The organism is Ramlibacter montanisoli (assembly GCF_013087525.1).
GTDB classification, from domain to species: domain Bacteria; phylum Pseudomonadota; class Gammaproteobacteria; order Burkholderiales; family Burkholderiaceae_C; genus Ramlibacter; species Ramlibacter montanisoli.
In genome coordinates, this window is sequence record NZ_JABFCS010000001.1 from 613497 (window position 1) to 666256 (window position 52760).

Consider the following 52760-nt stretch of genomic DNA (forward strand, 5'->3'; position numbering starts at 1 on the left):
GCTGGGCGCGATCCTGTTCGCGCTGTCGGTGGTGGGCATCTTCCTGAACCGCCGCAACCTGATCGTGCTGCTGATGGCCATCGAGCTGATGCTGCTGGCGGTCAACATGAACTTCGTGGCGTTCTCCTACTACCTGGGCGACATGCACGGCCAGGTGTTCGTGTTCTTCATCCTGACGGTGGCGGCTGCGGAGTCCGCCATCGGCCTGGCGATCCTGGTGCTGCTGTTCCGCAACAAAGACAACATCAACGTCGAAGAACTGAACGCCCTCAAGGGCTGATGCCCGCCGGGCGGGAAAGAAACGATGGCTACTTCACTGAACGCAGCGACGCTGCTTGCCGTTCCGCTCGCGCCGCTCGCCGGCGCGATCCTGGCGGGCGTCTTCGGCACCACCCTCGGCGGCAACCTGATCGGCCGACGGCTGTCGCACACCTTCACCATCCTGGGGGTGCTGATCGCCTTCATCCTGTCGGCGATGACGCTCAAGAGCGTGGCCGTCGACGGGGCGCGCTTCAACCAGACGCTCTATGAGTGGATGGTGGTGGGCGGCCTGAAGATGGAGATCGGCTTCCTGGTCGACGGCCTGACGGCGATGATGATGTGCGTGGTGACCTTCGTGTCGCTGATGGTGCACATCTACACCATCGGCTACATGGAAGAAGACGAGGGCTACAACCGCTTCTTCGGCTACATCTCGCTGTTCACCTTCTCGATGCTCATGCTGGTCATGAGCAACAACTTCCTGCAGCTGTTCTTCGGCTGGGAAGCGGTGGGCCTCGTTTCCTACCTGCTGATCGGCTTCTGGTACACCAAGCCCACGGCCATCTTCGCCAACCTCAAGGCCTTCCTGGTCAACCGCGTCGGCGACTTCGGCTTCATCCTGGGCATCGGCCTGATCGCCGCCTACGCCAACACGCTGAACTACGCGGAAGCCTTCGCCCGCGCGCCCGAGTTCGCCAAGCTCGCCTTCGGCTACGGCACCGAATGGATGCTGATCACGGTGACCTGCATCTGCCTGTTCATCGGCGCCATGGGCAAGAGCGCGCAGTTCCCGCTGCACGTGTGGCTGCCCGACTCGATGGAAGGCCCGACGCCGATCTCCGCGCTGATCCACGCCGCCACCATGGTGACGGCCGGCATCTTCATGGTGGCGCGCATGTCGCCGCTGTTCGAGCTGTCCGACACCGCGCTGTCCTTCATCCTCGTGATCGGCGCCATCACCGCGCTGTTCATGGGCTTCCTGGGCATCATCCAGAACGACATCAAGCGCGTGGTGGCGTACTCCACGCTGTCGCAGCTGGGGTACATGACCGTGGCGCTGGGCGCCTCGGCCTACTCGGTGGCCGTGTTCCACCTGATGACGCACGCCTTCTTCAAGGCGCTGCTGTTCCTGGCGTCCGGCTCCGTGATCATCGGCATGCACCACAACCAGGACATCCGCTGGATGGGCAACGTCAGGAAGTACATGCCCATCACCTGGATCACCTCGCTGCTTGGGTCGCTGGCGCTGATCGGCACGCCGCTGTTCGCCGGCTTCTATTCCAAGGACTCGATCATCGAGGCCGTGCACCTGTCCAAGCTGCCCGGTTCCGGCTTCGCCTACTTCGCGGTGATGGCGGGCGTGTTCGTCACGGCCTTCTATTCCTTCCGCATGTACTTCCTGGTCTTCCACGGCAAGGAACGCTTCGACCAGAACCCCGACGCGCACGCGCACCACGACGCCCATGCGGAGCCGGACGCGCACGGCCATGCGGTGACGGACGCGCACGGCCATGACGACCACGGCCACGGCCACGACGCCCACGAGCCGCACGAGTCGCCCTGGGTGGTGACGGTGCCGCTGCTGCTGCTGGCGATCCCCTCCGTGGTGATCGGCTTCATCACGATCCAGCCGATGCTGTACGGCGAGTTCTTCAAGGACTCGATCTTCGTGGACGCCGCCCGCCACCCGGCGATGGCGGAGATGGCCAAGGCCTTCCACGGCCCGGTGCAGATGGCGCTGCACGGCCTGACCACGCCGGTGTTCTGGCTGGCGCTGGCCGGCGTGGTGCTGGCCTGGTACCTGTACATGAAGAACACGGCGCTGCCGGCGCGCATCCAGCGCATGTTCCAGCCCGTGTACACGCTGCTGGACAACAAGTACTACATGGACTGGATCAACGAACGCATCATCGCCCCCGCCGCGCGCGGCCTGGGCACCGGCCTGTGGAAGGGCGGCGACCAGGGCGTGATCGAGGGCGTGTTCGTCAACGGCAGCGCCAAGCTGGTGGGCAAGTTCGCCGGCGTCATCCGCTGGGTGCAATCGGGCTACATCTACCACTACGCGTTCGCGATGCTGGTGGGCGTGGTGGTGCTCATGACGTACTTCGTCAGCTGGCCCATGATCAGCGACTGGCTCAGGAAGTAAGGGGACAAGAACAATGAAGATGGGACTCTTGAGCCTCGCGATCTGGACGCCGATCGTGTTCGGCGCCATCCTGCTGGCGATGGGCCGCGACGACCAGGCGCGCACCGTGCGCTGGATCGCCCTGATCGGCGCGCTGATCTCCTTCCTGGTGACGCTGCCGCTGTACGGCCAGTTCGACATCGCCAACGCGGGCATGCAGTTCGTCGAGAAGACCAGCTGGATCGAACGCTTCAACGTCAACTACCACCTGGGCCTGGACGGCATCTCGTTCTGGTTCGTGCTGCTGACGGCCTTCATCACCCTGGTGGTGGTGATCTCGGCCTGGGAAGTGATCACCGAGCGCGTGAACCAGTACATGGGCGCCTTCCTGATCCTGTCGGGCTTCATGATCGGGGTGTTCTGCGCGCTGGACGCCGTGCTGTTCTACGTGTTCTTCGAGGCCACGCTGATCCCGATGTACCTGATCATCGGCATCTGGGGCGGCCCGAACAAGATCTACGCGGCCTTCAAGTTCTTCCTGTACACGCTGCTCGGCTCGCTGCTGATGCTGGTGGCGCTGGTCTACCTGTACACCAAGTCCGGCGGCAGCTTCGACATCCTCACCTGGCACAAGCTGCCCCTGTCCTCGCTGGCGCAGACGCTGCTGTTCTTCGGCTTCTTCGCGGCCTTCGCGGTGAAGGTGCCGATGTTCCCGGTGCACACCTGGCTGCCCGACGTGCACGTGGAAGCGCCCACCGGGGGCTCCGCGGTGCTGGCGGCCATCATGCTGAAGCTGGGCGCCTACGGCTTCCTGCGCTTCTCCATGCCGATCGCGCCGGACGCCTCGCGCGAGTGGGCCTGGCTGATCATCGCGCTGTCGCTGATCGCCGTGATCTACGTGGGCCTGGTGGCGATGGTGCAGCAGGACATGAAGAAGCTGGTGGCCTATTCGTCGGTCGCCCACATGGGCTTCGTCACGCTGGGCTTCTTCCTCTTCAACGACCTGGGCGTGTCCGGCGGCATCGTGATGATGATCGCGCACGGCTTCGTGTCGGCCGCCATGTTCCTGTGCATCGGCGTGCTGTACGACCGCGTGCACTCGCGCCAGATCGCCGACTACGGCGGTGTGGTGAACACCATGCCGACCTTCGCCGCCTTCGCCGTGCTGTTCGCCATGGCGAACTCGGGCCTGCCCGCCACCGCCGGCTTCGTCGGCGAATGGATGGTGATCCTGGCCGCCGTGAAGGTGAACTTCTGGCTGGCCGTGATGGCCGCCACCTCGCTGGTGCTGGGCGCCGCCTACACGCTGTGGATGGTCAAGCGCGTGTACTTCGGCCCGATAGCCAACGACCACGTGCGCACGCTGGTCGACATCAACGCCCGCGAGTTCCTGATGCTGGGCGTGCTGGCCGCCGCCGTGCTCTACATGGGCATCCACCCGAAACCCTTCACCGACGTGATGAACGCCTCGGTGGCCGGCTTCCTGAAGCACGTGTCGGCTTCAAGCTGTGACGCCGGGAGAGAAGAAATGATGGACAACACGAGCCTCGCCGTCGCCGCGCCCGAGATCTTCCTGCTGCTGATGGCCTGCGTCATCGCGATGGTGGACCTGGGCGTCAAGAGCCGGCTGCGCAACCTCACCTACTGGCTCACCATGGCCACGCTGGCCGTGATCGCCTTCTACACGGGCGACCTCGCCTCGGAAGGCAACACCGCCTACGGCTTCAACCGCATGGTGGTCAGCGACTCCATGGGGAACTGGCTCAAGTGCTTCTCCACCATCGCCATGATGGTGTGCCTGGTGTACGGCCGCCCGTACGCCGCCGACCGCGACATGCTGCGCGGCGGCGAGATGTTCACGCTGGCCATGTTCGCGCTGCTGGGCATCTTCGTGATGATCTCGGGCAGCAACTTCCTGGTGCTGTACCTCGGCCTGGAACTGCTGACGCTCTCCAGCTACGCGCTGGTGGCCCTGCGCCGCGACAACACCGTCGCGACCGAAGCGGCGATGAAGTACTTCGTGCTGGGCGCGATGGCTTCCGGCTTCCTTCTCTACGGCCTGTCCATGATCTACGGCGCCACCGGTTCTCTGGACATCGGCACCGTGTTCAAGGTGATCAACAGCGCGCAGGTCAAGCACAACGTGCTGGTGTTCGGCCTGGTGTTCATCGTCGCCGGGCTCGCCTTCAAGCTGGGCGCCGCGCCCTTCCACATGTGGATCCCGGACGTGTACCAGGGCGCGCCGACGGCCGTCACCGTGATGATCGGTTCGGCGCCGGAACTGGCCGCCTTCGCGATTGCGATCCGCCTGCTGGTGGAAGGCATGCTGCCGCTGGCGATCGACTGGCAGCAGATGCTGGTGGTGCTGGCCGTGTCCTCGCTCTTCATCGGCAACCTGGCCGCGATCGCGCAGACCAACCTCAAGCGCATGCTGGCCTACTCCACCATCGGCCAGATGGGCTTCGTGCTGCTCGGCCTGCTGGCGGGCGTGGTCAACCGCGAGATCACATTCGCCAACAACGCCTACAGCTCCGCGATGTTCTACATCGTGACCTACGTGCTGACCACGCTGGCGAGCTTCGGCGTGATCCTGCTGCTGGCGCGCGAGGGCTTCGAGAGCGAGGAGATCTCCGACCTGGCCGGCCTGAACCAGCGCAGCCCGCTGTACGCCGGCATCATGTCGATCTGCCTGTTCTCGCTGGCCGGCATCCCGCCGCTGGTGGGCTTCTACGCCAAGCTGGCGGTGCTGCAGGCGTTGATCGTGTCCGGCAGCGCGTTCTCCATCGGCCTGGCGATCTTCGCGGTGCTGATGTCGCTGGTCGCGGCCTTCTACTACATCCGTGTCGTGAAGGTCATGTACTTCGACGAGCCGATCACCGCCACCACCGTGGCGGCCCCTGCCGACGTGCGCATCGTGCTGACCATCAACGGCGCGCTGGTGCTGATCCTCGGCATCCTGCCCGGTGGCCTGATGACGCTGTGTGCGCAGGCCATCGTCAAGATGCTGGGTTCCTGATCCAGAAGATGCAGTGACGCAGACGGCCTCGATCTGGCTGGTGCTGGTGCTGGCCTTCTGCGCCGCCAACCTGCCATTCCTCACACCACCCGCCTGTTCGGCGTGCTGCCGCTCGCCGGCGGCAAGAACTTGGGCGTCCGCCTGGGCGAACTGGTCGCGCTGTACCTGCTGGTGGGCGGCATCGGCCTGCTGCTGGAAAAGCGGGCAGGGCAGATCGCGCCGCAGGGCTGGGAGTTCTACGCGGTCACGGGCGCGCTCTTCCTCACCTTCGCCTTCCCCGGCTTCGTGTGGCGCTACCTCTACAAGCCGCGACACTGAGCACCACGCCATGGCCGACGACAGCCACCTGACCGAGCACGCCACCGCGCGCGAGGAACTGCTGAAAGGCCACTTCCTCCACGTGGTCCGCGACACCGTGCGCCTGCCCGACGGCGGTTCGGCCACGCGCGAATACGTGCTGCATCCCGGCGCGGTCGCCGTGGTGCCGCTGACGGACGACGGCCGCATCGTGCTGGAGCGCCAGTACCGCCACGCGACGCGGCAGGTGATGATCGAGATCCCCGCCGGCAAGCTGGACGCGGGCGAGTCGCCCCTGGCCTGCGGCCGGCGCGAGCTGCTGGAAGAGACCGGTTACGTCGCCCGTGAATGGGCCTATGCCTTCACGACCTACCCGACGGTCGCCTATTCGGACGAGGCCATCGAGGTCTGGTTCGCGCGCGGCCTCGCGCACCAGGGTGCGAAGCTGGACCAGGGCGAGTTCCTCGAAGTGTTCACGGCGACGCCGCAGGAGTTCCTGGGCTGGTGCCGCGAAGGCCGGATCGTGGACTCCAAGACCCTGGCGTCCGCAGTGTGGATACAGAATGTGCTGGCCGGTACTTGGAAACTGGACTGGAAGGCACTACCTTAAGGCGATGAAGGTCCTCAACCTGCAGTGCCGCCACGCCCATGGCTTCGAAGGCTGGTTCGCCTCCGAAGACGATTTCCAGGGCCAGCTCGCGCGCGGGCTGGTGGAATGCCCGCTGTGCGGCGATGCCCACATCACCAAGATGCCGAGCGCGCCGCGCCTGAACCTCGGCGCCTCCGAGCCCGCGCCCGCCGCGGCGCCGTCAGGGGCGAAGCAGGAGGTGATGTCCGCGCCCAACGAACAGCTTCAGGCCGCCTGGATGCAGCTAGTCAAGCAGGTGATGACACAGACCGAGGACGTCGGCGAGCGCTTCGCGGAGGAAGCCCGCAAGATCCACTACGGCGAGACCGAGGAGCGTGGCATCCGCGGGCAGGCGTCGCGGGAAGAGACGCAGGCCTTGCTGGAAGAGGGCATCTCGGTGCTGCCGCTGCCGATCCCGAAGGGATTGAAGGGGCCGCTGCAATAGGCAGCCTCAGGTCATGAACTGCAGCCCCGCCAGCCGCGCATAGACCCCGCCCGCGGCCATGAGCTCCTCGTGCCGCCCCATCTCCACGATCCGCCCGTGGTCCAGCACCACGATGCGGTCGGCCTGCTGGATGGTCGCCAGCCGGTGCGCGATGACCAGCGTCGTGCGGTCCCGCATCGCCGACTCCAGCGCCGCCTGCACCATCCTCGCTCTCGGCATCGAGCGCGCTGGTGGCCTCGTCCAGCAGCAGCAGCGGCGGGTTCTTCAGCATGGCCCGCGCGATCGCGATGCGCTGGCGCTGGCCGCCCGACAGGCGCACGCCGCGCTCGCCCAGGAAGGTGCCGTAGCCCTCGGGCAGCGCCCGGATGAAGTCGTGCGCGAAGGCGCCGCGCGCCGCCGCCTGCACCTCCTCGTTGCTCGCGCCGGGCTTGCCGTAGCGGATGTTCTCCAGCGCCGAGGCGGAGAAGATCACCGGCTCCTGCGGCACCAGGCCGATGCGCGCGCGCAGGTCCTGCAGGCGCAGCGCGCGCACCGGTGCGCCGTCCACGGCGATGCGGCCGTCCTTCGGGTCGTAGAAGCGCAGCAGCAGCTGGAACACGGTGGTCTTGCCGGCGCCGCTGGGCCCGACAAGGGCGACCGTCTCGCCCGGCGCCACGTCCAGTGAAAAGTCGCTGAGCGCCGCGGTGGCGGGGCGCGAGGGATAGTGGAAGCGCACCGCCTCGAAGCGCACGCGGCTGCCGGCCTGCGGCGCGGGCGCGGAGATCGGCTCGGCCGGCGAGACCACCGGCGAGCGGCTCGCCAGCAGCTCCATCAGCCGCTCGGTCGCGCCGGCGGCGCGCAGCAGGTCGCCGTAGACCTCGCCCAGCACCGCCACGGCACCGGCGAAGATCGCGACATAGAGCGCCGCCTGCCCGAGCTGCCCGGCGCTGAGCTCGCCGCGCAGCACGGCCTGTGTGCCCTCGTACAGGCCCCACAGCATCAGGCCGGCGTTGGCGATGATGACGAAGGCCACCAGCGCCGCCCGCGCGCGCGTGCGCCGGATGCCGGTGAGGAAGGCGTTCTCGGTTGCGCCGCGAAAGCGCGCCGCCTCGCGTTCCTCTGCCGCGTAGCTCTGCACCACGGGGATGGCGTTCAGCACTTCGGCGGCGATGGCGCTGGAATCCGCGACCCGGTCCTGGCTGGCACGCGACAGGCGCCGCACCCGCCGGCCGAACCACATCGCCGGCAGCACCACCAGCAGCACGACCAGCAGCACCTGCGTCATCACCTTGGGATGCGTGACGACCAGCATGCCCAGCGCGCCCAGGCCCATCACCAGGTTGCGCAGGCCCAGCGAGAAGGAGGAGCCCACCACCGTCTGCACCAGCGTGGTGTCGGTCGTCAGCCGCGACAGCACCTCGCCGGTTTGCGTGCTCTCGAAGAAGGCCGGGCTCTGCTCCAGCACGTGTGCGTAGACCGCGGTGCGCAGGTCGGCGGTGACCCGCTCGCCCAGCCAGCTCACGAGGTAGAACCGGCAGGCGGAGAACACGCCCAGCGCGATCGCGACGCCGAACAGCAGCAGGAAGTGGCCCCGCAGGGCGACCAGCCGCGTGCCCGGCTCGGAGGCGATCCCCTGGTCGATCATCGTGCGCAGCGCGACCGGGAACACCAGCGTCGCCGCCGCGGCCAGCAGCAGGAACACGCCGGCCAGCGCCAGGCGCCCGGCGTAGGGCCGCACGAAGGGCAGCAGGCCGGACAGGGATTGCGGCGTGCGCGCCGGGGCGGCGTCCGTCCGCGCCGGGGCGGCCGGGGACGCGGCCGCGACCGCGGGCTCAGCGGCCGCCATCTCCTGCCTGCTCCGTCATGCGCATGGCCCCATCGTAAGGCCCGGCGGCCGCTCCATGGCCGAGGTGGCGCGCTTAACTTTGCTGACACTCTCTGGTGCCACCGGGGGAGCCTGGGCTACAGTCACTGCAGCCATGCCCATCCTCCGTCCCAAGACCCCGTCGCGCAAGCAGGGCCTCGACCGCCCCTGGGAAGCCGGCGACTCGATCCCGGTGCCCGAAGCCGTCCACCAGGATGGCGAGTCCGCCTGGGCACTCTGGAACGAGGTCGCGCAGCAGCACGATCGCCGCTTCGCCGACACCGCGCCGATGACGCGCCCGCCCGGCATGACGCCCGAGGACGCCGCCTGGGCGCCCACGCTGCCGCCACCGGGCACCGCCGCCGCGCTCAAGCCGCAGCGCCGCAAGGAGCCCGAGCCGCTGTTCACGCTGGAAGCCGCGATGCTGGTGGCCCGCCGCAACAACCGGGTCTGCCCGCGGCCGCAGCGCTGGGACGAATTCACCGCCATGCTGCCCGTGCGCAAGACGCTGCGCGGCGTGCAGCCGCCGCCCGCCGCGGCCACCGGCGCCGCCTGGGCGGTCACGCCGCCGCTCACCAAGCGGCTGTGCTTCCGCGAGCAGATCGAATGGGCCGAGCGCGCCGGCGCGCTGGAATGCATCATGGCCTTCATGCAGTCGCTGCCCGAAGAGGAGTGGCTGCACATGGGCGAGAGCTGAGCTGCCGCCGCCCGTGCCCGCCCGCAACCTGATCGCCGCCGGCCTCCTCGCCCTCGCCACCCAGCAAGCCGCCGCGCAAGCGGACGCGCCGGCCCTGGTTGAGGCCGCACGTGCCGCGGCCCGCGCCGACCGCAACGCCGAGGCCGCCGGCCTGTTCGCGCAGGCGCTCGCGCGCTGGAGCCCGGGCGCCGCGCGGAACTGCTCAAGGAATACGCCGACCAGCTCACCTACTCCGGCCGCGCGCGCGAAGCGGTGCCCCTGTACCGCGAGCTGCTGCCGGCGCGCACGGGGGCCGATCGCATCTCGGTCCTCAAGGGCCTGGGCCTGGCGCTGCTCTGGAGCGACCAGCCCGGCGCGGCGCGCGCTGTCTACGACGAGATCCTGCAGGCGCAGCCGCGGGACCAGGACGCGTCCCGCAACCGCGCCCGCGCTCTGAGCTGGAGCGGCCGCCAGCGCGAGGCGATCGGCGCGCTGCAGGCGCACCTCGCGTCCTGGCCGGACGATGCCGAAGCGCGCGTGCAACTCGCGCAGTCGCAGGCCTGGCTGGGTCGACCGGACCTGGCCCGCGCCGGCATCGCGCAAGCACCGCTCGCCGATCGCGAGGATGCGCGCCGGCTGCGGTCCGACCTCGATCTCTGGGCCGCCCCGAAGACGCGCGTGGAGGCGCAGCGCTCCACGCAGTCGGACGATCTCGAGATCCGCCAGCTGCGCTTCGAGCATTCCGTGTCCTTCGCCGGCGGCCTGGGCAGCGCCGGCGGCCGCGTGGACCGCCTGGACCACGAGCGCGAGGACGGCAGCGACGAAGTGCGCGTGACCCGCCCCATGCTGCTCGGGCGCTACCGCTTCTCCGACGCGGCCGAACTCCATGCGGAGATCGGCAACGAGCACATCGCACCGCGCGGCTCGCCTTCCATGAACCGGCTGGTGTACGCCACCTGGCTCACCTGGTGGCCGCACGACGTGCTGCGCTTCGACTTCAGCACCAGCCGCTCCACCTTCGACAACATCCGTTCGCTGCGCCTCGGCCTGACCGCGACGCAGTACGGCCTGTCCGCCGACTTCACGCCGACCGAGCGCCAGCGCTACACCGCGCGTGCGGAGCGCGGCCTGGTCTCGGACGGCAACCGGCGCTGGCGCGGCGAAGTGGAAGCGGAGTGGCGCGTGCGCACGAAGCCCGAGATCTGGTTCGGCGCGCGCCACACGCGCGTGCGCTTCGACCGCCAGCTGGACAACGGCTACTTCAACCCGCTGACCTTCGAGGCCACGCTCGCCACGGCGCGCCTGACCTGGAAGCCTGATGGCGAGCAGGGCCGCTGGGACCTGCGCATTGCCGGCGCCTGGGGACGCGAGCACGCCAATCCCGACGGCAGCAAGCCGGCCTACGACGCCAGTGCGCGCGCCGGCTACCGCTTCGATGCGAAGACGCGGCTGGAAGCGCGCCTGCAGCGCTTCAGCACCCGCACCAGCTCCTTCAGCGGCTTCGCGCGCACCACCGCCGGCCTGGCCCTCGAGCGGAGCTGGTAGTGGCCGGGGCGCGCGTCCTGCTGGTCGGCCTGGCCAGCGACGTCATCCAGGACGTGATCTCGCCGCTGGTGGCGGCCGGCCACGAAGTGCGCCTGGGCGGACCCGCCGACGTCACGCGCGAGTCCTGGGGCGTGGTGATCAGCGCGCCGCAGCAGATCGCCGGCAGCGGCGGCATGGAGCTGATCGCGGGCCTGGCCAGCGAGGACGCGAACACGCCTTCGCTGCTGCTGGTCGGCACCGAACAGCAACTGGTGCGCTCCTCCTCGGGCCCCGAGAACGCGCGGGTGGCCCGCCTCGCCTGGCCCTTCGAACCCGATGCGCTGGTGGAACGCGTGCAGGCCCTGCTGCGCCGCTCGGTGCGCGAGTGGGAAGCGGAGCACGCGCGCGCCAGCGATTTCCTGGATCCGCACCTGCTGGTGCTGGAGGAGCCGCAACTCCTGCAGGCCGTGCGGCGCGAGATCGAGGACGCGGGCGCAGGCCGCATCGCCGGCCACAGCTACCTGGCCTCGGTGCGCCTGGAGGAACTGGACCGCTTCGGCAAGCACCTGCCGGCCCGCACGCTGGAGGCCCTGTGGCTGCAGCTGGCGGTGATCGCCGAGATGGACGCGCTGGGCGACGAGCAGTGGGCGCGCGGCGCGCAGGGCGACTTCCTGCTGCTGGCGCCTTCCAGTTCGCTGGCCGAGGTCCGCGAGCGGCTGCAGGACTTCAGCCGGCGCATCGCCACGCGGTCCTTCGACCTGGGCGGCCAGCTGGCGGAATTCTCGTCGGCCATCGGCTATGCGGAGGTGAAGCGGCACACCAGCGCGGAACAGGCGCTGGCCCACGCGCGCGAGGCCGCGCAGGAGTCGGCCCGCCACCTGGACCTGCAGCCCGCGCGCTGGGGCGAGAAGAAGACCGTGGCGCGGCCGGCGCCGACCGAGGTGGGGTGGCTGCGCGCCTGGTGGCTGGGCTTCCAGTCGCGCCACCTGCTGCTGATCCAGTACGCGGTGACCACCTTCCTGGGCATCGGCCTGCCTTTCCTCTTCTACTGGGGCATGGGCTCGGCCGGCGCGGACATCAGCGGGCCGGTGTACATGTTCGTCGTGGTCTCGCTGGCCCTGACCGCCTTCTTCATCTGGGTGGAAGGCTTCCTGGCCCTGAAGCGCATCGACCCGCCGGACGAACCCGCGCTGCCTTACCCGCCGGCGTCGGCCGTCATCGCGGCCTACCTGCCCAACGAGGCGCCGATCATCGAGGACACGGTGCGCGCCTTCCTGCGCGTGCAGTACCCGGGGCGGCTGCAGGTGATCCTGGCCTACAACACGCCCAAGGACATGCCGGAGATCGAGGAGCGGCTGCAGCAGATCGCCCGCGAGAACCCGCGCTTCATCCCGATGCGCGTGCGCACCAGCACCTCGAAGGCACAGAACGTGAACGCCGCGCTGGCCTACGTCACCGGCGAATTCACCGCGGTGTTCGACGCCGACCACCAGCCGGACCCGGAGAGCTTCCGCCGCGCGTGGCGCTGGATTTCGCACGGCGCCGACGTGGTGCAGGGCCACTGCTTCATCCGCAACGGCGAAGCGTCCTGGGTGGCCAGGACGGTGGCCATCGAGTTCGAGCAGATCTACGCGGTGAGCCACCCGGGCCGCGCGCGGCTGCACGGCTTCGGCATCTTCGGCGGAAGCAACGGCTACTGGCGCACGCCGCTGCTGCGCGAGCTGCGCATGCACGGCTTCATGCTGACCGAGGACATCGACTCCTCGCTGCGTGCCGTGGTGCGCGGCCGGCGCATCGTCTCCGACCCCTATCTCGTCTCGCGCGAGCTCGCGCCCGAGACCCTGCAGGCCCTGACCAAGCAGCGCCTGCGCTGGGCGCAGGGCTGGCTGCAGATCTCCATGAAGTGGGTCATGCCGGCCCTGCGCTCGCCGCACCTGTCCATCGGGCAGAAGATCGGCATGCTGCACCTGCTGGCGTGGCGCGAGGTCTACCCCTGGGTGTCGCTGCAGATCATCCCGCTGATCATCTACTGGGCGGTGGAAGCCGGGTCGCTCTGGCGCATCGACTGGCTGGTGCCGCTGTTCGTGGTGACCTCGCTGTTCACCCTCAGCACCGGGCCGGGGCAGATCTGGTTCACCTGGAAGCTGGCCGATCCGCAGCTGAAGAAGCACCCCTCGTGGTTCTGGTTCTACGTGCTGACCTCGACGCTGTTCTATGCAGGACTGAAGAACGCTTGGGGGCGGATCGCGCACCTGAAGGAGGCGCGGGGGAGACGGCGTGGATCGTGACGCCGCGGGTGACGAAGAAGTAGGCGGGCGGTGCTACGAAGCGCGCAGCCGCTGCAAGCGTGACACCAGCTCCGCCGGATCGAAAGGCTTGCCCAGGTAGTCATTCGCCCCCGCAGCCAGCGCACGCGACACCGACGCCTCGTCCCCCTTGGACGTCAGCATCATCACCGGCACGCCGTGCCAGCGCGGGAGCTGGCGCAGCCCCTCCAGCAGGGTGAGGCCATCGACGTCCGGCAGCATCACGTCCATCAGCACGGCATCGGTCACTTCGCCCTTGGCGATGGCGCGGGCGGCCTCGTTGCCGTCGGTGGCGGCCAGCACGCGCCAGCCTTTCTGTTCCAGGATGTAGCGGATCAGGTAGCCGATGCCCGCGTCGTCCTCGCCACCAGCACGCTGGGGCGGCCGTCGGCGACCGGCGCGGTGGGGGCGGGCGCCGGCGCGAACACCTGCGCCACCCGGGCGCACAGCCCGCGCGGCTCGAAGGGCTTGGCGATCACGTCCACGGCGCCCAGGCCGCGCAGCATCGCCACTTCGCGCGCGAGCGTGCGGGCGGTGAGGAAGATGGCGGGCACCGCGGCCAGCGACGGCAGCTTTCGCAGTGCCTGCAGGGTTTCGGGCCCGTCCATGTCGGGCATGTTCACGTCCAGCACCAGCAGCTCGGGCGCGAAAGCCTCGGCCTGCGACAGGGCCGCCGCGCCGGAATCGACCGCCAGCACTTCGTGCCGCCCGATCTTCGACAGCGACAAGGAGGCGATCTGGCGCAGGCCTTCGTCGTCTTCGACCAGGAGGATGCGGCGCGTGCTCATGGCCGCATGCTAAGGGCATGGCAGCCGCCCGGTGGCTCGCCCGTCAGGCCGGGCCAATCCGGCCACCCTGCAGGTATTTTCAGCCCTCCGGGACGCGGGACGCCGCGGCCGCCACCAGCGGCACCATGGCCGAGGGCGGGAAGGGCGCGACGCTGCTGGCATTGATCTCGCACAGCACGAAGCACTCGGTCCCATCGGCGGCGGGCTCGCCGAACAGGAAGTCGCAGTCCCACAGCAGGGGCAGCCGGTCCCGCGGCAATTCCACCCGCGCGCGCAGCATCTCGATCCACCCGGTTTCCAGCAGGCGCCTGAGGCCCTGGAAGGCTGCGAGCTCCGGCCCGTGGTACAGGCGCGGGCCGGGCGGGGGCGCGGGCTGGCCGGGCGCAGCGGGAAAGAGCGCATTGACGGCCTGGACGCCGAAGCCGGCGACGCGGTCTTCCACCAGGTAGGCGCGCACCATGCCGTCCACCAGGCGAGGCTGCCAGGCCTGGTCGATCATGTGGCCGCCGTTGGCCGCATCGAAGTACGGTGCCAGCCGGTGCGCCAGCGCGGCGAAGTCCAGCCGCTCTTCCTCGCTGCCCCGTTGTGCATGGCGCACGCGCAGCAACTGCGGCGCCGACGCGTCGCCTGCTTCGACGCGCCAGACGCCGGCCCCGCTCTGGCCGCGATGCTGCTTGAACACCCGCGCACCGCGGCGCAGCCGCCCCGGCAGCTCCGCCTGCAGTTGCGCGAGGCTGTCGACCCGGTGCACGTCGCTGCCGAAGGGAAGGTCGCGCGTGTCGAACAGCACGTCCTTGGTCCCGAGCTTGAGGATCGCATCCGGATGGGCGCTGACCACGACGCCCTGGCCGGCGAGCCGGCGCAGCATGGCATCGAGCCGGTCGCGCCGCCGGCCGCCCTCGATCGGGTTGCACCACACCAGCACGACGGCGACGCCGCCCAGCTGGGCCTCGACCTCGTCGGCGAAGTCATCGTGGTAGACCGCCGGCACGGCACGCAGGCCGGCCACGGCGAACGCATCGAACAGCGCGGCGAAGCGGCTTTCGGAGGGATCCCCGCGTTCGCGCATGGCGCGGTCGCCGGGGTAGAGCAGGGCAAGGGTTGGCGTGGGCAAGGTCGTGCTCCTCGATGGGCGTGGGCCCGTCTTCAGCAGCAGAACTTGGAGGCCTGGAGCCTCTGGGTGCGGGGAGCCTGCTCGTGACCCCACTGCCTGCATTCTAGCGAGGCCCCCGCCCGGTGGGGCACACTTGCGCGCCATGAAAGCCACCCGCGTGCCCTACAACCTCGCGCGCTTCGACCTGGTGTCGATCCGCCTGGTGGTCGACTGCGTGCAGCACGGCAGCCTGAGCGCCGCCGCGCGCGAATCGCACCTGGCGCTGGCGGCGGCCAGCCGGCGGATCCGCGAACTGGAAACCGCGGTGGGCGAGCCGCTGTTCGAGCGCCATGGCCGCGGCCTGGAACCGACGGCGGCCGGCCGCGTGTTCGCCCGCCATGGCGTCGGCCTGCTGCAGTCGCTGGAGCAGATGGGCAACGAGCTGGCCGATTTGCGCCAGGGCATCGCCAAGCACATCCGCCTGTGTTCCAGCACGGCGGCCATCAACCAGTTCCTGCCGCCGCTGCTGGCGCGCTACGGCAGCCTGCACGCGCAGGTGCGCATCGAGCTGGAGGAGCAGGTGTCCACCGCCGTGGTCGCGGCGCTGCGCGAGGGCCGCGCGGACCTGGGCGTGTTCGTCGAGGGCGCCGAGACCGAAGGCCTGGAATGCCGCCTGTTCCGCCGCGACGAGCTGGTGCTGGTGCTGCCGGCGCGCCACCGGCTGGTCGGGCGCGGCGCGGTGTCCTTCGCCGATGCGGTGGACGAGGACTGGATCAGCCTCAACGACGGCGCGGCCCTGCTGCAGAAACAGCACGAGGCGGCCCATGCGCTGGGGCGGCCGCTGCCCCTGCGGGTGCAGGTCCGCAGCTTCGACGCGGTCTGCCACCTGGTGGCGTCCGGGCTGGGCATCGCCATCCTGCCGAAGAACGCCGCGCTGCCCATCATCGGCGCGATGAAGCTGCGCTGGCGCGCGCTGTCCGATTCCTGGGCCTCGCGCCGCATGCTGCTGGCGACCCGTGCCGGACCGCAGGATCCGGCGGTGGAGGACCTCGCGGCCTTCCTCGCCGAGCCTTCGCAAAAGGCGAAAGCAGCGCCGCGCAAACGGCAATAGACGCACCCCCGCCGGCGGGCGCACACTTGCCCGCCATGGAGACAAGTGCTGCTTTCGGCCCGCTGGCGGGCCTCAAGGTCGTGGAGATGGGCCAGCTCATCGCGGGGCCCTTCGCCGCCAAGACCCTGTCGGATTTCGGCGCCGACGTGGTCAAGATCGAGCCGCCCGGCACCGGCGACCCGCTGCGCAACTGGCGCCTGCTGAAGAACGGCACCTCGGTGTGGTGGCAGGTGCAGTCGCGCAACAAGCGTTCGCTCGCACTGGACCTGAAAAAGCCGGAAGCCCAGGAGATCGTGCGCAAGCTGGCTGCCGAGGCCGACGTACTGATCGAGAACTTCCGCCCCGGCGCGCTGGAGGGCTGGGGGCTGGATCCGCAGAAGCTGGTGGAACTGAACCCACGGCTGGTGGTGCTGCGCATCAGCGGCTACGGCCAGACCGGCCCTTACCGCGACCGGCCGGGCTTCGGCGTCGTCGGCGAGGCCATGGGCGGGCTGCGCCACCTCACCGCCGAGCCGGGCCGGGTGCCGGTGCGCGTGGGCGTGAGCATCGGCGACACGCTGGCGGCGCTGCACGGCGTGATCGGCATCCTGATGGCGCTGCACGAGCGCCAGCGCTCCGGCCAGGGCCAGGTGATCGACGTCGCCCTGTACGAGGCGGTGTTCAACTGCATGGAGAGCCTGCTGCCCGAGTACAGCGCCTTCGGTGCCGTGCGCGGGCCGGCCGGCAGTGCGCTGCCCGGCATCGCGCCGACCAATGCCTACCTGTGCACCGACGGCTACGCGCTGGTCGCGGGCAACGGCGACAGCATCTACAAGCGGCTGATGACGGTGATCGGCCGCGACGACCTGGGCAACGACCCCGAGCTGGCGCAGAACGCCGGCCGCGTGAAGCGCGTGGAGGAGATCGACGCCGCGATCGGCGCCTGGACCAAGACGCGTTCGGTGGACGAGGTGCTGAAAGCGCTGGACGCCGCCGCCGTCCCCGGCGGCCGCATCTACACCGTGGCCGACATCGCAGCCGACCCGCACTATGCCGCGCGCGGCATGCTGCAGGACATCACGCTGGACGACGGCGACAAGCTGACCGTCCCGGGCATCGTGCCCAAGCTCTCGCGCACGCCCGGTGGCCACCAGCGCAACGCGCCGGCGATCGGCCAGGACACCGACGCCGTGATGCGCGAGCTGGGCATCTCCGAGCAACAGATCGCCGCGCTCAAGAGCCGCGGCGTGATCAAGGCATCCGAATGAAGCAACGCATCTTCTTCAACGAGGTCGTCACCCGCGACGGCTTCCAGATCGAACCCGAGTTCATCGCCACCGACGCCAAGGTGCAGTTGGTGGACGCGCTCTCGCAGTGCGGCTACGCCAAGATCGAGGTCACCTCCTTCACCTCGCCCAAGGCCATCCCCATGCTGCGCGACGCCGAGGAGGTGATGGGCCGCATCACGCGCGTGCCCGGCGTGGAGTACACAGTGCTGGTCCCCAACCTGCGCGGTGCGGAGCGGGCGATGGAGTCGCGCGCCGACGAGCTGAATCTCGTGATGTCGACGTCGGAGACGCACAACCTGGCCAACCTGCGCATGCCGCGCGAGAAGAGCTTCGCCGCGCTGGCCGAAGTGATCCGCGTGGTCGGCGGCCGCACGCCGGTCAACGTGTCGCTCTCCACCTGCTTCGGCTGCCCCATGGAAGGCGAGGTGCCGCAGGCCGAGGTGCTGGCCTGGGCGCAGCGCTTTGCAGACCTCGGCGTGCGCGGCCTCACCATCTGCGACACCACCGGCATGGCTGACCCGGCGCAGGTGGCGCGCATGTGCGAGGCGCTGCAGCAGCGCTTCGCCGGCCTGCAACTGACTCTGCACTTCCACAACACGCGCGATGGGGCCAACGTGCTGGCCGCCGTGCAGTCCGGCATCACGCGCTTCGACGGCTCGCTCGGCGGCCTGGGCGGCTGCCCGTACGCGCCCGGTGCCAGCGGCAACATCAGCAGCGAGGACGCGATCCACATGCTCGCGTCCATGGGCCACGACACGGGCATCGACATCCCGCGTCTCCTGCAGGTGGCGCGCGCGCTGCCCGCGATCGTGGGCCATGAGGTCCCGGGGCAGCTCGCCAAGGCCGGGCCCAGCACGCAGCTGCATCCCGCGCCGGCCTCCGTCGCCGAGCTGCGCGCCGCCTTTTCCTGATTCCTTTCCCTGAACCCATGACAAGCGCCCGCAGGGGCGCATGAGGAGACTTTGCATGTCCATGTTCCAGCGCAGAACCTTCCTGGCCGCCGGCGCCGCCGCCGCGGCCTCGCTCGCGCTGCCCGCGCGCGCCCAGCTCGCCGGCCGCACCATCACCCTCGTCGTGGGCTCCGCCCCCGGCGGCACCACCGACCTGTCGGCCCGCATGCTGGCCGAGCCGCTGTCGAAGATCCTGCAGGCCACGGTGGTGGTGGACAACCGCAGCGGCAGCAGCGGCAACATCGCCGGCCAGATGGTGGCGCGCGCACCGGCCGACGGCAGCACGCTGGTGGTGCAGTACTCGGGCTACCAGTCCATCACGCCCCTGCTGCAGCCGGCGCCCGGCTTCGACCCGGGCCGCGACCTCAAGCCGATCGGCCACCTGATCGATGCGCCGCAGCTGATGGTGGTGCGCGCGGACTTCCCGGCCAACACCTTCCAGGAATTCCTGGCCTACGTGCGCGCCAACCCCGGCAAGGTGAACTACGCCTCCAGCGGCAACGGCGCGCTGCAGCACGTCACCACCGAGCTGCTGAAGGACCTGACGAAGACCTTCATGACGCACATCCCCTACCGGGGCACGGGCCCGGCGCTCACCGACCTGCTGGCCGGCACGGTGGACCTGACCATCACCACGCCGCCGCCGCTGCTGCCGCACATCAAGTCGGGCAAGCTCAAGGCGCTGATGGTCACCGGCAAAACCCGCCTGGCGGCGCTGCCCAACATTCCGACGGCCACCGAGGCCGGGGTTCCGCTGGTTGCGTCCTCCTGGTTCGCGGTGTACGGTCCGGCGGGCCTGCCGGCCGATCTGCAAACGCGCCTGTCCGCCGCGGTGCGCCAGGTGGTGGAGACGCCCGAGTTCCGCCGCCGCGCCGAGGAGCAGGGCGCCAAGGCCGTGGCCATGACGCCGGCCGAGCTGGACGCGCTGGGCAGGAACGAGCGCGCCACCTGGGAGCGCATCATCAAGGTGGCGCAGATCAAGGCCGATTGAGGCAACCGTGACCAAGGAGCAAGCATGAATCGACGTCCCCTCCTGCAACACGCCGCGCTGGCGGCGGCCGTGGCGCTGTGCGCGCCCTTTGCCGCGGCGCAGGGGTATCCCAACAAGCCGATCGCCCTGATCGTGCCCAACCCGCCCGGCGGGCTGGTGGACACCTCGGCGCGCATCGTCGCCGACGCGCTGGGCAAGGTGCTGAACCAGTCGGTGGTGGTGGACAACCGCGGCGGCGGCAGCGGCAACGTGGCCTACGGCTTCGTGGCGCGCGCGCCGGCCGACGGCTACACGCTGCTCACCTCCTACTCGGCCTACCACGTGGGCAATCCCTCGCTCACGCCCAAGCTGCCCTGGGCGCAGAAGGACTTCACGCCGATCGCGCTGGTGACGGTGGCCACCAACGTGATCGCCGCGCATCCGACGGTGCCCGCGAACACGCTGTCCGAATTCATCGCCCACCTGAAGAAGAACCCGGGGCGCATCAGCTATGCCTCGCAGGGCAATGGCTCGGTCTCGCACATCGGCACCGAGATGTTCAAGGCCAAGACCGGCACCAGCATGGTCCACATCCCCTACCGCGGCTCGGGTCCGGCGATGCAGGACGTGCTCTCGGGCCAGGTGCAGGTGTTCATGACCACGCCGCCCTCGGTGATGCAGCACGTGCAGTCCGGCAAGCTCAAGGCCTTCGCGGTCACCGGCAGCAAGCGCCATCCGGGCCTGCCCAGCGTGCCGACCACGGCGGAGGCGGGCTTGAAGGGCTTCGAGCTGGAATCCTGGGTGGCGATCTTCGCCCCCGCGGGTACGCCGCCCGATGTCGTGAACCGCCTCACCGCGGCGATCAAGCAGGGGCTGGAGACGCAGGAAGCGAAGAGCCGCGCCGACGGCGCCGGCATCGAGATCCGCTACCTGCCGCCGCAGCAGCTCGACGCGATGGTGAAGACCGAGACGGAGTTCTGGGCCAGGACCATCAAGGCCCAGGGCATCACGGCGGATTGACGGCGGCGCCCGGCGCGGGCGCGGGACGCGGCGGCGGGATGGTGTCGTCCAGCCGCGTCATCGCCAGGTGGTAGCTCGCCACCCACAGCACGAATTCCGGCGTGCCGGCCGGATAGGGATTGGGCGGGTCGGCCGCACCGGTGGCGGCTGCGTGGTACGCCGCTTCCTCGGCGTTCCTTCGCACGAGCTCGGCGTAGTCGGGCGGGATGCCGGGCGGCGGCGCGGCGGGCTTCGAGGGGCTCGTCTCCCAGCGCAGCTCGGTGGCCGGCGGCGGACGGAAACTGCGCGCGAACTGTCGCGCGCGCTGCGCGGCGAGCGCCCGGTACGCGATCCAGGCAGCGAGGGCGCCCAGCACCGCGGCGCCACCCCACCCGAGGAACGCATTCCAGCTCATCCGGCGATCATCCCGCATCGGCGCGGTTTTTTGAAGCCGTCTCGGGCCTGCGGGGATACGCCAAAAGGAGGATGACGCTGCTGCCCACGGGCGCTCCGCATAATGGCCGCACTGGAGGAGCAAGGCATGCGCAAGGTGGGATTGATCGGCCTCGGGGCCATGGGGCTGGGCATGGCGGGGTCGCTGCGGCGCGCGGGCGAGCAGGTCCACGTGTACGACGTGCGCGCCGAAGCCTGCCAGGCCTTCGCCGCCGAAGGCGGGGTGGCCTGCGCCAGCCCCGCCGAATTGGCGGCGCAATGCGAGGTGGTGGTCAGCGTGGTGGTCAACGCCGCGCAGACCGAGCAGGTGCTGTTCGGCCCCGGCGGTGCGGCCGACGCCATGCAGCGTGGCAGCCTGTTCGTCATGTGTTCGACGGTGGACCCGAACTGGTCGATGTCCCTGGAAGAGCGCCTGGCCGCCAAGGGCCTGCTGTACCTCGATGCGCCGATCTCCGGCGGCGCCGCCAAGGCCGCGTCGGGCCAGATGACGATGATGACCGCGGGCCGCCCCGAGGCCTACGCCAAGGCGGGCAAGCTGCTCGAAGCGATGGCCGCCAAGGTGTACCGGCTGGGCGACCGCGCCGGCAACGGCAGCAAGGTGAAGATCATCAACCAGCTGCTGGCCGGCGTGCACATCGCCGCCGCGGCCGAAGCCATGGCGCTGGGCCTGCGCGAAGGCGTGGACGCGGAGGCGCTCTACGAGGTGATCACCAACAGCGCCGGCAACAGCTGGATGTTCGAGAACCGCATGGCCCACGTGCTGAAGGGCGACTACACGCCGCTGTCCGCCGTGGACATCTTCGTGAAGGACCTCGGGCTGGTGCTGGACACCGCACGCGCCACGAAATTCCCGCTGCCGCTGGCCTCCACCGCGCACCAGATGTTCATGCAGGCCTCGTCGGCCGGCCATGGCCGCGAGGACGATGCGGCGGTGATCAAGATCTTCCCCGGCATCACGCTGCCGGGCGGGTCCTAGGACGGAGCCGCCGCGGACGCGAAGGGGAAGGTTTCAGCGAATCGCCACGGGATTGATCATCGCCTGCACGGCGCCCTTGTACTTCGCCTGCCCCAGCACGAACAGGAATTCCCACGCGCGGTCGCGCGCCAGTTCGCGCGTGTCGATGTTTTCCAGGATGTAGGTGCCGCTGCGCGTCAGCAGTTCCTGGTGCACCTGGAACACGCCCATGCCGGGCTCGAAGGGAACGGCTTCCAGCCCCAGGTGTCGGCACCCACCGCCACCACCCCCTTGGAGACGAGGTAGCGTGCGCCCTCGACACCCAGCCCCGGCTCGGCCTTGCCATAGCGCGCGTTGTCCTGGCCGATCAGGGACAGCCAGCCGGTGTGGAAGATCACGACGTCGCCCTGCCGGATCTCGACGTTCTGCCGGCGCATGGCGGCGTCGATCTGCTCGCGGTTGAAGGCCGTGCCCTCCGCGACGATCGGCGTGTTCAGCAGGCCCGCCATGTCCAGCAGCACGCCCCGCGTCACGATGGGCGGCACCTTCTCCACGCCCAGCTTGGTCAGACCCGTGATGGGCGCGATGTCGGCGCCCTTGTGGCCGTTGTAGTACACGCCGTCGATGCCGATGTGGCCCAGGCCGTCGAGCTGCGTGCCTATGCCGACCCAGCACTCCAGGATGTCGTCGTTGTAGGTCGTCCTGGTGGGGCCGAGCACCTGGCCGTGGACCTGGCCGGGCTGCACGACCAGCAGCTTGCAGCCGCGCGGCGGGAACGCCGGCGTGTCCGGCGCGACCGTGATCCCGAGCGAATAGACCTTGCCGGTGCGCACCAGCTGCGCGGCGCGCTGCACGAGCCCCGCGTTCAGGTGGTTGGCCGCGCCGATCTCGTCGGCCGCGCCCCAGCGTGACGGGAACCAGTTCTGCTGCTGGGCGAGCGCCGCGGCGGCGGCGATCGCGATGGAGAGCACCGCGCAGCGGCGCAGGGTGAGAAGCTTCTTCATGGAACCTCCCTCGTGGAGCCAGCCATCGGATTGGCCGCAGCTGCGGCCGGATGAGTTCCATTGCCTCCCACGACGCCACACTGCGGAAGGCGCCGGAACGGCCCCATTCTGCTCCGCGCGATTGCGCCGGCGCAATCCACCCTGGTCCGCTCGCGGCGCGCAGGACTACTGCGCGCCGCTGCCGCCTGCCCGTGGCCGCCACAGCGCCAGCGCGCACAGCGCCAGGGGCACCGCCAGCGCTGCGAAGCCCGCGCGGTAGCTGCCGAACAATCCCGACAGCGCGCCGAACACCGGCGGGCCCAGCACCACGCCGAGGAAGGTGAAGGTGAGCGTGCCGCCGGTGGCCACGCCCGCCATGCCCGCGGGCGCCTGGCGCGCGACCTCGGCGAGGTACACGCCGTTCCAGCCGATCGCGCTGGCGCCGAACACGAACAGCACGGCGACCACGACGATGTCCGGCAGCTGCGGATGCAGCAGCGCGGTGGCGATGGAAGCGGCCGCCATCACGGCGGCCAGCAGCGCCAGCATCATCCGCGCTCCGAACCAGCGGTCGGACACCCAGCCCCACAGCACGCGGCCGAACACCGCGCCGACCTGCGAGATCGCCAGCACCGCGCCCGCCGCGACCAGCCCGTAGGCGAGGTTGTCGGTGAGGAAGGTGACCAGGTAGGTGGTGAGCGAGAGCTGCGCGATCGAGAAGATGAAGGAGCAGCCGGCCAGCATGCGCAGGGCCGGGTGCGCCAGCACCATGCGCACCGGGTGCAGGAAGTTGCCCATGCCGAAGCCGCGCGCCTCGTCGCGGTCGGCATCGAAGGCCCCGCGCAGCGACTGCGACACCAGCGCGCACGCGATGCAGGCGACCGCCACCAGCAGCAGCGCCAGCTGCCAGCCCGCGACCACCTGCAACCCCGGCACGATCGCCCCCGCGAGCGCGCCCCCAGGGGCACGCCGGTCTGCTTGACGGAGAACACCAGCGACATGCGATGCGCCGGCGTCGTGCGCGCCAGCAGGTGCGAGCTGGCCGGCGTGATCGGCCCGTAGCCTATGCCCACCAGCAGCGCGCCCGCCGCGATCGCCGCCACCGAGGGCAGGGCGCTCAAGGCGAGTCCCGCCGCGCACAGGACGAGCCCCGCCTGGCTCACGCGGATCGGCCCGTAGCGCGCCACGCCCGCGCCCGAGGCGAGGCTGGCGGCCATCGCACCCACGTAGGCCAGCGCGATGTACACGCCGACGTAGGTGGGCGACACGGACACCGCCTCGGCCACCTTGGGCGCCATCGCGGGGATCGTCAGCAGCGCCATCGCCACCATGGCCTGGATCGCCAGCGTGATGGCCAGCGGCAGCCAGTCGTTCTTGGGTTGGGGCATCGGGCACGCATCATCGCCGAAAAGCCAAGGGCTCATTTCCAGCTAAGAGAACGCTAAGCGACAGCTAAAGGGCGCTGCCTACAGTGCATCCACGGCCGGCGCACGACTCGATGCACAGGCCGGACCAGCCGATCCATCGCAACTTTCTCTGACGCAAGGAAACCATCATGAATGCCAAGCTCGCCCTCTCCTCCCTCGTGCTCGCCGCCTCGTTCGCCGGCAACGCCTTCGCCGAAGGCCCGATCTACGGCAACGACGTGTTCACCGGCAGCAAGTCCGTCGCCCAAGTGCGCGCCGAACTGGACGCCTACAAGAAGGCCGGCGTGAACCCCTGGTCCACCTCGTACAACCCGCTCAAGGGCTTCCAGAGCGCCACGACCCGCGAGGCCGTGACGGCGGACTACCTGGCGGCCCGCAACGAAGTGCGCGCGCTGTCCGGCGAGGACAGCGGCTCGTCCTACCTGGCGCAGCACCGTGCCATCGGCGTGTCCAGCACGCTGGCCGGCACGCCCGCCAACGCCCAGTAAGCGGCGCGCCCCCGTCTGCGGGGGATATTCCCCCGACCCCCGGTCGGGGCACCGGCGACGGTGCCCCGGCCTTGCGCATTTCGTGAGGCGTGGCGCGGGCTTGCGGCGCGTGGGTGGGGCGACGGCGGGCTCCGGGAGGTGGCACGGGGAATGCATGGTCCCCCATACGGAGCAATCCACAAGGGGATGCCGGCAGGCCCGCGGCGAGCGAGCATGCACTCGACGCTCCACACCGGCAGCTCCGGCGACCCACCTGGGAGAAACGCCATGAATGCGAACGCCACGACCGAGTTCCAGCTGCGCTTCACGTCGCTGTTCCACAGCGGCCGCGGCTTTGCCTTCCCCTGCGACCCGCAGGGCCATGTCGACCTGGACGGCATGAGCGAGCGGGCCCGCAACAACTACTTCTACGCGCGCGCGATGGTCGGCCGCGAACTGGCCGTGCCCGAGGTCGAGCCGGCCGGCTGCCTGCACTGAAGGCCTTCGCCTCCCGGTCCCGGGGACATCCGGGTGCACCGCATAATCCCGGATGCACTCAGCCCAAGGGACCGCCATGACCTACCCCAACACGCAGCTCTTCATCAACGGCCAGTGGCAGGATGCCGCCGAAGGCCGCTCGCTCGCCGTCTTCAACCCCGCCACCGGCAAGGAAATCGGCCGCGTGGCCCAGGCCGGCAAGGCCGACCTCGACAAGGCCCTGGAAGCCGCGCAGAAAGGCTTCGAGACCTGGCGCGACATGCCGGCCGCCGACCGCGCGAAGATCATGCGCAAGGCCGCCGGCCTGATCCGCGAGCGCGCCGCCGAGATCGCCCCGCTGCTGACGCAGGAACAGGGCAAGCCGCTGGCCGAAGCCAAGGGCGAGACGCTCGCCGCCGCCGACCTGATCGAATGGTTCGCCGACGAAGGCCTGCGCGTGTACGGCCGCCTGGTGCCCTCGCGCGGCAACCTGGCGCTGCGCCAGATGGTGGTGAAGGACCCGGTGGGGCCGATCGCCGCCTTCACGCCCTGGAACTTCCCGATCAACCAGGTGGTGCGCAAGGTCGGCCCGGCGCTGGCCGCCGGCTGCTCCATGCTGGTCAAGGCCGCGGAGGAAACGCCCGCGGGTCCGGCCGCCTTCATCAAGGCCTTTGCCGATGCGGGCATCCCGCCCGGCGTGCTGCAGCTGGTGTACGGCAACCCGGCCGAGATCTCCGGCTACCTGATCCCCCACCCGGTGATCCGCAAGATCACCTTCACCGGCTCCACGCCGGTGGGCAAGCAGCTGGCCGCGCTGGCCGGCCAGCACATGAAGCGCGTCACGATGGAACTGGGCGGCCACGCCCCGGTGATCGTGTGCGAGGACGCGGACATCGCGCTGGCCGTGAAGGCTGCGGGCGCCGCCAAGTTCCGCAATGCGGGGCAGGTGTGCATCTCCCCACGCGCTTCCTGGTGCACGAGAGTATCAAGGGCGAGTTCGCGCAGGCGCTGGCCAAGTACGCGCAGGGCCTGAAGGTCGGCGACGGCCTGGCCGAAGGCACGCAGATGGGCCCGCTGGCCAACCCGCGCCGCCTGACGGCGATGGCCGAGTTCCACGAGGACGCGGTGAAGAAGGGCGCGCAGGTGCTGGCCGGCGGCAAGCGCGTGGGCGACGCCGGCAACTTCTGGGAGCCGACGGTGCTGCTGGACGTGCCGCTGGAAGCCAAGGTGTTCAACGACGAACCCTTCGGCCCGGTGGCCGGCATCCGCGGCTTCAACAAGCTGGAAGAAGCGATCGCCGAAGCGAACCGCCTGTCCTTCGGCCTGGCGGGTTACGGCTTCACCAAGTCGCTGAAGAACGCCGACCTGCTGACGCGCCGCGTCGAAGTGGGCATGCTGTGGATCAACATGCCGGCGATGCCCAGCGCCGAGATGCCTTTCGGCGGCATCAAGGATTCGGGCTATGGCTCCGAGGGCGGGCCGGAGGCGCTGGAGGCCTACCTGAACGTGCGCTCGGTGGCGGTGATGAACGTCTGACCGGTTTGCCCCCTCCCCCTCCGGGGGAGGGCAGGGGTGGGGGCTCAGCGCGCCACCAGCTCCCCATACTCCTTCTCATGCTTCTCGATATACCCCTCGATGAAGCTGCACGCCGGCACCGCCTTCAGGCCGCGCCGCTTCACGTCGTCCAGTGACTGCGCGGCCAGCTGCGAGCCCAGGCCCTGGCCTTCGTAGGCGCTGTCCACCTCGGTGTGCGTGAAGCGCACGGCATTGCCTTCCTTGCGGTATTCGGCCCGGGCGGCCAGCTGGCCGTCGATCCGCAGTTCGTAGCGGGACTCGGCTTCGTTGTGCGCGAATTGCGGCGTCGCGGCGCCCGTCTGCTGTTGCTGTTTCATGCGCCCATGGTGCCGCAAAGCGCCAGGGTGCGGGGGTCGGGCGCGCCCTCGTGGAAACGGTCGAGGCAGCGGCGAAACAGCGGCTCGTCGGGTGCAGCCAGCGCGAACAGCGTCACGCAGGAGCGGAACTTCAGGTCGTCGGGCGAGCCCAGGATCTCGTGCGCGCTGCGGCCAGGCACGGCCAGCATCAGCTCGCAACATTCGCGCAGCCGCTCGCCCAGCACGGGATGGGCCAGGTAGGCACGCGCCTCCTCCAGCGAAGCGATGCCGTAGTGCTGCGCCATGGCGCTCGTGCCCAGCCCGCGCAGCTGCGGGAACACGAACCACATCCAGTGGCTGCGCTTGCGGCCCGCGCGCAGTTCCTCGCGCACGCTGTCCATCACGCCGTCCTGTGCGGCGACGAAGCGTTGCAGGTCGAAATCGGCGGCCATGGCGAAGGATAGGCCGGCCGCAAGCTGAGCCGCGCCCGTCCTACACATCCCCGGCCCATGCCCGTGCAAAGTGGCTCCAGCACAGGAGAAAAAGCGATGGCCACGCAGCCGCCCCCGAACCCAAGCCGCCCCTCGGCCCGCAGCCGGAACCGCCCAAGGGCCCGATGCCCATGCCGGAGCCCATGCAGCGCTGATCCGCCCCGGGGGAACCGCCGAGCCGGTACAGTCGGCCTCCATGGATCCCCTGCACCTGCACCGCATCGCCGTCGACGCCATGCGCGAGCGCGGGCTGCGGCCCGCTTTCGCGCCGCAAGCCCTGCGCGAAGCCGCGGACGCGCGGCTGCAACGCGGGGAAAAGGGCGGCGACATCCGCGACCTGCGCGCGCTGCCCTGGTTCTCCATCGACAACGACGACACGCGCGACCTCGACCAGCTGAGCGTCGCCGAGGAATTGCCTGGCGGCGTCACGCGGCTGCTGGTGGCCATCGCCGACGTCGATGCGATGGTGCGCCCCGGCGGCGAGGTGGACGACCACGCGGGCGTCAACACCACCTCGGTCTATACGGCCGCCGGCGTGTTCCCCATGCTGCCCGAGGTGCTGTCCACCGACCTCACCTCGCTGCACGAAGGGCAGGAGCGGCTGGCCGTGGTGGTCGACCTGCAGGTCCAGCGGGACGGCAGCGTCACCGGCTCCGAGCTCTATCGCGCTGCGGTGGTCAACCACGCGAAGCTCACCTACGACGAAGTGTCTGCCTGGCTGGACGGCACCGCGCCCGCCCCGAGGCAGGTCGCCGGATCGCGGGCGATGGAAGCGCAGCTGCGGCTGCACGACGTGGTGGCCAACGGGCTGCGCGCGTCGCGCCAGAGTCGCGGCGCGCTGAACGTGAAGACGGTCTCCTCGCGGCCGGTGTTCGAGGACGGGCGGCTGGTGGACCTGCGCGCCGACGAGAAGAACCGCGCCAAGGAGCTGATCGCCGACCTGATGATCGCGGCCAATGCGGCCACCGCGCGCTTCCTCGACCAGCGCGGCTTTCCCTCGCTGCGCCGCTTCCTGCGGTCGCCGCGCCGCTGGGACCGCATCGAGGCCCTGGCGGAGAGCACGGCGTGCGCTTGCCGCAGCAGCCCGATCCGATCGCGCTCGATGCCTTCCTGCGCGCGCGCAGCGCCGCCGACCCGCAGGCCTTCGCCGACCTCTCCCTGAAGATCGTGAAGATGCTCGGCCCGGGCGAGTACGTCGCGGCCGCACCCGGCTCCAGCGGTCTCGGCCACTTCGGCCTGGCGGTGAACGACTACGCGCATTCGACCGCGCCGAACCGGCGCTTCCCCGACCTGGTCACGCAGCGCCTGCTGAAGGCGGCGCTGGCCGGCGACGAGCCGCCCTATGCGCTGGCGACGCTGGATGCGATCGCGCGCCACTGCACGCTGCAGGAGGACAACGCCAACCGGGTGGAGCGCCAGGTGCTCAAGGCGGCCGCCGCCTTCCTGCTGCGTCCGCGCATGGGGCAACGCTTCGATGCGATCGTGACCGGCGCGGCCGCGAAAGGCACCTTCGTGCGGATCGCCAGCCCGATGGTGGAGGGCCGGCTGGTGCGCGGCGCCGAGGGACTGGACCTGGGGGATGCGCTCGCCGTGCGCCTGGTGGACGTGGACGGCGAGCGGGGCTACATCGACTTCGAGCGCGCCTGAGGCCTCAAGGCCGCACCGGCGTGTCCTTGCCCGGGTCCCGCCGGTTCCCCGCGCCGCCTTGGGCAGCGGCATCGCCACCCCGCAGCAGCAGCGTCACCAGCACGGCGGACTCCACGCGCGCGCGCAAGGCATGCTGCTCCTTGGCGGGCAGCACCACCACGCTGCCGGCGCGCAGCTTGCGCACGCCGCCGCCCATCACGAGTTCCACCTCGCCTTCCAGGCAGTGGATGGTGCATTCGTCGTCCACGTGGTGCTGCGGCTGGTCCTGGTGCGGGGCCAGCACCATGTGCAGCAGCTGGATGCGGTCGGTCTTGATCAGGCTGGTGCTCACCTGTCCGTGCAGCTTCTCGCCCATCGGCCCGACGTTGATCACATCCAGATGTTTCGCATGCGGCAGCGCCATGGTTCACCTCGCTCTCTTCGAGCAGGTATCTTCCGCGCGCCGCGCGAAGCGGCTTGTAGGACAGTTCCGCTGCCGGGTCAGTCGGCCCGGATGTTGTTCGCCCTGGCGACGCCGGTCCACATCGGGATTTCGCTGGCGATGGTGCGCGCGAACTCCTCCGGCGTGGTCCCGGCGGGGTCGATCGCCAGGGCCGCCATGTGGGCGCGCACGTCGGGCAGCTTCACGATGCGCTGCACTTCCGCGGCGATCTTGTCGATGATCGGCTTCGGGGTGCCGGCCGGCGCGAGCAGGCCGCTCCAGAACTGGATGGTCAGGTCCACGCCTTGCTCGGCCATGGTCGGCACGTCGGGCAGGGCGGCGATGCGCTGCGGCGAAGTGACCGCCAGTCCCTTCATCAGGCCGCCCTTGATCGGCCCGACGGCGGGGCCCGAGTCCACCAGCGTCATGGTGACGGTGCCGGAGGCGACCGCGTTGACCGACTCCATGCTGCCCTTGTAGGGGATGTGTTCCGCGCGCATGCCGGTCTTGCTCTTGAGCAGTTCGGTGGCCAGGCGGAAGGACGCGGAGCTGGAGCCGTAGTTGGACTTCTCCGGGTTGGCCTTGGTGGCCGCCGCCAGTTCCTGCACGTTCTTGTAGGGCGCATCGGCCTTGACCGAGAGCACCAGCGGGAAGGTGCCGACGATGGACACCGGCACCAGGTCCTTCACCGGGTTGTAGGGCAGCTTGTCGTACAGCGCCGGGTTGAACACGATCGGGCCGCTGGCACCCATGAGGAGCGTGTAGCCGTCCGGTGCCGCATTGGCCACGGCCACGCTGCCGACGATGGCGCCGGTGCTGGGCTTGTTCTCCACCACCACTTCCTTGCCGAAGCTTTCCTGCATCTTCTGCGCCACCAGCCGCGCGAGGATGTCGTTGGCGCCGCCGGGCGCATAGCCCACGACGATCCGGATCGGCTTGCTCGGGAAGCCGGCCGCGGGGTTGGCCGCGCCCTGCGCGAAGGCCGGAGCGCGAGCGCGCACAGGGCGGCGCCGGCGACGGTGTGGACGAACTGCTTGCGCTTCATGCTCTTGTCTCCTTGGGTTCCATGGCGCTCGCGCGCCGCGTGTTCACAGGGCAGCCACCTTCACCTGCAGCACCGCCGCCTGGCCATTGTCCACCGCCTGCACGCAGCGGCGCAGCGCCGCATCCAGCTCGCCCGGTTCGCTCACGTGCTCGCCGTGCGCGCCGAAGGCCTGCGCCACCTGGTCGAAGCGGCGCACCTCGCCACCGAGCTGGGCGTGGAACTGGTTGGCGCCGGCCGCCTCGCCTTTCGGGTAGACGCGCAGCACCGCTTCCTTCACCGCCTGCCAGCCGCCGTTGTCCAGGACCACGGTGAGGATGGGCAGCTTGTAGCGCTGTGCGGTGGCGTACACGGAGGTCGGCGTGGAGAAGTGGAAGCCGCCGTCGCCCACCACCTGCACCACGCGCTGCTGCGGCCGCGCGAGCTTCGCACCCAGCGCGATGCCGCCGCTGCTGTAGCCGAGGCCGGCACCGGCGCAGCCGATCAGCGTGCCCGGCTGCGTGCGCAGGATCTGCGTCAGCACGGAGGGCGAGTTGCGGATCGCTTCGTTGACGACGATGTCCTGCTCGCCGATCGCCTGGTTGATCGCCGCGCAGACGAAGGCCGGCGAGAGCGCGCCCGAGCTCCCTGCTTGCGCCGCGGCCGCCGCCAGCGCCGTCATGCGCTCGTCGCGCTCGCGCGGCCAGCCGGCCATGCGTTCGCGCACCCGCGCGCGGAAGGCGTCGTCGGCCTGCGCGCGCACCGCCTGCAGCACGTCCGGCAGCGCCTCGCCGCAATCGGCCTGCAGCCGCAGGTCGGTGGCGAAGCCCCACATGGGAAAGTCCTGCTTCACCGCATCGACGTCGATGTGGAGGAAGCGCGTTCCGGCATCGGGCTGAGTGAACTTGGGCAGCCAGGGCACGTCCACGTCCAGCAGCAGGCACAGGTCCGCGCCGGCCAGCGCCTTGGCGGAATCGAAGCCGCCGAAGCAGGGCGAGGCGCGCGAGATGCTCATGGACGTCGGCATGAACTCGTGCACGCGGATGCCGCACTCGGTGGCCAGCGCCTCCAGCGCCGCCACGGCTTTCGCATTGCGACCCAGGTAGGAGGTGATGACCACCGGCTTCTTCGCCTGCAGCAGGGCGCGCGCGACTTCCGCCGCGGCCGCCGCCGACAGCCCGCCGGCCTTGACCGCACCGAAGCGCTCCGCCGGGAAGCTCGCCACCGCGCCCCATTCCTCGGCCAGCGTCTCGCGCGGCAGGGTCAGGTACACGGGGCCCGGCGGGTCGCTGTGCATCATCCGTGTGCGCGCGGCGCAGCACTTCCTTGGTGACCACGCCGCTGGGCAACGCGTACTCCCACTTCACGTACGGGCGCACCAGGCTGCCGATGTCGAAGGGATCCTGCACGAAGTGCACGTAGTTGTCGCGCGAGCCGGCCAGCTCGCCGCGCAGCGTGAAGGGCGACTTGCCCGCCATCAGCAGCACCGGCCAGCGCGAGCGGAACAGGTTGTGCAGGCCCATCGCCGAATTGGCGGTGCCCGCGTCCACGTGGACCATCACGCCCTGGCCGCGCCCGGTGACGGCAGCATAGCCGCCCGCCATGTGGATCGCGACGTTCTCGTGCGGGCAGAGGATCACGTTCGGCTGCGGCCGCCCTCGCGGGCGAACTGCGCCATGGCCTCGATCAGCGAGACGTGGTCGGTGCCGAAGTTGGAGAACAGGTGTTCGATGCCGGCTTCCACCAGGCCATCGAGGAAGTGGTGGGCCGCGCTGCGGCGCTGTTCGAGCTCATGGTGTGTGGGGGTGGCAGTTCGTGTTGGCATGCCAACGCTTCACCGCCAGCCGCAGCATAGGTGCGGCCCCGCCGGTGCCGAGTGGGGAAACCCTTCTGACGGGCCGCTGAGCTAGAGGACCCGGGTGAAGCGCAGCTGCATCGCACCGTCCACCTCGACGGAGCCGAAGAACATGGCGTGCGGCCGCACCCACCAGCCGCTGTCGTTGTAGAGGGGCCGGTACACCACCAGCGGCTCCAGCGTTCCGCTGTGGCGCGCGGCGCCCAGCACCTCGTACTCGCCGCCCTTGTAGTGGCGGTAGCGGCCCGGGGGCGTCGTGGGCAGCGGCGGCAAGTCGTTCATTGCTCGGCCCAGCGCACCAGCGACTCGATGTCGGGATAGGTGGGCAGCTTGGGCGTGATGTCCAGCACGCCCGTGTCCACCAGCGTCACCGCGTTCATGCAGGCCTCCTCCTTGCGCCCGCGCTGCAGCAGCGAACGCGCGAGCGAGTCGCCGCTGCCTTGCACGGCCTGGCGGATGTCGCGCAGCAGCGCCTCGCGCTTGTCCGGGCCGCCGCTGGCGGCCGCTTCTTCCAGCCGCCTTTCGATGTACCGGGAGGAGGCGGACACGAAGCGCGCGTTGCGCTGCCGCCATTGGGTGATGAACTGCTCCGGCGATTCGCTGCGCCCCACCAGTCCCAGGCATTCGCGCGCGACGCGGCCGACGGCGAAATTGCTGGCGCCGACCGAGAGCGTGGCGGTGTCGCGCGATTCGGACCCGACGGCGGCGGCCTGCTGCGCGCCGGCGGCCGATGCGGCCAGGGCCGCGGCAAGAACGAGGGAGCGGAAAGCCATGCCGCGATTTTCAGCGGCCGGCGGCGGCAAGTCCATTCTTTACGCAGGAAGCATCTGCGGATTGAAGGCAACTTCCCACAGGTGGCCGTCCGGATCCTGGAAATAGCCCGCGTAGCCGCCGTAGAAGGTCTCGTGCGCCGCCTTCACCAGGGTGGCGCCCGCTTGTTGCGCCTGCGCCATGACTTCGTCCACCTCGGCCCGCGCGGCCACGTTGTGGGCCAGGCAGAACTCGGTGGCGCTGCGCGGCGTGACCTGCAGCCCGCTGTCGTGGGCCAGGCTGGCGCGCGGCCACAGGGCCAGCTTCAGGCCTTGCGCCAGGTCGAAGAAGGCGACCGCGCCGTGCTCGAACTCGGTGCCGACGATGCCCGGCGTCTGCAGGCCCAGGCCGTCGCGGTAGAAGCGCACGGCGCGCTCGAGGTCGTCCACGCCGAGGGTGAGGAGGGTGATGCGCGGCTTCATGCCTGTTCGCTCCGCTCCTGCAGGTCGTCGTCGTTGCTGGCGTCCGGGGTCGTGGTCTCCGGGTCGGCGATCTCGTCGTAGCCGCGGCCCAGGAACTCGATCAGGCAGAAGCCGTGGCCGAAAGGGTCGGCGAAGGGGGCGAGCTTGCCCCAGCGCGCGATCTTGACCGGTGCTTCCACCACGGCGCCGGCGGCCAGCACCTTCTGCGTGGCGGCGCCGATGTCGGCCACCACGAAGTCCAGGTGCACCGGGCTCCAGTGCCGGCTGTAGCTGCGCACGCCCGCGCCCTGCGGCGTGGGCGCGCTGCCTTCCTCCTTCACCAGCAGGTAGAGCGTGACGGAGCCGCCGGTGAGTTCCAGCGCCGCTTCGCCGAAGCGCCGGCCCGGCCGCAAGCCGAAGGCATTGCAGTAGAAGGCCTCGGCGCCGGCGAGGTCCGGCACGTCGATGTTCACGAGCATGTCCATCGTGTCCTCCGGGGGCTCAGGCGCCGTCGCCGCCGCCGCAGGAGCCGCCGTCCGAGCCGCTCGGGCCGCAGGCGCCGCCGCCCGCGTCGCCTCCGGCCTGGCCGGCCACGGCAGCCGCGCCGGCGGTGCCTGCCTTGCCGCCCGCCGGTTCACGTGCGCCCCTGCGCCCCTTCCAGAGGTTCCAGGCGACGACCACTGCCATCGCCGCCACGAAGGCGCCGACCACGAACTCATTGCTCATTGCGGGTCCTTGCTACGGGAGGGACGCGAATGCCGTCCCTTCGCGGCCCATTATGGAAGCCCGCCACGGCCGCGCAAGTGTCAGGCCAGCACCTTGCCGTCCGTGGGGAAGTTGCCGGACAGCAGTTCCTCGTCGCTCAGTGGGCGGCCCTGCCAGAGCCGCACCTCCGCCGCGCCGGCGCCCAGCGCCATCTCGTGCAGCGCGCGCACCTCGATCTGCGTGAAGCCGCCTTCGGGATCGCCCATCGCATGCAGCACCACGCGCGGCGACACGGTGAAGATCGCGTTCGGCAGCAGGCGCCTGAGCAGCGCCTTGAGCAGTTGCTCGCCATGGACGAAGTCGGACACCAGCGTGCGCGGATGCGCGAAGGGGTTCACCATCTGCACGCCCGGGCCGGCGCGCAGCGCGGCCTCGGCGCCGACCGCGAGGATGGGCGACTTGAGCTGCGGGTTGACGGCCAGCAGCGGCGGCTCCGACACCGACTGGCCGGACTTCACGTTGCGCAGCGTCACGCGATCGGGCGCGACCTGGACGTAGACCAGCGGGGCGAGGGTGGCCAGCAGCGACATGCGCCCGATTGGAACATGCGCGGGCGTGCGCTCAGGGCGCGCGGAAGTAGTCGTGCAGCTGGCAGTCGTAGCTGCCCGGCCGGGCGGCGCAGGCCGCGGCGGTGTGTTCGGGCTGCGGCATCGCGGAGCAGCCGGCGAGTGCGACGAGAACGACGAGAGCGAGCGACTTCATCATGGGGCCTCCTTCGCGCGGAGCCCATGATGCGGACAAGGCGCAGCGTGCGCATCCCCGGGTGCAGCCACCCTCCGCGCGTGAGGGTCTCGCGCGAAGCATGGAATAAATTGCGGAAGAGCGCCGCGCGATGCGCCGCGCAGTCCATCAGGGAAATCCCATTGGTCGCCCGCGCCCCGCGTGCTCGAATGCGCCGACCACTTCGGGAGCCCCCATGCAGGCAGTATCCAGGACGGCACGCCGCGCGTTGCTGTTGGCATTCGCCCTGGCCGGTGCCGTACCGCTCGCGCGCGCGGCGGACTATCCCGACCGGCCGGTGCGGCTGGTCGTGCCCTTCGCGGCCGGCGGATCCTCGGACACCGTCAGCCGGCTGATCGCGCAGAAGCTCACGGCCTCCCTGGGCCAGACCTTCGTGGTGGAGAACCGGCCGGGCGCCGGCGGCAACATCGGCGCCGATGCGGTCGCCAAGGCCAAGCCGGACGGCTACACGCTGCTGTTCGCGGCCGGCTCCTTCGCGGTCAACGCCTCGCTGTACGAGAAGCTGCCCTACGACCCGCTGAAGGACTTCGACCCGGTGATCCACGTCTGCACGGTCAACGGCATCCTGGTCGCGCATCCCTCGGTGAAGGCCACCAGCGTGCAGGAACTGATCGCGCTGGCGAAGGCGCAGCCCGGCACCGTCAACTTCGCCTCGGCCGGCAACGGGACCATCCTCCACCTGGCCGGCGAGATGTTCAAGACGGCGGCCCGGGTGGACATGACGCACGTGCCCTACCGCGGCAGCGGTCCCGCGCTGGCGGACCTGATGGCCGGCCAGGTGCAGGTGATGTTCGCCAACATGCCCGGCACGCTGCAGCAGGTGAAGGCCGGCAAGCTGCGCGTGCTGGCCGCCACCGGCGACAAGCGCCCGTCCTCGCTGCCCGAGGTGCCGACGATCGCGGAGGCGGGCCTGCCCGGCTACCAGGCCGCGACCTGGTTCGGCGTGCTGGCGCCGGCCGGCACGCCGCGGGACATCGTGGTGAAGCTCAATGCGGAATTCGCCAAGGCGCTGAGCGCGCCCGACCTCCTCGAACACCTGCGCTCCGACGGCGCCGACGTGGTGGGCGGCAGCCCGGAGCAGTTCCGCGCTTTCCTGAAATCGGAGGTGGAGCGCTGGGGTCCCGTGATCAAGGGCGCGGGGATCAAGCCGAACTGAGAGCGCCCCGCTACTCCGCGATGCGGTCCGGCAGCAGCCGGTCGTACTCGGCGCGCACCGCGCGGTAGCACTCGCACGAGCGCAGTTCCAGGCCGGGGCGGTCCAGCACCGTGATGTGGCCCCGGTGGTAGCGCACCAGGCCGGCCTGCTGCAGCTTGCCCGCCGCCTCGGTCACGCCTTCGCGCCGCACCCCGAGCATGTTGGCGATCAGCTCCTGCGTCATCACCAGCTCGTTGCTGTGCAGGCGGTCCAGGCTCAGCAGCAGCCAGCGGCACAACTGCTGGTCCAGCGTGTGGTGGCGGTTGCAGACGGCCGTCTGCGCCATCTGCGTGATCAGGGCCTGCGTGTAGCGAAGCAGCAGGTGCGGCACGGGGCCGCCCTCGTTGAACTCCTGCATCAGGAAGGCACTGGGCAGGCGCAGGCCCAGGCCCGCGCTTTGCACCACGGCGCGGCTGGTGGTCGATTCGCCGCCCATGAACAGCGAGATGCCCACCACGCCGTCGCGCCCGACGACGGCGATCTCGGTCGACGCGCCGTCGCGCATCACGCACAGCAGCGAGACGATCGCCGTGGTGGGGAAGTAGACGTGGTTCATGCGCCAGCCCGACTCGGACAGCACCTCGCCGAGCGGCAGGGTCACCGGCTCGAGATGGGGCTCCCAGCGGGCCAGGCGGGCCGGCGGCAGGACGGCCAGCAGGGCATTGCCCTGCGCGAGGGTTGGCATCGCGGCTCCACGCATGCGACGCCGCAAACCGGCAGCCTCCCGGCAGGCGTCGCCGGGCCAGTATAGACCTTGCTTGGTACGCAAGCGCACCAAAGGCAGCGCCCTCACATGGCCGGCGCGCCCAGGGTCTCGGCGTACGAGGCGCGGTCCGCCGCGTAGCAGGCACAGGCGGCGTCCTCCAGCCCCGGCCGGTCGAGGATGGCCAGCACGCCGCGGTGGTAGGCGATCAGCTGCCGCAGCTGCAGCGACGCCGCGGCGCGCGTGACGCCGGCGCGCCGCACGCCCAGGGTGGCGGCCAGGAATTCGTGGGTCGCGTGCAGGTCCTGCAGCGGGGCGCGGTCCTGCGTCATCAGCAGCCAGCGCGCCAGGCGCTGGTCGACGAAGTGGTCGCGGGTGCAGAGCACGCCCTGCGCCATCTGCGTGAGCGAGACCAGCACGTAGCCGTGCATGCGCGCCCGGAACGCGCCGCCCGCGCGCAGCTCGCCGCGCAGCCGCGTGCCGCTCATGCGCCACGCCGCACCCGGCTTCACCACGGTCGCCCGCTGTGCGGAGGTCTTCGCGCCCAGCACCAGCGGAATGCCGACCATGCCTTCGGGTCCCACCAGGGCCACCTCGAAGCCGTCGTGCCTGCGTGCCGTCGCCATGCGCAGCGAAACGATGGCGTCCAAGGGAAAGAAGGCGTGCGCGGCGGGCACGCCGGGGGACATGAGCACGTCGCCCGCCGCGAGTTCGACGGCCTCGCAGGCCGCGGCCACCCGCTCGCGCGCGCGCGGCGCGGGGCAGCGCGGCCAGCAGGCCGTTGCCGCCCGCGTGCGCCGGCGGCGCGGGGGTGGGGAGGGAGTCCTTCACGCCCTCAGGATGGGCGGCAAATCGCGCGACGTCTGCACGGTGGAGTACACAGCGGGCGGCTGCGCGCCGGTGGCAGGGCCATGTTGTGTGCGCATCCGTACAGACCGCCCGGGCCGGCGTGCCGACAATGGCCTTGTCACCAGTGGAGTCCTGCATGTCCCGTCCAGCCCCTTCCCGCAAGTACATCGCCGCCCTGGAGGCTGCGGGGGACTGGAGCGACCAAGACGTGGTGGTGAGCGGAACCGACGCGCAGGAGCGCGCCGTGCGCATTTCGCGCTCCGAGGCGGCGGTGCCGGCCGCCCTGGTGCGGCGCTGGCTCCAGGTCCGCGACGCGCTGCGCGAACCGCGCCTGAAGGTGGTGGCGGCCTTCGTGTCGGCCGACGGCTTCCTGTTCATCGCGTCGGCCCGGCCGGAGCGCTAGTTCTTCCCGAAGTCATCCTTCAGTTCCTCCACCGTGGGGCCACCCACCTGCCTGGTCATCGCGGCGAGGCTGCGCTTCAGGATCGCCCCCGTGGACCCGGAGATCGGCAGGTTGCCGATCTCGAGCGCGGCGACGGCGTAGGTGGCCGTGGCGAGCGAACTGCGCAGCGATTGCCGCAGGCCCTCGCGCGATTCGCCCGCTTCGCCCTGCCTTTCCGCAGCCAGGGACAAATCGCGGTGGTTGCTGAAGGCGGTCACCGCGCTGGCGATGCCGTTGTCCAGGCAGCGGTTGAGCGTGCGGAACTCGTGCACCGCGAAGGGCGCGTCCATCTCGAAGGCGAGGTCCGTGATCGCTTGGCACAGGTCGCCGTAGTCGTGCACGACCTCGTCCACCGAAAAGCCCAGGGCCAGGAGCTCCTTGCCGTGCGCGCCGGCGCTCACCCCCATCTCGGAGACGAACAGGAGTCACCGCCCGGCGGCCCGGAAATGCGCAAGCTTTCCAGGGGCTTCCGCTGCTCCTCCGCCTCCAGCGTGCGCTGCAGCTGGGCCAGGAACAGCGGGATGCCATTGCGCACCTGCACTGTCGTCGCCTCCCGCATGGGGCGCTCGGATACCTTCTGGGCACACCGGTCCAGCAGCTCCTCGCGGTGGGTGGCCAGAAAACTCGACATCATGGACAGGGACCTTCACACGGCCAGACCGTGCAAGGGACAGGGTGGGCCGCGCGGCCGGGCGCGTCTGTGCGGCAGCGCACGGACGGGGCACTACACCGGCGTCTTCTTGTCCAGCGCCTTGCTCCAGTACAGGACTTCGATGTCCTGGCGCAACCCGCAGGTGTAGAACGGGTCCGTGGTCATGAGGTCGAGCACGTGCTGCCTGGAAGGCGCCTCGACGATCCAGAGGCCGCCTTTGGGAACGTGGCTGGGCTCGACGCGCAGCGATCCGGCCACCAGGACCGTATCCTGATGTTCCGCGACCCAGCGGATGTGCGCCTCGAGGTGGGCGGCACGCAGCTCGCCGTGGCCGGGCTGGTCGGTGAAGAGGACGGCAAAGAGCATGGCAATGCAGTCGCGGTCAGCCGGCGGACGGCAGGCCGATCACTTCTGCGTCCCCGCCACTTCCGCGATCCAGCGCGCAATCTCCTCCCGCGCCGCCGACGGCGCGTCGATGTGGCTGGCGTCGGGTTCGGCCATCCGGGTGAGCGCGTGCCGGGGCAGGGCGTCGAACATCATCGGCCTGATGCGCACCAGCCCGGGGTAGTCGTTCTTCGGCGCGACGAAGAGCACGGGCACCTGCGGGCCCAGGGCCTTGGCCGATTTCAGCTGGTTCATCGCGCCGTCCGGATCGAACCAGGTGAGCCAGGCCGCGGGCGCGCTGGTGACGGCGAAGCTGCCCTTGGCGTTCTCGTAGTCGCTCAGGCGCGCCTTCTCGTGGCCCTTGCCCTCCGCCACCAGCCTGCGCGCCTGGTCCACAACCGCGCCCAGCTCCTTGCGGAACACCTGGTTGGCGACGTTGCCGCCCGGGGCGATGGCGATCACGCCGTCCACCGGGCGCTTGCCGCCGTAGTACAGCGCGAACACGCCCCCTGGCTGTGCCCCGCGACGAACACCTTGCCCGCGCCCCTGGCCCGCATCGCATCCAGCGCCGCATCCACTTCCTTTTCGGCAGCGTCCACGGGCACGTCGTATTCGCGCCGGCCCGACCAGGGCATCTCGAGGTTGGCGACGAGGTAACCCCTCTGCTCCAGGAAGGAAGCCAGGCCGTTGACGTGGCGGGCGGGCGAGCCGCCCTTGCCGTGCATCACCACCACGGCGATGCCCGGTGCCGCCGGCGCCTGGGCCGGCGCGAGCTGGGCGAAGGCGAGGGTCGCGGCCGCGAGCAGGCGGGGGATGAGGCGGATGCAGCGCATGTCTCGCCGGATTAGACCGTGCCGCGCGCGATCCCGCAAACCGCCCAGGCCCGCGCGCGCAGCGCGATCGACCCGTCGGCCGCCGCCGGCAATGCGGACTGCAGCCTGGCCCTCAGCGCCGCGCGCTGTTCTTCGCCCAGCGACATGGCGTACGCCGGCGCCGGCCCCTGGCCGCCGAGGAAGGGCTGCCAGTAGTCGTCGAAGCCGGCGAACTTCGCGCTGACGTCGAGCGGGGCGGTCTTCACCTGTTCGAGGCCGGCCGCCGCGAACGCAGCCTGCAAGGCCGCGGGATGGCACAAGGGGAAGCGCGGTCCTTCATGCAGCGCAGCGGCCGCGGGATCCAGCGCCACTGCCGCGTCCCAGAAGGACTTGATGATCTCCATGCCGCCGGCGTAGTCCCAGACATAGGCCGCGATGGTTCCGCCCGGCGCCGTCACCCGCCGCATCTCCGCCAGCGCCGCCGACACGTCGGGAACGAAGTTCAGCACCAGGCCGGAGGCGACCACGTCGCATGTGCCCGCAGCGAGCGGGATTGCCGCCGCATGGCCGGCGAGCACGCGGGCCCGGCCGGCCAGGTGCTGCTCGGCCAGCTGGCGAAAGCCATCCGAAGGTTCGACCCCCGCCACGCTGCGTGGCGCGCAGCGGTCGAGGATCGCCGCGGACAGGGCTCCCGTGCCGCAGCCGACGTCCAGCCAGCGCAGGCCGGGCGGCTGGTCCAGCCACGACAGGAAGAGGGGCGCGACCTGGCGGCTCCAGCGGCCGATGTACTGCTCGTACGGGCTGCCGCGCTCCCAGGTGTCGGAAACCTGCGTCTTGCTCATCGCCTGCCACCTCCGGGGACGGGAACCGCGATGAACGAGGTTCTACACCACTGGCGGCGGGCGCATCAGACCTTGTGGCAGACCAGGCAGAGCAGGTCGCCCGTGACGCGCAGGTACATGTTCGGTTGCGGCGGCGGCGCCACCTCGCCGTGTTCGCGGTGGCAGGAGGCGCATTCGACCTGGCCGTTGATGCCGAACAGCTGCACTTCGTCGGAATCGGCGATGCCGTTGCCGTTGCGGTCGAAGAAGACGATGTCGTCCGTCAGCGCTGTCGGTCGGATGTAGTCGGGGTTGTGGGCCGGCGGGTAGGCCATGCCGGTCGGGTGCTGCCGCTCCGGCGAGATGAAGAAATCGAAGAAGTCCTTCGCGCCCGAACCCGGCGCCGGATCCAGGTGGCACATCGCGCAATCGACATACGCCCCGTGGACCTCGCCCGTGGAGCCCAGACCGAGGAGCGATGCCAGCACGCAGGACGCCGCCAGCTTCACTCCCCACCACCGATTTTTTTTCATGTGGCTTCCCCTCTGCGGGGGGATTGTATACCTCGATTGCTGCGTTGCAACATGGTTCGGTCGCCTGCCGGATCCATGCAAGCACCGCGCCCTTATCGGGGCAATGCCATTTCGCGCGTTCTAGCGCGCGTCGAGTTCCTTGATCATCTCGGTAGTGATCGCCTGGACCTGCTTTTCCGTCATCGCCGAAAAGACGCCCTGCCAGGCGGTGGACGTCGTCGCGTACTTGCGCGCGCCGACCTGCTGGCGTTGCGGCAGTTCGTAGAAACGCGCGTCGGCGTCGATGTAGGCGTTGCCCGTGAGGATGCCCAGGCCGTAGCGCGCGCCCGGCGAGATGTAGCGGTAGTCGTTGATCGTTACGACGATCAGCGTCGCCGGCTCCGTGGCGCCGGAAGGCTCGACGTCGTAGTAGGTAAACGGCTTACCCGCGGCACCTGCGGCCGCGGCCATCGCCGAGCGCCATTCCGTGCGGAACAGCTCCCAGTCCGCCGACTTCTGCATCGAGGCTGGGCTGGGCTGCACGTACAGGGCCACGCGCCGGGTGGCAGCGGGGCTGACCTTGAGCGCCGCGTCGGCGCCGCCCGGACGTTGCACGCTGGCGGCGCAGCCGGCCAGGAGTGTCGCGAGGGCGACGATGAGGAGGGTGAGCAGTTTCTGCATGCTGTTCATGTTCGCCTTAAGGAATCCATGCGGGCCGACGGAAAGCCAGGGGTCGCGGGCGGCCGTCACACTATCGCAGCGTCGCCCGGCTGCCAAGTCCGGAGTGAACGGGATGCCGACGAGATCAAGGAAATCGCGTGCGTGCCCTCAGAGCCAGCGTCGGGTGTGGCTGCGATACCGGAGATAAGCCTCGCCAAACTTGGCCTTCAGTGCCCGCTCTTCCGGCCCGATCTGGAAGCGGTTCACATACCCCACGAAAGCGATCGGACCGAGCCACACCAGCGGGGAGTCCAGCCTGACCGCGTAAGCCACGAGCAAGAGCAGCAGGCTCAGGTACATCGGATTGCGCGACACGCGAAAGATGCCGCCGGTCACCAGGCTGCTCGCCCGGTTCGGGGAGAAGGGGTTGATGGTGGTGCGCGCTCGGAACATCGAGGCGGCCGCGGCCAGCACCACGCCCGCGCTGGCCTGCGAAAGGGCGACCCCGGCGACCATGCGCCAGGCCGACGGGTCGAGGGTCACGCCGGCGGCCATGGCGTACAGCTTCATGCAGGCGCCGACCACGATCGCCACCACGGGGGCGGGGACCTTCGTCTCCAGGGAGCGAGCCAGCCGGCTTCGGGAAGCGGCGTTGCTTTCACCGGGGAGACGGACAGGTTCATGGGGCTCAACTCGAAGAAGACGAGATATTAGCTAGCCGCCCATCTCCCTCCACCCCGCCGGCTTGGGGCAGATGAAGTCGTCGCGGCCCGCGGCCACGCCGGCATGTTTGGCGCTGTAGCGGCCGGTGGCCCGGGACACCGACCAGGTCCAGGTCTTCCCCGGTTCGATCCCGTTCATGCCGCACCACGGCTTCATGTCCACGCGTTCCAGGCAGGCCTTCACCGCGATGCGTTGCGCGCACACGTTGCGGTGGTAGGTGTGGAAGCGCCGCGACTCGCGATCCAGCTTGCTGTCGCCCCAGGAGCCCAGCGACTGCAGGCAGCGGTCTTCCGCGACCCAGCACGAATACTTCTCGTAGCCGGGCATCTTGCCGCCGGTGTTGTCGTTCGCGGTGCGGGCCTTGCCCGGCTTCGCGTCCGGGCGGGCGCCCTTGGCCTTCTCCGGCGGGTCGTCGCAGCGCACCCGGATCGTGGTCATGGCGTCCTCGCGGATGCCCAGCCTGCGCCGGCAATCGTCCAGTTGCGCGGGGGCGAACTGGCCGTCGCCGGTCTGCGCCGGCGCCATCGGGCACAGCGTGGCGAACACGGCGGCCGCCATGATGCGGGCGGCGCGGATCATCGCAGCAGCTTGTCCTGGTCGAAGAACGGGTCGTAGGTCGGCATGGCCTGTTCGTCGGGACGCAGCGGGCGTCCGCAGTTGAAGGACTGGCCGCCGGTGCGCGGCGTGGGCGAGTAGCCGTGGCCGTCGGGGCAATCCACCATGCTCAGCGCCGCCTTGAGCGACTTGCCCCAGCCGCCGTTTTGCAGCGGCCCGTTGCAGCGGTACTCGCCGCCGGGCTTCTGCATGCACCAGGCGCGCGCCGGTCCGCGCGAAGCTGCGGCGACCTTGCGGGCTTCGTCGCGGGCACGCTCTTCCTTCGCGCGGGCTTCCTCGCGCGCACGGGCCTGCTCGCGCGCTTCGCGCGCCTTCGCCTCCTCGCGGGCGCGGGCTTCGTCGCGCGCCTTCGCTTCCTCGCGCGCGCGCTCCTCGCGGGCTCGCGCCTCGTCCCGGGCACGCGCCTGCTCGCGCGCACGTGCCTCGTCCCGCGCACGGGCTTCGTCGCGGGCACGCGCCTCGTCGCGCGCGCGAGCCCCGGCGCGATCGCGCTCGGCGGCTTCCTCGCGCGCGCGGCTGCTGGCGCGCTGGTCACGCTGCATCGCTTCTTCGCGCGCCTGTGCATAGGCGCGAGCGTCCCGGTCGCGCGCTTCCTGGCGTGCTTGCGCGGCCGCGCGGGCCTCGCGTTCCTGCTGCGCCTGCCGTGCTTCCTGCTGCGCGCGCGCCTGCGCCTGCAGGTTGTTCAGGTATTGCTGCTGTTGCTGCCGCTGCGCCTGGCCCGCGGACAGTTCGGAGGCCAGCGTGTTGGTGAAGGACTGGAACATGCGCGCCTGGTTGATGCGTTCCTGCTCGCGCTCCGCGCGTTGCTCGCGGGCGCGCTCGGCGGCGGCGATGCGGCGCTCTTCCTCCTCGCGGGCACGCTGCTCGGCGAGCCGGCGCGCCTCTTCCTGCCGGCGCACCGCGGCCACGGTGTGCGGCGCGTTCTGCACTTCGTCCGCCGTCGCGGGCTTCTGCAGCAGGGGATCGCTGAACATCCCGCCCGCGACCTGCAGCCCGCCGTCCTGGAAGCGGTAGCCGGTGAAGCGGTGCTCGATGCTGCGCGGGCTGGACTTCGGCAGTTCCTCGAGGGCGATCGCGCCGCCGGCATCCAGCTTGCCGGCCAGGCGATGGCTGCCATCGCGGCTGGCCAGCTCGATCTGCCCCGGCTTGCCGGTCCGCACGTCGTAGTCGATGGTGCTGCACTCGCCGCTGCGGCAGAAGCCCGTGGTCACGCGCATCGCCTGGCCCGGCTTCACCCATTCCACTTCGGTCCAGGCGGTGGCACTGGAAGTGCCCAGCCACACCGGGCCCTTGTCCGCGGCTTCCGCGAAGGCGCCCCAGCGCTTGACCAGCGCGGCGAGCTGGCGCTGCCGCTGCTCCTCCTCGCGCTTGCGCTTGGCTTCGGCGGCGGCCTGCAGCTTGGCTTCCGCCGCTGCCTGCGCCGCGGCCCGCTTTTCCTCCTCGGCGCGGGCCTTCGCTTCGGCGCGCGCCTGCGCCTCGGCGGCGGCGCGCGCAGCGGCGGCCTCCGCATCGGCCTTGGCCTGCGCGCGATCCATCTCCGCCAGCATCGACTGCGCCGTGCCGGCAGACAGCGTGACGTTCAACTTCGCCAGCGCCGCCATGTCCTCGCGCGTCGGCCGCCTGGCTTCCTGCCCCGCGACCACCGCCACCTGCCGGGCCGCGTCGTAGCGGTAGGCGGACCGCGACTGCGCGCCGCCGACCAGCACCTCCCCGTGGGCTGCACCTCGCCCAGGTCCTCGCGCCCGTCGTCCCACAGCATGTCGAAGCGCGCCAGCCCGCGCAGGTTGCCGAAGCTCACGCGCGAGGCCTCGGGGTGCGCCACCGCGAAGCCCTTGCGGTATTTGCACTGGCCACCCTCGCAGCTGACGATGTTCACGGCCGCCAGCGCACCGGGCACCTTCCACTGCAGGTCCAGCACCACGTGCCGGTTCTTGTCCGGGCCCCACGTGTACATCCAGGGTGTGCCGACCAGCGAGGACCAGGCGCCCCAGCGCTTCTGCGTTTCCGCCGCGTCGGTGGTCTTGATGGCATCGAGCTCGCGCACCACGTCGTCGGTGATGCGCGCGGCACCGAACACGGGCGCCTCGTTGGGCACGGCGCGCGACGTGAAGCGGCGCGGCTCGGGCTGGCCGCCGAAGAGATTCTTGAAGCGATCGACGACTTCGCCGGGAGAGGGCGCTTGCGCCGGGTCGGCGATCACGGGGCCTCGCCGCCTTCCGCGCCGGTGACCGGCAAGGGACCCGTGCTTCCGGCTGGGGGCTGGTTCTGGCGCACGGCGTCGATGGTGGAGCCGAGGAAGCCCTTGAACTTGTCGACGAGTTCCGCCGGCGATGGAGCGGCCGGTGCGGGCGCTGCGCCTGCGGGTGACGCTGGCGTTTCGGTGGGAGTCGGTGGAGTGTCCTGGGCGAGCGAGTGAAGGTGGACGAAGAACAGCGGGACCAGCAGGGCGCGCGTCGTGAACAGCGTCATTCGAAGGACCAGGTCTTTGCGCACCCGGCTGTGGCTGAGGTGGGCGCGATTACATCACGATACAAATGGCGCGTCGATGCGGCGAGAGGGAGATAGTCGTTTGCGGGCGACGGGTGCACGCGCGGGGCGCGGGAAGGAGTACGAAAGTTGCAGGAAGGATCGAGCGGGCCGACCCGCTGCTGCCGGCAGCTACCGATATGCGGGCAGGGTCATCGGCGCGAGGGTTCCGATCGCCTGCCCAGGAGATCAAGGATCTGGCGATCATGGACACGTGACAGCAGCGAAAGCGCAGCGACGGCACCGATCAGCGCCAGCAGCATGTCGGACTGCGTGTCCCATGGATCGCCCTGCGTCCCGAGGAACTCGTCCGCCCCTGGCCGAGCGCAAGGGCCGCGCCCCACTCGATGAACTCGTAGGTGGCACTGATCGCCAGGACGATGCATGCGACGACGAACGCCAGCATCCGCCGGCCTCGCACGTAGTCGCCCCGGATCAGGATTTCGCGGGCGACGAGTGCGGGGACGAAGCCCTGGAAGAAGTGGCCGATCTTGTCGTACGGATTGCGATGCAGGCCCAGGACGTCCTGGATCTGGAAACCGAGCGGCACGCGGGCGTAGGTGTACGCGCCTCCCAGCATCAGCACCAGTGCATGCAGGAAGATGCAGGCATAGAGCAGGTTGGTCAGGGGATAGCGGTGGTACGTTGCCCACAGGACGGGCAAGGCGATGGCAACGGGAGCCACCTCCATGGCCCAAGTGGCCCGGTCGTAGGGCCTGTAGCCGGACCAGGCGAGCAAGGCCAGGAGCAGGAGAGAAGCGATGACGAGTGACCGCGGCTGTTGGACGTACGTGGTTGCCGGGGCGGCGTGGATCGGCGTCGGGATCACGGTTGCGTTCCCTCGGGAACGCGCCGATAGGTGACGGCGCGGCCTTCGATCTTGTCGTCGACGACCAGTTCGGCGCGTCCCACGGACACCAGCGGGAAGGTCGCGAAGCGCATGGAGCCCCGGCGAACTGGCGGCCGTTCTCCCGCAGGTAGCGGCGCTTCAGGTGCGTGCCGTCGTAGGACCATTCGCCGGCGAGCTCACGCCGCTCGCCCGGGCCGCCCTGGGAAGAGGCCACGATCCGCTCAGTGAACTTCCCCTCGGGGCCGAGCACGAGCAGGCGGCGCGACGGGACGCTGTCCGCATCCGGCTCGCGAAGCCAGGTGCCGACCAGCCGGGAGCGCGTGTCCTCGATGCGCTGGCTTTCGGCGCTGTCGCAGCCGGTGAGGAGGGCGATGGAGAGGAAGGCTGGGAGGAGGAGGGGGCGGAACATCGGCGTCTTCCTAGTTGCGAGGCAGCCAGCGGAACCAGTGCGATTGCCGCCCACCCAAAGGGATGACCCACATGGCGAGGGCGGCTCCGGTCGTGCGCTCCTGGGACGTGATGGACCCATCGGTGTCGTCCTTTCTCACGAGACGCACCTTGGTGGTCCGCGCGCCACCCAGTGCGTCAGTCTGGGTCGACACTTCCGGCGGGAACAGCATCGCACCGCCTTCGCACGAAACGTGGCCCTCCGCCTGATCGAGTTCGCGCTGGGCAATGAGCTTGCCGGAGGAGAAGGCTTCGACCAGGAGCTTGCCGTCCTTCCAGGGATGGATCCGGATCCGGTCCGCGAAGGGATCGTTCAAGGGCAGGGGAACGCGAAGATGCCACGAGAGGAAGCGGGAGCTGTCGCCACCCTGGTCTGAATAGGAGGCGGAATTGGAATACACGCCGGAGAGGTCGGGGCAGGGCTGGGTGGAGGCGGAGTCGTTTCCGCTAAGACTCTTCAGTGACGAACAGGCCGCCAGGGGCAGCAGCATTGCAGGCGTGAGCATCCACAGCGCCCGGAGCTTCGGTGCACCGTGTGCGACTCTCACCGGACTTTGCTCAAACGATCGGCCATCCGGGTCTGCCAACCAGGGCCGCTTGCTTTCCAGCGCTCGATGACGTCGGCGGGAAGCCGCAGCGTCAACTGCTTGCGAGGGTTTTCCGAGGGAGGCCGGCCTCCCTTGTTGATCTTGGCGTGCGCCAGCATCTCCTCGGTGAGTTCGGGAAGTTCCTCGTACTCGCCCTTCTTGATCCGGTGCGCATCCACGCGCGCCAGATCAGACTTCAAGGAGCGGCGCGATGCGGGCTTGCTCGCAGGCATTGGCTTTCCTCATGCTGAAGACGTGGCGGTCCGCGCCACGCGGCGTGTAGCCGACCACCACGATGCGATCCGCGAGGACGCCGTAGCAGATGATGCGAACTTCACCATTAGATCGCACCGTCATTTCGCATCGGAAGGGATGTCAGCGTCTTCGCCGACTCGCCGGGAGCGGCGACGAACGGCGAGAAATCCGTGTCGAGCGAGATGACGCGGTCGCACGGCGCAAAGCCACTGCGTGTCCGTGCCGAACATAATGCTAGACATTACTTCCTCGCCTCTGCGCGATCTCGCGCCACTGCTCGACGTTCAACTTCTCCGCGATTTCCCGCGGCACCTTCTTCGGCGGGATGAAGCCAAACGCGACGCCTCGCGCAACGACCTGGGCTTCGTCCAAACCCTGGTATGTGGCCCAGAGCTCTCTCGAGTCATGCTGATGGAAGGCGTGGATGTCCGCCAGCAGATCGGAGCTCGGCCTCTTCCTCTTGCGCCACTCGGCAAAAGAAGCAGCCAGGTCGGCAAGAACCTGCCGGGCCTCAGCCTCGTAGACCTCGTCCGCTAGCTCCCGCAGAATCTTGCGCTCGGACCGGTTGAACTCCATGAGGTGCTCGTCGTGTGTTTATCGTTGGGGTTGAGAGGCGACTTGGAGGCGAGTGCGCGGAGCGCACTGAAGCACCGGGTCATCCAGGTCGGCCGACCTGTTTAGCCCCCGCGGTGGTACGACCTGGGCGGAAAACCTCCCCGGTATACGACTCGTATGGCGAGTGCTAGACTTTCCTGCATGAACGCTCGCGTAGATCACCTTCTGCACGAAGCTCTGGAGCTTCCGGACGAAGAGCGCTCGGCTCTCGTCGTCGCGTTGCTCGATAGTCTGGAGGGTAGCGCAGATCCCTCGATCTCGGAAGCTTGGCGGGACGAAGTGCGGAAGCGCCGCGCAAGCTCTCCGCGACGGCTCCGTGCAGCCCATTGCCTGGGCCGACGCGAAGGCGCGCTTGAGCGCTCTGTAATGAGCTTCCGGGTTTCGCTTCTGCCGTTAGCGGAAGAAGAGATCGAGGAAGCCTTTCACTGGTACTTCGAACGCAGCTCCTTCGCGGCGGACGCATTCCGTGTCGAAGTGATCACCGCAATCGATAGCCTCGCCGAGGATCCGCTGATGTGGCCCGCGGATTCGGAGGCGGTCCGCTACTACATCCTCCGGCGCTTTCCCTACACGATTCACTATGAGGTGGCAGGCACGGAGGTGATCGTGCTGGCCGTCGCCCATCAGCGGCGCCGGCCTGGGCACTGGCAGGACCGTTGATCAAGCGCGCGGTTTCTTCGCCGTCAGAAGCCCGCACGCGTCACGCCGTGCAGTTTGCACATCACTTGGACCGGGAAGGCTTGCCGGTTTGCCTCGATGAAGGCGAAGACTTCACCTTTCGTTCGGAGGCAAACCGGATAGCTTTTTTAGCAGGTCGTGCTCCATCTGAAGGCGCTTGAACTGGCGCTCCACGTCGCGAAGCCTTTGCAGTTCCGCGGCTTCCTGCGGCTCCAGCGGTGGTGGGTCGCCCACCAGCTCGCCGTCTCTGACCTGCTTGCGCCACCTGGAAAGCATGAAAGGATGGATGCACAGCGACTGCGCCACATCCTTGATCAGCACCCCGGCTGGTCGCTCAGATGCACCGCCTTGAGCTTGAATTCCAGGCTGTACTTCTTGATCTTTACTGGCCCGATTGTCTTAGCCATTGAGCACTCTCTCCGTTAGGTAAGAGTGTCAACGAAAGCGAGGCAAGCTCCGTGTCCGCGTCTAACGACTTGTTAGGCCTCACTGGCACCTTCTTCGACTTCAATGTCTCGGAACCCGTAGTCGCCCTTTGAGTTTCGCGTCACATGAACTACAACCTGGTGGTTGACCATCGGCCCAATGACATCGTCAACAGTCTCGCCAACCCCCGACACCCTTACCAGAGTGTCATCAACAAATACCTCAATCCAATCTTTCTCTAGGTGAACGGCCCGGAGAATTCCTTTGAGTGCAACTTCGCTCGCCTGCGCTGCCTGAGCCGGCTCAGACGAGGCCCCTCGAATCGCCGTGGTCATCGACTTGCGCGACTCCTGGGTCAAGACCACCGGCGCACGCGCACTCGATGAGCGGATTTCCAGATGAGAAAAGGAACGACCAGTCGGCGCGAGGTTCCGCGCCAGCTTCAAGAATGTTGCGCGGTAGTCGGGATCGGGGACGATTTTCGGAAGATTCGCCTCGGGCTCGTTAGCTGCGCCCTCAAGAATCGCCATGAACGTTGAGGCGACCAATCTAGGTTCTGGCTCCCCCTCTACAAACATGTCGCCCTGCGCTGGTCCCTGAATCGCAACTGTGAACTGATAGCTGCCAGGAACGCTTTGGAACAGCCAAGGGCGACAGAGATCTTGAATTGGCTTCGTGGCCGGCCCCCTGCGGCGGAGGGGAAGGTTTTTAAGAAATTCTGCCGTCCTGTAGAAGATGGACTGGATCGTCTGCACACGCTCAACGACTAAGTCGAGTGGCGCGCCGCCCTTCACTACCTCTCCCCGTCCACGGACACCGTTACTTGGCCCGGTACAAACCTGACGCCCGCCGACGCTTGCGCTTGCTCATTCCAAATCGACTGAAGAATCTCACGCAGCTGATCGACGGCGAATCCGGGCAGTCCCGAACGACTGAGCATCGAGTGAGCAAACTGCTCGGCCTCCAGCGTCTGTTCTGCCTTGTACAGAAGCGCTGCAGCGCTTACAGCCGTGACGCCAAAAGTCCGCGGCTTCTCGGACATGGTGATCTGCTGAAGGGCCTGCATTTCTGCCTTGGCGGCGTCGCCAAACAACCGCGCGGCCGCCGCCTCATCACCTCGGCGACGAGCCGCATGGGCTGCAGCTTGCCGCTTCCTCGCTAGCTGCGTGGAACGTAAGCCAGCTCATTTTGGTACAGCGTCCGCAATTGCGACGTGCGGCGGAGAGAAGGCGACCACAGCTGCGATCGCTGGCAGGTTGCTACGCCCGCGGCCGGTTTGCTCTAGCTTTTGGCGCAGCCGTGCTTTTAGTGATCCCGGAGTAGCTTCGTCGATGCCCGAGACCTCCAGGCGCAACGCGTCCTCCAAATCACCAAGCGAAGTACCCCTCGGCGCGACGTAGTAGTCGGCTCCCGTATGTGTCTCCGCCCTTCTGATCGCCACGAGATCGTCGGTGACCTCAATTGCTGCGAGCGCAACGCAGTAGGCCCCCGCCTCGGTAGCGTCGATTTCGTTTGCCCAAGCGTGTTTGGTCCGTTCGTCGGGCGCCCCCACTCTGCGATCGCCTCGATCAACGTCCCACGATCCACGACTAGATCAGTAGGCGGCGAGTGATGCCTATCCAAGCAGACCTCGGCCGCCTCGCGAAAACCCGAGTGCTACGCCCGCGGTGAGGCCTGGGTGCCGCGCGTCAAGGTCCTGAATCTGGATTTTTGGTCTGGCCATCCTGCAAGAGTACCTTTACACGGAAGAACCCGGAAGTACCTAACCGATCATTTTGAGAACGTCAGAACGCGCGCCTCGGCGGGATGTCAGTCCATCCACCTCCGAGCAGCCGCTTCCGTCAAATCTCTACGCCGCTCTTACCGTAGAACTCCATCAATGCGTAGATGCGCTCGACGTAAACGATGAACTGTCCCAGATTCGCCAAAATGATGCCCTTGTCCAAATCAGGCACGATCTGAGGATGACCGACCAGGTTGCGCGTGTGCCGATAGAAGTTGAACGCACCCTCAAGCAGTTGATCGAGGTCTTGGGCGAGCGGCATCTCTTTCGGCTTGGTCTTGGCTGACTTGTACGACTTCTTGAATTCGTCGTACTTTGTCGAGACCATGCGGTTGTTCACGCGGGAAAAGAACGCCTCTCGGTGCTTCTGGTCTTTGATGCTGCTACCGTACGCCTCGATCAAAATCAGTATGGCCTTCTCGCTCGCAGCGCCGAGCATGAATGCCGCTCCGGCAGGACTGCCCGCCTTGTAGCAACGAAGCGCCTCTTGAAAGAACCAGAGTACAACGCCGTCGCATGCAGGCACACGCTCCTGAAGCGTCTGAGGGAACTTCTCGATCTCGGCGGGGAGAAGTATTCCCGGCGCAGCGTTACCAGCCTCGATTGCTGCCTTGAGTCCGAGCAGCCATTTCTTCAGGTCGGAATCAGGGCCATCTACATGCATCTTTCCTGAGTTGTAGACAGCTAGTCCCGCTTTGTTTCCGCCGGACTTTGCCATGAACTTCGTGGCGTGTTGAATCTCTTGCTCGCCGTCCAATACACCGTTCTTCGTCAGCGCCTCGCGCACACTCGAACAGATCTTTTCGTCTCCGTTTGGCATGTAATCCCCCGCTGCTCTCTCACCGTAATGTAATCCAGAGCGCAGAGTAGGCGTGGTCGCTCTTAGCTTCGACCGGCGCGGAGTGGAAGGTGAGGTCTAACGTCGGAGATGACCGGCGGACAGTAGGCGGGCAACGCCCGCCGCTAGGACGTCCGTGTCGATCGACTTGTTAGACCTCATCCCCGTCAACTGCCTCCCCTAAGCTCAAGGCGTTTGCTTCGGATGTACCACGCCAGAAACGCAAAGGCAACGACCCAATAGGTGAGAAAGCATGCGACCAAACCCGGACCGCGGCCAATCCCAAGCTTCGCAGCAACAAA

Annotated in this window: 63 protein-coding genes and 7 pseudogenes (1 of these 70 only partly in view); 26 read left to right on the forward strand and 44 right to left on the reverse strand. The window is 69.2% G+C overall.

From position 1 onward, the window contains the following. The 7 genes and pseudogenes from nuoK to HK415_RS03200 form a co-directional block, all read left to right on the forward strand. Window positions 1-280, forward strand: the 3' portion of a protein-coding gene (gene nuoK / locus HK415_RS03170; RefSeq protein WP_171556741.1) for an NADH-quinone oxidoreductase subunit NuoK. Its footprint begins 29 nt before the window's first position; the window shows 280 of its 309 coding nt (coding positions 30-309); the start codon falls outside the window, past its left edge; its stop codon occupies window positions 278-280. A 24-nt stretch (window positions 281-304) separates the two neighbouring features. After that, a complete protein-coding gene (gene nuoL, locus HK415_RS03175) occupies window positions 305-2407 on the forward strand; it encodes an NADH-quinone oxidoreductase subunit L (RefSeq protein ID WP_171556742.1) in 2103 nt (700 codons plus the stop codon). Between the two features lie 19 nt (window positions 2408-2426). Next, a pseudogene (locus tag HK415_RS03180) lies at window positions 2427-3890 on the forward strand (NADH-quinone oxidoreductase subunit M); the annotation flags it as partial. 24 nt (window positions 3891-3914) lie between these two features. Next, window positions 3915-5402, forward strand: a complete 1488-nt coding sequence (gene nuoN / locus HK415_RS03185) for an NADH-quinone oxidoreductase subunit NuoN (protein ID WP_171563116.1) — start codon at window positions 3915-3917, stop codon at window positions 5400-5402. Between the two features lie 13 nt (window positions 5403-5415). After that, a pseudogene (locus HK415_RS03190) lies at window positions 5416-5720 on the forward strand (DUF2818 family protein). Between the two features lie 10 nt (window positions 5721-5730). Beyond that, on the forward strand, window positions 5731-6309 hold the full coding sequence (locus tag HK415_RS03195) for an NUDIX domain-containing protein (protein ID WP_171556743.1): 579 nt from the start codon (window positions 5731-5733) through the stop codon (window positions 6307-6309). Window positions 6310-6313: 4 nt separating this feature from the next. Further along, window positions 6314-6772, forward strand: a complete 459-nt coding sequence (locus tag HK415_RS03200; protein WP_171556744.1) for a DUF1178 family protein — start codon at window positions 6314-6316, stop codon at window positions 6770-6772. 6 nt (window positions 6773-6778) lie between these two features. Here HK415_RS03200 and HK415_RS03205 read toward each other — a convergent pair. Further along, window positions 6779-8597: pseudogene (locus HK415_RS03205) on the reverse strand (ABC transporter transmembrane domain-containing protein). Window positions 8598-8730: 133 nt separating this feature from the next. Here HK415_RS03205 and HK415_RS03210 point away from each other — a divergent pair. The 3 genes from HK415_RS03210 (at window position 8731) to HK415_RS26115 (ending at window position 13103) form a co-directional block, all read left to right on the forward strand. Continuing rightward, on the forward strand, window positions 8731-9312 hold the full coding sequence (locus HK415_RS03210; RefSeq protein WP_171556745.1) for a hypothetical protein: 582 nt from the start codon (window positions 8731-8733) through the stop codon (window positions 9310-9312). A 252-nt stretch (window positions 9313-9564) separates the two neighbouring features. Next, the gene (locus tag HK415_RS03215) at window positions 9565-10836 is read left to right on the forward strand and encodes a tetratricopeptide repeat protein (protein WP_171556746.1); all 1272 of its coding nucleotides are present in this window, start codon (window positions 9565-9567) and stop codon (window positions 10834-10836) included. After that, on the forward strand, window positions 10836-13103 hold the full coding sequence (locus HK415_RS26115; protein ID WP_171556747.1) for a glycosyltransferase family 2 protein: 2268 nt from the start codon (window positions 10836-10838) through the stop codon (window positions 13101-13103). The genes HK415_RS03215 and HK415_RS26115 overlap by 1 nt, the downstream gene beginning before the upstream one ends. A gap of 33 nt (window positions 13104-13136) precedes the next feature. Here HK415_RS26115 and HK415_RS03225 read toward each other — a convergent pair whose 3' ends face one another. The 3 genes from HK415_RS03225 to HK415_RS03235 form a co-directional block, all read right to left on the reverse strand. Further along, the gene (locus HK415_RS03225) at window positions 13137-13424 is read right to left on the reverse strand and encodes a response regulator (protein ID WP_309246559.1); all 288 of its coding nucleotides are present in this window, start codon (window positions 13422-13424) and stop codon (window positions 13137-13139) included. A 32-nt stretch (window positions 13425-13456) separates the two neighbouring features. Then, on the reverse strand, window positions 13457-13909 hold the full coding sequence (locus HK415_RS03230; RefSeq protein ID WP_171556749.1) for a response regulator: 453 nt from the start codon (window positions 13907-13909) through the stop codon (window positions 13457-13459). A 79-nt stretch (window positions 13910-13988) separates the two neighbouring features. Further along, window positions 13989-15023, reverse strand: a complete 1035-nt coding sequence (locus tag HK415_RS03235; RefSeq protein WP_253261747.1) for a Cj0069 family protein — start codon at window positions 15021-15023, stop codon at window positions 13989-13991. Window positions 15024-15165: 142 nt separating this feature from the next. Between HK415_RS03235 and HK415_RS03240 the strand changes: the two genes are divergently transcribed. Genes HK415_RS03240 through HK415_RS03260 form a run of 5 tightly spaced genes read left to right on the forward strand, consistent with a single transcriptional unit; the run spans window position 15166 to window position 20321 of the window. Further along, complete coding sequence (locus HK415_RS03240) at window positions 15166-16113, forward strand: LysR family transcriptional regulator (RefSeq protein WP_171556751.1); 948 nt, start codon at window positions 15166-15168, stop codon at window positions 16111-16113. 35 nt (window positions 16114-16148) lie between these two features. After that, window positions 16149-17360 carry a CaiB/BaiF CoA transferase family protein gene (locus HK415_RS03245; RefSeq protein WP_171556752.1) on the forward strand — a complete coding sequence of 404 codons (1212 nt, stop codon included), beginning with the start codon at window positions 16149-16151 and terminating at the stop codon, window positions 17358-17360. Next, complete coding sequence (locus tag HK415_RS03250) at window positions 17357-18292, forward strand: hydroxymethylglutaryl-CoA lyase (RefSeq protein ID WP_171556753.1); 936 nt, start codon at window positions 17357-17359, stop codon at window positions 18290-18292. Before HK415_RS03245 ends, HK415_RS03250 begins: the two co-directional genes overlap by 4 nt. A gap of 55 nt (window positions 18293-18347) precedes the next feature. Continuing rightward, window positions 18348-19322, forward strand: a complete 975-nt coding sequence (locus HK415_RS03255; RefSeq protein ID WP_171556754.1) for a Bug family tripartite tricarboxylate transporter substrate binding protein — start codon at window positions 18348-18350, stop codon at window positions 19320-19322. Window positions 19323-19346: 24 nt separating this feature from the next. Next, window positions 19347-20321 carry a Bug family tripartite tricarboxylate transporter substrate binding protein gene (locus tag HK415_RS03260; protein ID WP_171556755.1) on the forward strand — a complete coding sequence of 325 codons (975 nt, stop codon included), beginning with the start codon at window positions 19347-19349 and terminating at the stop codon, window positions 20319-20321. On the opposite strand, the gene HK415_RS03265 is transcribed toward HK415_RS03260, so the two are convergent. After that, complete coding sequence (locus tag HK415_RS03265) at window positions 20308-20715, reverse strand: hypothetical protein (protein WP_171556756.1); 408 nt, start codon at window positions 20713-20715, stop codon at window positions 20308-20310. The genes HK415_RS03260 and HK415_RS03265 overlap by 14 nt on opposite strands. 126 nt (window positions 20716-20841) lie before the next feature. Here HK415_RS03265 and ltnD point away from each other — a divergent pair, with 126 nt between their 5' ends. Beyond that, on the forward strand, window positions 20842-21729 hold the full coding sequence (gene ltnD / locus HK415_RS03270) for an L-threonate dehydrogenase (RefSeq protein WP_171556757.1): 888 nt from the start codon (window positions 20842-20844) through the stop codon (window positions 21727-21729). Between the two features lie 33 nt (window positions 21730-21762). Here ltnD and HK415_RS24400 read toward each other — a convergent pair whose 3' ends face one another. The 4 genes and pseudogenes from HK415_RS24400 to HK415_RS24410 all read right to left on the reverse strand — a co-directional run. Beyond that, window positions 21763-21939, reverse strand: coding sequence for a hypothetical protein (locus HK415_RS24400; RefSeq protein ID WP_253261748.1), 177 nt, complete (start codon window positions 21937-21939; stop codon window positions 21763-21765). Continuing rightward, the gene (locus HK415_RS03275; protein ID WP_253261749.1) at window positions 21906-22712 is read right to left on the reverse strand and encodes a cyclase family protein; all 807 of its coding nucleotides are present in this window, start codon (window positions 22710-22712) and stop codon (window positions 21906-21908) included. The genes HK415_RS24400 and HK415_RS03275 overlap by 34 nt, the downstream gene beginning before the upstream one ends. A 165-nt stretch (window positions 22713-22877) precedes the next feature. Continuing rightward, the gene (locus tag HK415_RS24405; protein ID WP_309246560.1) at window positions 22878-23627 is read right to left on the reverse strand and encodes an MFS transporter; all 750 of its coding nucleotides are present in this window, start codon (window positions 23625-23627) and stop codon (window positions 22878-22880) included. Window positions 23628-23704: 77 nt separating this feature from the next. Further along, window positions 23705-24022, reverse strand: a pseudogene (locus HK415_RS24410) (MFS transporter); the annotation flags it as partial. On the opposite strand from HK415_RS24410, the gene HK415_RS24415 reads away from it, so the two are divergent. The 4 genes and pseudogenes from HK415_RS24415 to HK415_RS03295 all read left to right on the forward strand — a co-directional run bounded on the left by HK415_RS24415 (window position 23949) and on the right by HK415_RS03295 (window position 26598). Then, window positions 23949-24125, forward strand: a complete 177-nt coding sequence (locus tag HK415_RS24415) for a hypothetical protein (RefSeq protein WP_253261750.1) — start codon at window positions 23949-23951, stop codon at window positions 24123-24125. The pseudogene HK415_RS24410 and the gene HK415_RS24415 sit on opposite strands and share 74 nt — an antisense overlap. Before the next feature lie 121 nt (window positions 24126-24246). Beyond that, complete coding sequence (locus tag HK415_RS03285) at window positions 24247-24606, forward strand: DUF4148 domain-containing protein (RefSeq protein WP_171556758.1); 360 nt, start codon at window positions 24247-24249, stop codon at window positions 24604-24606. 267 nt (window positions 24607-24873) lie between these two features. Continuing rightward, a complete protein-coding gene (locus HK415_RS03290; RefSeq protein ID WP_171556759.1) occupies window positions 24874-25083 on the forward strand; it encodes a hypothetical protein in 210 nt (69 codons plus the stop codon). A 76-nt stretch (window positions 25084-25159) separates the two neighbouring features. Continuing rightward, window positions 25160-26598 (forward strand): annotated as a pseudogene (locus HK415_RS03295) (NAD-dependent succinate-semialdehyde dehydrogenase). 44 nt (window positions 26599-26642) lie between these two features. Here the strand turns inward: HK415_RS03295 and HK415_RS03300 are convergent. Both HK415_RS03300 and HK415_RS03305 read right to left on the reverse strand, forming a co-directional pair. Further along, window positions 26643-26954 carry a GNAT family N-acetyltransferase gene (locus tag HK415_RS03300; RefSeq protein WP_171556760.1) on the reverse strand — a complete coding sequence of 104 codons (312 nt, stop codon included), beginning with the start codon at window positions 26952-26954 and terminating at the stop codon, window positions 26643-26645. Continuing rightward, window positions 26951-27385 carry a DUF1810 domain-containing protein gene (locus tag HK415_RS03305; protein WP_171556761.1) on the reverse strand — a complete coding sequence of 145 codons (435 nt, stop codon included), beginning with the start codon at window positions 27383-27385 and terminating at the stop codon, window positions 26951-26953. The genes HK415_RS03300 and HK415_RS03305 overlap by 4 nt, the downstream gene beginning before the upstream one ends. A gap of 235 nt (window positions 27386-27620) precedes the next feature. On the opposite strand from HK415_RS03305, the gene HK415_RS03310 reads away from it, so the two are divergent. Both HK415_RS03310 and HK415_RS24420 read left to right on the forward strand, forming a co-directional pair. Next, a complete protein-coding gene (locus HK415_RS03310) occupies window positions 27621-28586 on the forward strand; it encodes a ribonuclease catalytic domain-containing protein (protein ID WP_253261751.1) in 966 nt (321 codons plus the stop codon). Continuing rightward, the gene (locus HK415_RS24420) at window positions 28490-29071 is read left to right on the forward strand and encodes an RNB domain-containing ribonuclease (protein ID WP_309246561.1); all 582 of its coding nucleotides are present in this window, start codon (window positions 28490-28492) and stop codon (window positions 29069-29071) included. The genes HK415_RS03310 and HK415_RS24420 overlap by 97 nt, the downstream gene beginning before the upstream one ends. Window positions 29072-29075: 4 nt before the next feature. Here the strand turns inward: HK415_RS24420 and HK415_RS03315 are convergent, their stop codons facing one another. The 12 genes and pseudogenes from HK415_RS03315 to HK415_RS03360 all read right to left on the reverse strand — a co-directional run bounded on the left by HK415_RS03315 (window position 29076) and on the right by HK415_RS03360 (window position 35049). Further along, window positions 29076-29474, reverse strand: a complete 399-nt coding sequence (locus tag HK415_RS03315; RefSeq protein WP_171556762.1) for a cupin domain-containing protein — start codon at window positions 29472-29474, stop codon at window positions 29076-29078. Window positions 29475-29551: 77 nt separating this feature from the next. Next, window positions 29552-30493, reverse strand: a complete 942-nt coding sequence (locus tag HK415_RS03320) for a Bug family tripartite tricarboxylate transporter substrate binding protein (protein WP_171556763.1) — start codon at window positions 30491-30493, stop codon at window positions 29552-29554. A gap of 87 nt (window positions 30494-30580) precedes the next feature. Continuing rightward, a complete protein-coding gene (locus HK415_RS03325) occupies window positions 30581-31813 on the reverse strand; it encodes a thiamine pyrophosphate-dependent enzyme (protein ID WP_253261752.1) in 1233 nt (410 codons plus the stop codon). A 166-nt stretch (window positions 31814-31979) separates the two neighbouring features. Continuing rightward, window positions 31980-32117 (reverse strand): annotated as a pseudogene (locus tag HK415_RS26810) (thiamine pyrophosphate-binding protein); the annotation flags it as partial. Window positions 32118-32149: 32 nt separating this feature from the next. Then, the gene (locus HK415_RS24430; RefSeq protein WP_253261753.1) at window positions 32150-32338 is read right to left on the reverse strand and encodes a hypothetical protein; all 189 of its coding nucleotides are present in this window, start codon (window positions 32336-32338) and stop codon (window positions 32150-32152) included. Between the two features lie 81 nt (window positions 32339-32419). Beyond that, complete coding sequence (locus tag HK415_RS03330) at window positions 32420-32650, reverse strand: DUF1653 domain-containing protein (protein ID WP_171556764.1); 231 nt, start codon at window positions 32648-32650, stop codon at window positions 32420-32422. Continuing rightward, window positions 32647-33141, reverse strand: coding sequence for a hypothetical protein (locus HK415_RS03335; RefSeq protein ID WP_171556765.1), 495 nt, complete (start codon window positions 33139-33141; stop codon window positions 32647-32649). The genes HK415_RS03330 and HK415_RS03335 overlap by 4 nt, the downstream gene beginning before the upstream one ends. A gap of 39 nt (window positions 33142-33180) precedes the next feature. Then, window positions 33181-33600, reverse strand: coding sequence for a VOC family protein (locus tag HK415_RS03340; RefSeq protein ID WP_171556766.1), 420 nt, complete (start codon window positions 33598-33600; stop codon window positions 33181-33183). Further along, window positions 33597-34064 carry a VOC family protein gene (locus tag HK415_RS03345; protein WP_171556767.1) on the reverse strand — a complete coding sequence of 156 codons (468 nt, stop codon included), beginning with the start codon at window positions 34062-34064 and terminating at the stop codon, window positions 33597-33599. The genes HK415_RS03340 and HK415_RS03345 overlap by 4 nt, the downstream gene beginning before the upstream one ends. A gap of 16 nt (window positions 34065-34080) precedes the next feature. After that, on the reverse strand, window positions 34081-34305 hold the full coding sequence (locus tag HK415_RS03350) for a hypothetical protein (protein WP_171556768.1): 225 nt from the start codon (window positions 34303-34305) through the stop codon (window positions 34081-34083). 80 nt (window positions 34306-34385) lie between these two features. Continuing rightward, entirely contained in the window at window positions 34386-34874 is a 489-nt protein-coding gene (locus tag HK415_RS03355; protein ID WP_171556769.1) for a rod shape-determining protein, read from the reverse strand. A 31-nt stretch (window positions 34875-34905) separates the two neighbouring features. Beyond that, complete coding sequence (locus HK415_RS03360) at window positions 34906-35049, reverse strand: hypothetical protein (protein WP_171556770.1); 144 nt, start codon at window positions 35047-35049, stop codon at window positions 34906-34908. Window positions 35050-35260: 211 nt separating this feature from the next. On the opposite strand from HK415_RS03360, the gene HK415_RS03365 reads away from it, so the two are divergent. Continuing rightward, a complete protein-coding gene (locus HK415_RS03365; protein ID WP_171556771.1) occupies window positions 35261-36241 on the forward strand; it encodes a tripartite tricarboxylate transporter substrate binding protein in 981 nt (326 codons plus the stop codon). A gap of 10 nt (window positions 36242-36251) precedes the next feature. Here HK415_RS03365 and HK415_RS03370 read toward each other — a convergent pair whose 3' ends face one another. Both HK415_RS03370 and HK415_RS26120 read right to left on the reverse strand, forming a co-directional pair. Then, a complete protein-coding gene (locus HK415_RS03370) occupies window positions 36252-36965 on the reverse strand; it encodes a Crp/Fnr family transcriptional regulator (RefSeq protein WP_171556772.1) in 714 nt (237 codons plus the stop codon). A gap of 104 nt (window positions 36966-37069) precedes the next feature. Next, window positions 37070-37720, reverse strand: a complete 651-nt coding sequence (locus tag HK415_RS26120; protein WP_216369723.1) for a Crp/Fnr family transcriptional regulator — start codon at window positions 37718-37720, stop codon at window positions 37070-37072. Between the two features lie 248 nt (window positions 37721-37968). On the opposite strand from HK415_RS26120, the gene HK415_RS03380 reads away from it, so the two are divergent. Beyond that, window positions 37969-38235 carry a hypothetical protein gene (locus HK415_RS03380; protein WP_171556773.1) on the forward strand — a complete coding sequence of 89 codons (267 nt, stop codon included), beginning with the start codon at window positions 37969-37971 and terminating at the stop codon, window positions 38233-38235. Here the strand turns inward: HK415_RS03380 and HK415_RS03385 are convergent. The 16 genes and pseudogenes from HK415_RS03385 to HK415_RS03465 all read right to left on the reverse strand — a co-directional run bounded on the left by HK415_RS03385 (window position 38232) and on the right by HK415_RS03465 (window position 48694). Beyond that, entirely contained in the window at window positions 38232-38675 is a 444-nt protein-coding gene (locus tag HK415_RS03385) for a hypothetical protein (RefSeq protein ID WP_171556774.1), read from the reverse strand. The two genes, HK415_RS03380 and HK415_RS03385, sit on opposite strands and share 4 nt — an antisense overlap. Next, window positions 38672-38908, reverse strand: a complete 237-nt coding sequence (locus tag HK415_RS03390) for a hypothetical protein (protein WP_171556775.1) — start codon at window positions 38906-38908, stop codon at window positions 38672-38674. Before HK415_RS03390 ends, HK415_RS03385 begins: the two co-directional genes overlap by 4 nt. Before the next feature lie 90 nt (window positions 38909-38998). Further along, window positions 38999-39292 carry a YciI family protein gene (locus tag HK415_RS03395; protein ID WP_171556776.1) on the reverse strand — a complete coding sequence of 98 codons (294 nt, stop codon included), beginning with the start codon at window positions 39290-39292 and terminating at the stop codon, window positions 38999-39001. 39 nt (window positions 39293-39331) lie between these two features. Next, a complete protein-coding gene (locus tag HK415_RS03400; RefSeq protein WP_171556777.1) occupies window positions 39332-39814 on the reverse strand; it encodes a hypothetical protein in 483 nt (160 codons plus the stop codon). Next, on the reverse strand, window positions 39769-40143 hold the full coding sequence (locus tag HK415_RS03405; RefSeq protein ID WP_171556778.1) for an alpha/beta fold hydrolase: 375 nt from the start codon (window positions 40141-40143) through the stop codon (window positions 39769-39771). The genes HK415_RS03400 and HK415_RS03405 overlap by 46 nt, the downstream gene beginning before the upstream one ends. 11 nt (window positions 40144-40154) lie before the next feature. After that, a complete protein-coding gene (locus HK415_RS03410; RefSeq protein ID WP_171556779.1) occupies window positions 40155-40964 on the reverse strand; it encodes a class I SAM-dependent methyltransferase in 810 nt (269 codons plus the stop codon). Window positions 40965-41029: 65 nt separating this feature from the next. Beyond that, entirely contained in the window at window positions 41030-41476 is a 447-nt protein-coding gene (locus tag HK415_RS03415) for a cytochrome c3 family protein (protein WP_171556780.1), read from the reverse strand. A 120-nt stretch (window positions 41477-41596) separates the two neighbouring features. Next, window positions 41597-42136 (reverse strand): hypothetical protein, encoded by a 540-nt coding sequence (locus HK415_RS03420; RefSeq protein WP_171556781.1) that lies wholly within the window; start codon window positions 42134-42136, stop codon window positions 41597-41599. Between the two features lie 147 nt (window positions 42137-42283). Beyond that, window positions 42284-42712, reverse strand: coding sequence for a methyltransferase family protein (locus HK415_RS03425; RefSeq protein WP_309246562.1), 429 nt, complete (start codon window positions 42710-42712; stop codon window positions 42284-42286). A 117-nt stretch (window positions 42713-42829) separates the two neighbouring features. Then, window positions 42830-43417, reverse strand: a complete 588-nt coding sequence (locus HK415_RS03430) for a hypothetical protein (RefSeq protein WP_171556782.1) — start codon at window positions 43415-43417, stop codon at window positions 42830-42832. Continuing rightward, window positions 43414-45159, reverse strand: a complete 1746-nt coding sequence (locus tag HK415_RS03435; protein ID WP_171556783.1) for a hypothetical protein — start codon at window positions 45157-45159, stop codon at window positions 43414-43416. Before HK415_RS03435 ends, HK415_RS03430 begins: the two co-directional genes overlap by 4 nt. A 490-nt stretch (window positions 45160-45649) precedes the next feature. Beyond that, entirely contained in the window at window positions 45650-45922 is a 273-nt protein-coding gene (locus HK415_RS03440; RefSeq protein ID WP_171556784.1) for a hypothetical protein, read from the reverse strand. Window positions 45923-46131: 209 nt separating this feature from the next. After that, window positions 46132-46808 (reverse strand): annotated as a pseudogene (locus HK415_RS03445) (DUF2238 domain-containing protein). 440 nt (window positions 46809-47248) lie between these two features. Beyond that, a complete protein-coding gene (locus HK415_RS03450; RefSeq protein ID WP_171556785.1) occupies window positions 47249-47677 on the reverse strand; it encodes a hypothetical protein in 429 nt (142 codons plus the stop codon). A 143-nt stretch (window positions 47678-47820) separates the two neighbouring features. Beyond that, entirely contained in the window at window positions 47821-48096 is a 276-nt protein-coding gene (locus HK415_RS03455) for a BrnA antitoxin family protein (protein ID WP_171556786.1), read from the reverse strand. A 256-nt stretch (window positions 48097-48352) separates the two neighbouring features. Continuing rightward, window positions 48353-48694 (reverse strand): hypothetical protein, encoded by a 342-nt coding sequence (locus HK415_RS03465; RefSeq protein ID WP_171556788.1) that lies wholly within the window; start codon window positions 48692-48694, stop codon window positions 48353-48355. A gap of 180 nt (window positions 48695-48874) precedes the next feature. Here HK415_RS03465 and HK415_RS03470 point away from each other — a divergent pair, with 180 nt between their 5' ends. Continuing rightward, the gene (locus HK415_RS03470) at window positions 48875-49393 is read left to right on the forward strand and encodes a type II toxin-antitoxin system RelE/ParE family toxin (protein WP_171556789.1); all 519 of its coding nucleotides are present in this window, start codon (window positions 48875-48877) and stop codon (window positions 49391-49393) included. A gap of 111 nt (window positions 49394-49504) precedes the next feature. Here the strand turns inward: HK415_RS03470 and HK415_RS03475 are convergent, their stop codons facing one another. Further along, window positions 49505-49732: a transposase gene (locus HK415_RS03475; RefSeq protein WP_171556790.1), complete on the reverse strand. Its 228-nt coding sequence runs from the start codon at window positions 49730-49732 to the stop codon at window positions 49505-49507. Between the two features lie 158 nt (window positions 49733-49890). After that, entirely contained in the window at window positions 49891-50631 is a 741-nt protein-coding gene (locus tag HK415_RS03480; RefSeq protein ID WP_253261754.1) for a hypothetical protein, read from the reverse strand. Window positions 50632-50780: 149 nt separating this feature from the next. Here HK415_RS03480 and HK415_RS24440 point away from each other — a divergent pair, with 149 nt between their 5' ends. Next, window positions 50781-50999 carry a hypothetical protein gene (locus HK415_RS24440; RefSeq protein WP_253261755.1) on the forward strand — a complete coding sequence of 73 codons (219 nt, stop codon included), beginning with the start codon at window positions 50781-50783 and terminating at the stop codon, window positions 50997-50999. Between the two features lie 679 nt (window positions 51000-51678). Here HK415_RS24440 and HK415_RS03485 read toward each other — a convergent pair. Continuing rightward, the gene (locus HK415_RS03485) at window positions 51679-52440 is read right to left on the reverse strand and encodes a hypothetical protein (protein WP_171556791.1); all 762 of its coding nucleotides are present in this window, start codon (window positions 52438-52440) and stop codon (window positions 51679-51681) included. Between the last annotated feature and the right edge of the window lie 320 nt (window positions 52441-52760).

What these genes read in the sequence shown, in the direction of transcription:
- nuoL (WP_171556742.1), top strand. Translation starts at nt 305, where the DNA reads ATGGCTACTTCACTGAACGCAGCGACGCTGCTTGCCGTTCCGCTCGCG.
- nuoN (WP_171563116.1), top strand. Translation starts at nt 3,915, where the DNA reads ATGATGGACAACACGAGCCTCGCCGTCGCCGCGCCCGAGATCTTCCTG.
- HK415_RS03195 (WP_171556743.1), top strand. Translation starts at nt 5,731, where the DNA reads ATGGCCGACGACAGCCACCTGACCGAGCACGCCACCGCGCGCGAGGAA.
- HK415_RS03200 (WP_171556744.1), top strand. Translation starts at nt 6,314, where the DNA reads ATGAAGGTCCTCAACCTGCAGTGCCGCCACGCCCATGGCTTCGAAGGC.
- HK415_RS03210 (WP_171556745.1), top strand. Translation starts at nt 8,731, where the DNA reads ATGCCCATCCTCCGTCCCAAGACCCCGTCGCGCAAGCAGGGCCTCGAC.
- HK415_RS03230 (WP_171556749.1), bottom strand. Translation starts at nt 13,909, where the DNA reads ATGAGCACGCGCCGCATCCTCCTGGTCGAAGACGACGAAGGCCTGCGC.
- HK415_RS03240 (WP_171556751.1), top strand. Translation starts at nt 15,166, where the DNA reads ATGAAAGCCACCCGCGTGCCCTACAACCTCGCGCGCTTCGACCTGGTG.
- HK415_RS03245 (WP_171556752.1), top strand. Translation starts at nt 16,149, where the DNA reads ATGGAGACAAGTGCTGCTTTCGGCCCGCTGGCGGGCCTCAAGGTCGTG.
- HK415_RS03250 (WP_171556753.1), top strand. Translation starts at nt 17,357, where the DNA reads ATGAAGCAACGCATCTTCTTCAACGAGGTCGTCACCCGCGACGGCTTC.
- HK415_RS03255 (WP_171556754.1), top strand. Translation starts at nt 18,348, where the DNA reads ATGTCCATGTTCCAGCGCAGAACCTTCCTGGCCGCCGGCGCCGCCGCC.
- HK415_RS03260 (WP_171556755.1), top strand. Translation starts at nt 19,347, where the DNA reads ATGAATCGACGTCCCCTCCTGCAACACGCCGCGCTGGCGGCGGCCGTG.
- HK415_RS03265 (WP_171556756.1), bottom strand. Translation starts at nt 20,715, where the DNA reads ATGAGCTGGAATGCGTTCCTCGGGTGGGGTGGCGCCGCGGTGCTGGGC.
- ltnD (WP_171556757.1), top strand. Translation starts at nt 20,842, where the DNA reads ATGCGCAAGGTGGGATTGATCGGCCTCGGGGCCATGGGGCTGGGCATG.
- HK415_RS24400 (WP_253261748.1), bottom strand. Translation starts at nt 21,939, where the DNA reads ATGGGCGTGTTCCAGGTGCACCAGGAACTGCTGACGCGCAGCGGCACC.
- HK415_RS03275 (WP_253261749.1), bottom strand. Translation starts at nt 22,712, where the DNA reads ATGAAGAAGCTTCTCACCCTGCGCCGCTGCGCGGTGCTCTCCATCGCG.
- HK415_RS03285 (WP_171556758.1), top strand. Translation starts at nt 24,247, where the DNA reads ATGAATGCCAAGCTCGCCCTCTCCTCCCTCGTGCTCGCCGCCTCGTTC.
- HK415_RS03290 (WP_171556759.1), top strand. Translation starts at nt 24,874, where the DNA reads ATGAATGCGAACGCCACGACCGAGTTCCAGCTGCGCTTCACGTCGCTG.
- HK415_RS03300 (WP_171556760.1), bottom strand. Translation starts at nt 26,954, where the DNA reads ATGAAACAGCAACAGCAGACGGGCGCCGCGACGCCGCAATTCGCGCAC.
- HK415_RS03305 (WP_171556761.1), bottom strand. Translation starts at nt 27,385, where the DNA reads ATGGCCGCCGATTTCGACCTGCAACGCTTCGTCGCCGCACAGGACGGC.
- HK415_RS03310 (WP_253261751.1), top strand. Translation starts at nt 27,621, where the DNA reads ATGGATCCCCTGCACCTGCACCGCATCGCCGTCGACGCCATGCGCGAG.
- HK415_RS03315 (WP_171556762.1), bottom strand. Translation starts at nt 29,474, where the DNA reads ATGGCGCTGCCGCATGCGAAACATCTGGATGTGATCAACGTCGGGCCG.
- HK415_RS03325 (WP_253261752.1), bottom strand. Translation starts at nt 31,813, where the DNA reads ATGATGCACAGCGACCCGCCGGGCCCCGTGTACCTGACCCTGCCGCGC.
- HK415_RS24430 (WP_253261753.1), bottom strand. Translation starts at nt 32,338, where the DNA reads ATGCCAACACGAACTGCCACCCCCACACACCATGAGCTCGAACAGCGC.
- HK415_RS03330 (WP_171556764.1), bottom strand. Translation starts at nt 32,650, where the DNA reads ATGAACGACTTGCCGCCGCTGCCCACGACGCCCCCGGGCCGCTACCGC.
- HK415_RS03335 (WP_171556765.1), bottom strand. Translation starts at nt 33,141, where the DNA reads ATGGCTTTCCGCTCCCTCGTTCTTGCCGCGGCCCTGGCCGCATCGGCC.
- HK415_RS03340 (WP_171556766.1), bottom strand. Translation starts at nt 33,600, where the DNA reads ATGAAGCCGCGCATCACCCTCCTCACCCTCGGCGTGGACGACCTCGAG.
- HK415_RS03345 (WP_171556767.1), bottom strand. Translation starts at nt 34,064, where the DNA reads ATGGACATGCTCGTGAACATCGACGTGCCGGACCTCGCCGGCGCCGAG.
- HK415_RS03350 (WP_171556768.1), bottom strand. Translation starts at nt 34,305, where the DNA reads ATGAGCAATGAGTTCGTGGTCGGCGCCTTCGTGGCGGCGATGGCAGTG.
- HK415_RS03355 (WP_171556769.1), bottom strand. Translation starts at nt 34,874, where the DNA reads ATGTCGCTGCTGGCCACCCTCGCCCCGCTGGTCTACGTCCAGGTCGCG.
- HK415_RS03360 (WP_171556770.1), bottom strand. Translation starts at nt 35,049, where the DNA reads ATGATGAAGTCGCTCGCTCTCGTCGTTCTCGTCGCACTCGCCGGCTGC.
- HK415_RS03365 (WP_171556771.1), top strand. Translation starts at nt 35,261, where the DNA reads ATGCAGGCAGTATCCAGGACGGCACGCCGCGCGTTGCTGTTGGCATTC.
- HK415_RS03370 (WP_171556772.1), bottom strand. Translation starts at nt 36,965, where the DNA reads ATGCCAACCCTCGCGCAGGGCAATGCCCTGCTGGCCGTCCTGCCGCCG.
- HK415_RS03380 (WP_171556773.1), top strand. Translation starts at nt 37,969, where the DNA reads ATGTCCCGTCCAGCCCCTTCCCGCAAGTACATCGCCGCCCTGGAGGCT.
- HK415_RS03390 (WP_171556775.1), bottom strand. Translation starts at nt 38,908, where the DNA reads ATGATGTCGAGTTTTCTGGCCACCCACCGCGAGGAGCTGCTGGACCGG.
- HK415_RS03395 (WP_171556776.1), bottom strand. Translation starts at nt 39,292, where the DNA reads ATGCTCTTTGCCGTCCTCTTCACCGACCAGCCCGGCCACGGCGAGCTG.
- HK415_RS03405 (WP_171556778.1), bottom strand. Translation starts at nt 40,143, where the DNA reads ATGCGCTGCATCCGCCTCATCCCCCGCCTGCTCGCGGCCGCGACCCTC.
- HK415_RS03410 (WP_171556779.1), bottom strand. Translation starts at nt 40,964, where the DNA reads ATGAGCAAGACGCAGGTTTCCGACACCTGGGAGCGCGGCAGCCCGTAC.
- HK415_RS03415 (WP_171556780.1), bottom strand. Translation starts at nt 41,476, where the DNA reads ATGAAAAAAAATCGGTGGTGGGGAGTGAAGCTGGCGGCGTCCTGCGTG.
- HK415_RS03420 (WP_171556781.1), bottom strand. Translation starts at nt 42,136, where the DNA reads ATGCAGAAACTGCTCACCCTCCTCATCGTCGCCCTCGCGACACTCCTG.
- HK415_RS03430 (WP_171556782.1), bottom strand. Translation starts at nt 43,417, where the DNA reads ATGATCCGCGCCGCCCGCATCATGGCGGCCGCCGTGTTCGCCACGCTG.
- HK415_RS03440 (WP_171556784.1), bottom strand. Translation starts at nt 45,922, where the DNA reads ATGACGCTGTTCACGACGCGCGCCCTGCTGGTCCCGCTGTTCTTCGTC.
- HK415_RS03455 (WP_171556786.1), bottom strand. Translation starts at nt 48,096, where the DNA reads ATGCCTGCGAGCAAGCCCGCATCGCGCCGCTCCTTGAAGTCTGATCTG.
- HK415_RS03465 (WP_171556788.1), bottom strand. Translation starts at nt 48,694, where the DNA reads ATGGAGTTCAACCGGTCCGAGCGCAAGATTCTGCGGGAGCTAGCGGAC.
- HK415_RS03470 (WP_171556789.1), top strand. Translation starts at nt 48,875, where the DNA reads ATGAACGCTCGCGTAGATCACCTTCTGCACGAAGCTCTGGAGCTTCCG.
- HK415_RS03485 (WP_171556791.1), bottom strand. Translation starts at nt 52,440, where the DNA reads ATGCCAAACGGAGACGAAAAGATCTGTTCGAGTGTGCGCGAGGCGCTG.